Raw genomic sequence first — 42002 nt, 5'->3', positions numbered from 1 at the left:
AAAAGATATTATCTAAAAACTGAAATAACAACCAGAAAGGGTTTAATATCACATGATTATATCTGATTTAACTGAAAAAAATATTGATACGAGCATCCCCCCATAAAAAATACACAACCCTTGCAAAGCACAAGAATTGTGTATTATCAATCATTTAAAAATGTATGGTATCTAATTATTACAAACTTTCAATTTTTATTCCTACATCATTGCCTAAATGTTTTTTCAATGTAGCAATTACATCTTCCATTCCTTTAGCAAAACGAATGTAGTAAACATGGCCTTTACTTTGTAATTCCATTACAACGTAGCTTTTATTATTAGTTAATGGTGCATTAATAAGCGTAATTTGATCTAAATCTGAATATTTAATAGTTCTTCTAATATAACCACTAATGACAATTCGCTTCTCACCTAAGCCACTTACTCCATCCATTACAGACATTACCAAAAAGACTGCTAATAAAACCGGTGCGCCCGCTTGAGTAATATCAATAAAATTCCAAGAAATGGACACATAGACGAAGACAACTGCCCAAATAATTGAAGAAATACGGTAGCGGCCCGGGTAATCAACAACTGCTTGCCAATACCAGCTGTAAACAATATAGCCAATAATCAGTAAGTCAAAAAGACCATAAAATAAGCTAGTCATAAAATCACCTTCCGTTCCTTTAAATTATATTATAACAAACAAGTGCATTATAATTTAGTTAGATGTTTACTTAAGAAGGTACAAAAATGCAAGAAAATATTCAAGACCTAAAATCTGCTTTAAAACAAGCTCAACATATTGTCTTTTTAACTGGCGCTGGAGTTTCAACCCATTCAAATATACCTGATTACCGTTCTAAATCAGGTATTTATCACGGAACTGAATTACCGCCAGAGATTATTTTAAGTGAAGATACATTGTATCATCAGCCTAATTTATTTTATCAATTTGTAATGAACAACATGTATTTTCCAAAGGCCCAGCCCAATTTCATCCACCAAAAGATTGCAGAGATTTGTAATAAAAAAGGAACTCTAATTACCCAAAATATTGATGGCCTAGACTCTAAAGCTGGCAATAAACATGTAATAGAATTCCATGGAAACTTATATAATATATATTGTACGAAATGTCTTAAAAAACTATCTTATAGTATCTATCAAAAGTCCTATAAACATCAGTGTGGTGGTATCATTAGACCAGATATCGTTTTATATGGTGAAGGGATTGACCAACAAAAACTTGCAAAATCTATCTCTTATATCCAAGAGGCAGACTTAATAATTATTATTGGAACTAGCTTTGTAGTCTATCCCTTTGCCGGTTTATTAGCTTACCGCCAAAAAGACGCTCCAGTTTGGGCAATTAATAAAACCAAAATAGAAGCCTCAAGTATCAGACAAATCAATGGTGATGCCTTAACTATTTTGAAAGACTTGTAAAATATTCTTTCAAAATTACAGCTTGATTATAAAGTGGATCTTTTGCACCATATAAAAAGATAACATCACTCTCTTTTAATTTTTCTTGAATTAATTCTACAAAAGATTTAGTTTCAGGATTTGCCTTAATTTCAGCCAGATATTTTGCTTTAAATTCCGGAAATTTTTGGGGATCGTGATTAAACCACTTACGTAACTCATTGCTTGGCCCCATTTCCTTAGCCCAAACATCTAAATCGGCTTTAACTTTACTAATTCCTCTAGGCCACAAGCGATCTACTAAAACTCGGAAGCCCTTTTCTTGTTCATGACTATAAATTCGAACCAATTTTATTTCAGACATTTAGATAACTTCTTTCCCATATTGTATTTATTATTTGTTATAGCAGGTATTTATGAATTATCAAAACTTTTTTCAAAATCGTCCTACAACTGAAATTGCCCAAGACTTGTTAGGAAGAACATTAACATATGAAAATAATGGCGAAATTTTAGGTGGCTTAATTGTCGAAACTGAAGCATACCTTGGTCCAAAAGATTATGCTGCACACTCATATAACGGCCGAAGAAGTCCAGCTAATGAAGGACTATATTGTCCCGGAGGCTACTTATATATCTACGCCCAAAGGCAATACTTCTTCTTCGATATTGCTACACAAGAAAAAGATAACCCTGAAGGAGTTTTAATTAGAGCTATTGAGCCTACGCTAGGAATTAAAACTATGATTAAAAATCGTTCAGGAAAAACTGGATTTTTATTAACTAATGGACCAGCAAAAATGATGCAAGCGTTCGGCGTTACAAGTCGCAAATGGGATCTTCATCCTATTGAAAAAACTCCATTTTCTGTTGATTTAACTACCAAAAAAGCTATCAAAGAAATTGCTTCTGGGCCAAGAATTGGAGTCCGACAAGATAACGATTGGTCAAAACGACCATTACGCTTTTATGTTGCTGGGAATCCATATGTTTCTGACATGAAAAAGAAAAATATTCAAGAAAATAACGGCTGGGTGTTGACAAAGTAATTTTCTTAATATATTCTTAAGCACAGTTAAATAAATAATCCAATGCAATAGAGGTTGCGACAAGTCACAAACATTCCGGAGTCCGCGAAGATTTTGAAGGAATCTAAAGGATTGTCGCCGAAATGATTAACTAATTCGCGTTAGCTAGTTGTTGGGCTACAAGAGCATATCTTGTAGACTGTCCTGGAGTCCCCAGGGAGCGCTATCTGATTTGGTAGATAATACTGATGATTAAACCCTATTGTTTTTAGTGAACAATAGGGATTTTTTTATTGCTCTTTATTGTATTGGCTTTAGTTGATTAATTTTGGAGGTTTTATCAAGTGAAGTCAAAAAATACTTGGCTAGTAATTCTAGCATTTTTAATGGCATCAATTGGATTTTTTGGAAATAACAACCAAGAAGTTCAAGCTGCCAAAAGCAATGGTGTTTTAAGAATTGGGCTGGAAGCAAACTATCCCCCATACAACTGGACACAAACAAACAGTAGCAATGGCGCAATTCCAATTGAAGGTTCAAAGACCTATGCTAATGGTTACGATGTTCAAATCGCTAAGTTAATTGGTAAAAAGTTGGGTAAAAAAGTTGTCGCTGTAAAAACTGAATGGGATGGACTTTTACCTGCTTTAACAAGTGGCAAGATTGACTTAATTATCGCTGGTATGAGTCCAACAGCCGAAAGAAGAAAGGCTATTAACTTCTCAAACCCATACAGAAAGTCAACTTTTGTTGTTATTACTAAGAGTAACAGTAAATATGCTAATGCTAAGAGCTTGACTGATTTTGCTGGTGCAAAGTTAACCGCTCAACAAGGTACTTTACACTACGACTTAATTAAACAATTAAAGGGGGCTGTTCGTGAAAATGCCATGAAAGACTTCGCCGCAATGCGTCAAAGTTTAATTTCTGGCACGATTGATGGTTATGTAGCTGAAGATATTGAAGCTCAAAGTTTCAAGAGTGTTTACCCTAACTCAACTGCCATTAACATCAGCAAGATGCCTGGTTTCCACGTTTCAGCTAGCGATAGCGAAACTTCAATTGGGGTTAAGAAAGGTAATGACAAGCTTTTAGCTCAAGTAAATGCTGCTTTAGCAACTATTTCAAATTCTAAACGTGACCAATTAATGGAAACTGCTGTTAAAGAGCAACCTTCTACTGACAGTGACAAGAAGACCAACTGGTTTGTTTCAACTTGGAACACTTACGGTTCAATGATTCTTGCCGGTGTTGGTATGACACTTTTGCTTGCCTTAGTTGGTACTATTGCAGGTTTCTTTATCGGTTTGGTTGTCGGAGTTATCAGAACTATTCCTACTCCAACTTCTTTACTTAACCGCTGGTTATTAAAGGTTGTTAACTTCTTACTTTCTGTTTATGTTGAAGTCTTCCGTGGAACTCCTATGATGGTTCAAGCAGCTGTTATTTACTACGGAATCGCTCAATTTTGGCACCTTAACTTGAACAGAACTGTAGCAGCTTTAGTAATTGTTTCTATTAATACTGGTGCCTACCTTGCCGAAGTTATCCGTGGTGGTATCATGGCAACTCCTAAGGGTCAATTCGAAGCTGCTAGTGCATTAGGTATGACTCACAATCAAAGAATGTGGAATATCATTTTGCCACAAGCAATTAAGAACTGTTTACCATCAATTACTAATGAATTTATCGTAAACATTAAGGATACTTCAGTATTAAGTATTATTTCTGTTTCAGAATTGTTCTTTGTTGGTTCAACAATTGCCAGTCAAAGCTTCCAATTCTTCCAAACTTACTTGATGATTTCAGCAATTTACTTAGTACTTACTTTCTCAATTACTAGAATTTTCAACTTAATTGAAAAGAAACTACAAGGTCCTAAGAATTACAATCTAATGGCTAACCAAGTCCAAGTCGGTACACCTGAAGAACAAGGAGGAAACAACTAATGAGTGAAAATATCATCAATGTTAATCACTTACAAAAAAACTACGGTGATCACCAAGTATTGCGTGATATTACCTTTGATATAAAAAAAGGTGAAATTGTTTCAATCATCGGTCCTTCTGGTGGTGGTAAGTCAACCATGCTTAGATGTATCAACTTGCTTGAAGAACCAACTAGTGGCGAAATTAACTTCAACGGTAGTGACATTACCAAGCCTGGCTTCAATCGTAACGATTACCGTTCTAAAGTCGGTATGGTTTTCCAACAATTTGACTTATTTGAAAACAAGAACGTTTTACAAAACTGTATGATTGGACAAGAATTAGTCTTAAAGCGTTCAAAAGAAGAAGCAAAAAAGATTGCTTTAGAGAACTTAAAGAAAGTCGGTATGGATCCATTCATTGATGCTAAGCCTAAGCAATTATCTGGTGGGCAACAACAAAGAGTCGCTATTGCCCGGGCAATATCTATGAATCCAGATGTTTTACTCTTTGATGAACCAACTAGTGCCCTTGACCCAGAAATGGTTGGAGAAGTTCTTGATGTTATGCAAAAGCTAGCAACAACTGGTTTAACAATGATTATTGTTACTCACGAAATGGCCTTTGCTAAGCATGTTTCTGACAAAGTTATCTTTATGAGTGATGGTGTGATTACTGAACAAGGCAGTCCTGAAGATATTTTTGATCATCCTCAAGAAGAAAAGACGCAAAAGTTCTTACGTAACTTTAGAAAAGAAGACATTTAATAAAAGATGATATAGAAATAGCTATCCCTAATTGGCAGGGATAGCTATTTTTTATCCTTCAAGAAATTCTGACATATGCTGTGCGTAGGCTTCCATTCCTAGCCAGGCACAAATTTCGATTGCTTTTTGGCATTTTTTTAAATACTTTGTAGCATTCGAGCTTTTATATAGAGCCATATTTTTATAGAAAATAATATTATTTTTATAAAAGACTAAATCGGGAGAACTTGGAATTGCATCAGCTATTGACACCAACTTATCTATTCCTTCATATTCTCCAATCTTAAGTTTTAAAAATAGATTATTACAAATAATTCCTAAAAGGGTTCTCTTAAGCTCTTTAGAAAATGGTGGTTTATATTCTTTTAAAATATCCTGAACAATCAAATTAACACTAAAACAATCGTATAAAGGCATTAAGTTACAAAAAAGCGTTAATTTTTCTTCATTCCAATTCGGAAGACTGAAAACTTTTTCTCTGAGTTGTTCCCGTAGTTTCCAATTTACTGGTTCAGTTGAACTTTTATCAATTTCAAGATATCCACGAGCAATTAGTATCTGCTCTTTTTTTACTTCTTCAGGTAAAAGACTTCTTTCTATCAAGTTAGGGATTTTTTCAAGTGAATCTTTATCGCCATTATAATGAGCAGCCACTATCATTTCATGAAAAAGATTAAGCTGCTTGGCCAAATCTTGAGAATCAAACATTCCAAAAAAATCACTTAATCGGATATTGTTTCTTTTTAGCAGTTCAATCAAATCTTCAGCTGATACCCGATGAGAGCCTTTTTCAATCTTACAGTAGTAAGATGGGCTAATTACATCAGAAGCAAATTCTTTACGTGTTTTGCCTTGTTCGAGGCGAAATTTTTGTAACAACTCTCCAATTTTCATCATCATTCCCCCATTTTTAGGAGTAATGATAATTGGAATTTAGTATGTTTGCAAGTTATATGCACAAAAAGCAAAACCAAGTGTCTATCATTTACTTTTTAATCTAATAACTAAAAAGTAATATATTGCACTTAAAAATAAAGCAAAGCCATAAATATATTGTGTGCTAAGTGAGCCCCATGATTTAACAATCCAGCCTCCAAATATAGATCCGATAGGAATCATAATTGACAAAATACTGTCATTAATGGTTTGAACTCGTCCAAGTATTGCCGAAGAAAAGCTCACCTGCACTAAAGCCTCAAAATTCGTATTCATCATTGTTATCCAAGCTGATGAAATTGCCGAAGATAAAAGCAAAATCCAAATATTTAAGTTGACGGATAGAGGAACTATAAGTCGGAAAATTGCCGCCCCCAAAAAGCAGATTGCTACGAAAAGGCGCATCTCTTTTTTGCTAGCCTTAAATTTTTGAACTAAAAAGGCTCCTAATACTCCTCCAATAGACGATGCGAGTAGTAATTCGCCATATCCGATTATCGAATTATGGATGTAATCTTGCGCAAAATATGGTAAACCAACAGTGAAGATTCCGTAAAAGAAATTGACGACTCCAAGTGGCAAAATTAATTCCAGAATATTTTTTTCTTTTTTTAATGTTTTCCAGCCAATCAGAATGTCATTTAAGTATGAATCAGAGAAATATTCATCTTCCTCGAGGATATCTTTAGCAGATACTGAGATATTTACATGGGCATAAAAGAGTAAAGCCAAGGCGAAAACTAAGGCTGATAAAATCACCGTTGCATCAATAGAAAAGAGGGCAATTATTACAGTTACCCCAGCATCAAGAATCATATCTAGGGTAGTGAAAGTTACTTGAAACAAGCCATTAAACCGTAAAATTTCTCTTTCAGGAACCAGTACTGGCAGTAATTTGTATTGGGCTGGGTAAATTATGGCGGATAAAATAGTTGATGCAATAAATAAAAGCATCAAAACAATTGTCATCAAAAGATTGTGGAATTGTGTTATTAAGGCTAAAAATACCACAATACTAATTAAGGCCTGCAAGATTGTCGAAATTTTAAGCAACTTTTTAATCGAAACGCGGTCGATAATCGGGCCAAACCCAAAAGAAAGCATATCAATTCCTGAAGTAATTGCGAAGATGATGGAAACACTCATTGTCGAATGAGTTACTTGCTTAAAGTACCATAAAATCGCTAGATAAAATAAACTGTCGGCGATGTTAGTAGCGACGCGACCAGCTAAAAGAGTATAAACACTGAGATTTTTCTTTAGTTTTAACATGATTAATTATCTTTCTCTAGTTTATGTTAATAATAAAGGAGATTACTAGAAAGCAAGCTCTTTTGTATCATATTTGTTACATATTTATTTTTGACCAACTTTTTACTACTTTTTCATATCCATACTTTTTCAACATATCCTGAATGTGATTAGCGGATTTATAATCACCTTTAATTAAACACTTAAAGTATATAGCAAAGAATCTATAAATCATAAAATGAAATACATTTTCTGTTAAATCTAAAATAGTCTTGATAGTTTTTTCAACCTTTATTTTTTCTTGAGCTGTAACATAAGTTTTTCTTTCATAACAAATCCCAAGATAGTTCTCTAACAAGCGTAAATATCTTTCTATCATAATCTTTGATATACTTTTATTTTTTTGGATGTACGCTAACAATCTACCAATTAAAAAATCCAGATGTTCCTGAGACCACATCGGCATTGTATTAGCTAGTAATCTCAATAGTTCTGGACGTGTAATCCAATTTTTCCCCTCATCAAATTGCTCATAAATCTCCTTAATTGTCTGTTGATCAATTTGCTCTAGCTTATTCTCAAGATAGGCTACAGATACAATACTCCTCAATTTTAATATTTTGTGCCCAGGCAATACATGCACTTGTTTACAATATTCTTTTAATTGTTGCAAATCTTTCCGATCAAATGTAAACATCATTTTATTCTGTAAATATTCACTCATTTGGTTTTCTTTCGGCATGTAAGTTTCTTTTAACAACTTATAAAATGAAGAGATATCTATTTCATGTAAAAATAATATTTTAGCAAGACTTTCTGCACTGATACCTGTTTGATTACTTTCAACTTTTACATAGAATGGGCGACTAACAATCCCTTCACACATTTGTTTTTGAGTAAGTCCTCTTTCTAATCTAACCTTTTTTAATGCGTCACCTATTGTCATTGCTTTTACCTCATAAATATTATTTTTCTTTAAAAGCTTAATTTATAAATATTGTACAAAAAAATGGTAAAAACAGCACTCACACTGCTTCACTTCAAAATGTCATATCCGCCATTTTCTCTTTCCATCTCAAACTTTTCTATAAAATATTTCATAAATATCCACTATAGAAAGGTTATACAAAATGAAAGTCTTCTTTAAAAACTCAAATTTTCGTCTTTTTGCAACTGGTAGTTTTCTTTCAAGCGCTGGTGATGTTTTATTCTACCTAGCCTTCATGACCTATGCCAGCAACTTAAAAAATTATTCTTTAGCAATTTCCTTAATCGCAATTAGTGAAGCTATTCCGAAGTTTTTCACACTTTTTGGTGGTTACCTTGCCGACAAAACAAGAGATAAATTTAAGAGTATTTTTAACCTTGCCTTAGTTAGATGTATTCTTTATACCATCGTCGGCTTATTATTAACGACCAAAATGAGTGATTGGAATTTGGTAATGTGTATTGCTTTAGCGAACTTTATTTCAGACACCTTTGGTACTTATTCAAGTGGCTTAGTTACACCTTTAATTGTTGCTATCTTAGGTAAGGAAAACTACGCCGAAGGTAGTGGTTTTGCTAATGGTATGTCACAAACAATCTCAATGCTTGCTCGCTTTGCTGGTGCTAGCATGTTGCTATTTATGTCATATTCTTCATTAGCATTTATCAACGCTGCTACTTTTTTAATCGCTGGTATCTTATTTGCTTTAGTTGGTAAACGAGTAAACACACAAAAATTGCCACTTCCTAAATCAAATAAATTAAACTTCTTCCAAACACTAAAAACATCTTTTAAGCAAGTAAAAAAGCAAAACAATCTTTTAACCATGATTTCTATCTTAGTTTTGCTTAACGCTGTCTTAGCGGTACTAATTCCTCTATTTACAATTATTTTGGCAACTCATAAGCAAACCATGCTTATTGGTAGTTACAGCTTTACTTTGGCAATCGGAGAAACAATTGTTGGCGGCGGTATGATTTTAGGTAGTTTATTTGGTCCTACTATCTTCAAAAAGACTTCTGTTTTCTTACTAGCAATTTATTCAAGTATCTTGGCACTTTTTGCTAGTTTAAGTTTGTTCATTAACAATTTATTTGTTATTTTAGGAACCTTTGCCTTGCTAACTTTCTTTGTAGCGACAATTTCTTTAAAAATGAATCAGTGGCTCATTTCTTCCGTAGAATCAAGCATTCTAGGCTCTACTGCTAGCTTATTAAATACCTTGTTAATGGCTAGCGACCCATTTATGACGATGCTGCTCTCAAGTATTACTGCCATCAGCAATGTCTACATCGCTATTTCTGTTCTACTATGCTTTAACGTTTTAGTTATCTTTTTAATCATCACAGCTTATTTGAAAAATAAAGCCTTAAAAGCTAATATCCCTCTTGCTGAGTCAGAAGCTTAAACTAGTTATTTGTATTCTTGCTTTTTAATTATTTATAATGAAAATAACTATTGAAACAGAAAGGATACACTATGACTCACAAGCAAAATAAAGTAGATGCTAGTTCTGGTTCATCTTTTACCGAAAAATTAGAGCAAGAAGCCCCACAAGTTTGGCCTGGTCCTAAAGGTATGATTCCCGTTACTAGTGGCCGCGCTGATGATGCCAATGTCCACAATCGTAATTATTTAGACAATATTTTAGTTGAAATGCGCATCATTGATGCTGTAAAGCCTGATCTAACAACTGAATTTTTTGGCAAAAAATACGCTTCACCAATCAATCTAGCAGCGGTATCTCACTTAAATAAGGTTTTACCTGACAAGAGCCGCAAGCCAATGCAAGAGAAAGTTCAAGCTGCTAAAAGTCAAAATGTCTTAAACTGGATTGGCATGGAAAGTAATCAAGACTACGCCGAAATTGTCAAAAATAGCGGCGATACCGTTAGAATTGTTAAACCTTTTGCCGAACACGAAGACATTATCAATGAATTGCGCTTTGCTCAAGATTTAGGAGCCGTTGCTGTTGGTATGGATATTGATCACGTTCCCGGTGAAGATGGCAAGTATGATGTTGTTGACGGCATTAACTTAGGTCCGGTTACTTTTTCAGATTTAAGAAGATATGCTCATACAACAAACCTTCCGTTTGTTGCTAAAGGCGTTTTATCTGTTCAAGATGCGCTCAAAGCTAGAGATGCTGGTGCTAGTGCAATCGTTGTTTCTCACCACCATGGTCGCTTACCTTTTGGTGTTCCACCACTAAAAATGTTACCCGCAATTAAAGACGCTCTTGCCGATAGCAATATGACCATTTTTGTTGATGGTTCATTAATGACTGGTTATGATGTCTACAAGGCTATGGCTATGGGTGCTGATGGTGTCTTAGTAGGGCGCGCAATTTTATCTGAATTATTGCAAGCTGGCCAAAAAGCCACTGAAGAAAAAATCAAGCTGCTTAACGAGCAATTATCACAAATGATGCTTTATACTGGCATCACTGACACTAAGTCATTTGATAGCAGTGTACTTCATTTTAATTAAACAAAAATAATATTACAAAAGGCTAGGATTTACCTAGCCTTATTTCTTTACTTTAATTCTTCATTTAAATGATTTTGCATTTCAAAAACTTCTGTTTCTAACTTTCCACTTTGCAAGCCATTTTCTACTTGATAGTCTGCATCGTCCATCACACTATAATATTTTTTAAATTTTGGCTCAACATTACCAGAATTTAAAATTGCATTCAACTTTTGAGTTGTTAAGTTGCTCCCCTCGCTTACTAGCATTTTCTTCATTGCCGTACTTTGAGCAATCTTTTTTAAGGGACTAACCCCTTGCGAATATTTAATTAATTCAGTTTGAACATCTTTAGATACTAGTAATTTCATAAACTGCCAAGCGAGTGTAGCGTTGCGACTATGAGAAGAAATTCCAAATGAAACATTAGCTAGCTTAGTTCCCCTTTTTTTACTCATACTTGGCATTTTTATTACATCCCAATTAAAGTTAGAATTTCTAGTTACATGATAAGGATAAGATGTATATGTTCGATATTGCGCCAAAGTCATCGGTGAAAAGGCAACCTTTCCCTGGTCAAACATTGCACTAGTTACGTTTATATTATTATTTAATTGCTCAAGCTCAGTTATCAAATTAAGCCCTTGCATTACTTTATTCGAAGTTAATTGCGATTTAGTACCATCACTAGTAAATAATTGTCCTTGATAGCTATTTACAGCTGCTTGCCAATTAAAATTTTCTGTAACACCATAATAATCTTTTTGACGAAGTTTTTTATTCAATAGCTCAAGCTGTGTTGGTTGCCAGTCAAAATTAGGAATTTTCAGTTTAGCTTTAGCCAGTAAACTAGTATTTACAACCATTAAACTTGGATTTACTTCAAAAGGAAGCGCTAGTTGCTGATTGTGATATTGTCCACTTTCTAATGCAGCTTGATAAAAATCACTCGTCTTAAATTTATCATGTCTAATATAGCCATTTAAATCTAGCAAGGCCCCATCACTTGCTAAAATATTAAAAGTATTTGCTGGTACAATAAAAACATCTGGTTCTGTACCTTTAACTAAGCTATTAGCTAGCCATGAGCGATAGTTGGTCTTAGTTATTCCTGATTCATAGATTACTCGAACGTTTGGATATCTTTTTTTGAACTTTTTAACCACATAATCAATCATGTGGTATGAATCCCCTTGTGGTACATCCCAATAACTACCAGTATATACACCGATTGTTAATGTCTTGGGTTCACTCGAAATTTTAGCAAAATAAGTTACACTTCCCATTAACAACAATAAAAAAATAGTAACTATCATTAACTTGGCTTTATTTTTTTCCATTTTATTCTCCAAAATCTCGAGAAGTTACACCTGTTTGAACGGCCCAAATTGCTAATTGTGTACGACCACGCAAATCTAATTGACTTAAAATTGAGGAAATATAGTTACGAACTGTCCCTTCTGATAAATATAATTTTGCAGAAATTTCTTTATTTGATAATCCTAATCCCACTTGTTGAATTACACGCCATTCATTTTTAGAAAAATGCTTACTTTCTGTTTGATCAACTTGAATTGCATAATTAGATTGGGCCATCTTAGAAAATAATTTGAATACTTTTTCAGCAATATTAGGATTAATCATTGCACCTCCCTGATAAACTGTTTCAATTGCTTGATAAAGTTGATCATTGGAAACTCCCTTTAATAAGTAACCTGAAGCGCCATATTTTAAAGCACTAAAAATAAAATCATCATCATCAAAAGTAGTCAAAATTATTACTTTAATTTCTGGATACTTACTTTTTACATATTTAGTGCATACAGTTCCGTCCATTTTTGGCATTCTCACATCCATCAAGATAACATCTGGACGTTCTTTTTTTATTGCGTCCAAAACTTCTTCGCCATCTGCTACTGTTGCAGTTACCTTAAATTTAGGATTAGCTTCTAAGATAATTTGAATAGAACTTCTGATTAACTCTTGATCATCTGCAATTAAAACTTTAATCATGGTTTGCTCCTTCCTTGGGAATTTCTACTTTTATCTCGAATCCATCCCCACTCTTAAATTCAATGTGTCCGCCAATAATTGCCACACGTTCTTTCATTTGTGTTAAACCAAATCCTGGCTTTATTTTACTGCAACCTGAGCCATTGTCTTTTATTAAGATCTGATAATTTTTATTTACTAAAAAATGAATACTTACTTGACTAGCATGACCATGTCTTAACGCATTAGTTACACTTTCTTCCACAATTCTGAAAATCACATCTTCCGTTGTTTTTTCAAATTCTGCACTCCCCCATTCATATTGAAAATCAAACTTCATTTGTGATAATTCTGAATACTCACTTAACATCTTCTTTAGTGCTGCTTGCAAAGTATAATTTTCTAATGCTCCTGGCCTCAACTTATTTAATGCTGCTCGAATCCCTTCAAGTCCCTGCTTTACTACTTGAGAAACCTTAGTTAGTTGCTCTTTGGCCTTCTCAGGGTTTAAATCGATTAAAACTTTAGCTGCATCCACACCTGCAATAACACCAGTTAAGGCATGACCAACTGAATCATGCAAATCACGTGCAATTCTTTTTCTTTCGCGATCTTCAGCGATATGACTAGATAAAGCTGCATAATTTTTCAATTCTAAATTTGTTTGTGCTGCTTTAGCTAATTTCTCTTTTATCTCGTATTCACGATTATGAAGATAAATTGCGTACAGTACCAAGATTCCCATAAAGATAATCAGATTAACAACATTTAAGACATTACTTATCAAAATTACTGTCGTCTTTGTAGCTAGTGGTAAAAACTCAATATAAGTATCTAATTGAGGTATATTAGAAATATTTTCAATTAAAACTGTATCTGTCAAAGAAAAAATAACCAAAATAAATACAGCCATCCCTAACCATAAATTAAGCTGTCTGCTTGGTTCTTTATTTCGCAAAGAAATAAATAAATCCACAAAATAAAGTAATATCACACCGTTATAAGTGAATCTTAAATTCCAAAAAACCAAAATAGTCAAAAAGAATTCAATTAACAGTAAACGACTATTATGTTCTTCATCTTTTTTAAAATAATGACGATAAGTCATTACTATTGCTAACAAAAGATAACTCAAAGTACTTGACCAAAAAATAGTCAAAGGGGCACCTGGTAAAAAGTTAATCTTATTTAAGAATTCAAATGACATATTGCTTTGTACAATATAAACACTAGCTAAATAAAAGACTGAACTATTAAACAATACTGCTATTAAATTCAGCCAAACTAGTACCCGTCTAAAAGCAATAAGTTTCTTAAAACTACCCTTCATTATTGCCACCCTGTAACGTTATAATTTTTGATGTTATCCTTGGTAATCAGATGCACTGGTAACTTAATTTTGGACTTAACACTTTTGCCTGCTAATAAGTCATAAGTTAACTTATAAGCTAGCTTCCCCATCTCTTTAGGTGACTGAGCAGCTGTTGCTATTGCATTTTGATTATTCAAAAGTAATTGTTTCATGTTGGCAGAACCATCAACGCTATAAACTCCTACTTGCTTTACTTTTTGACTATCTAATGCTGCAATTGCCCCCACAGCAGCTTGATCATTTAAAGACATAATTGTATCGAAGTCAGCTTGCGTTTTTAACCGCTTTAAAACAGCTGGATAAGCATATTCTGATTGTCCTAAAGTGTTTAATTTACCTACCACATGATAGTTTTTATTAAATAAAGTATCTGTAAATCCCCTAATACGATCATTGGCACTCATGGCACTATAGTGTTCCAGCAGTAAAATATTGGCTCTCTTTTTCTTCTTCATCAAGGCTTTCGCACACAAAACACCAGCTTGATAATTATCAGAAAGTAGTGTTGCATCAACATGAGCCTTATCTGCCATTTGGCTATCTACTACTACAATTTTTATTCCTTTTTTATGTGCCTTATTCAAAATTGCTATTAACTTATTATTATTTCCATCAACAGGATTGATAATAATTGCTGAAGCACCTTTTTTAATAAAGTCATTTATCTGATTAACTTGTTTTTGAGCATCTAATGCTGGATCACGAATTATCAACTTATCGGCTCGAGCATCAACTCGTTTTTCAACTTCTTCATTTAAAACTTGATAAAAGCTATTATTCATTGTCATATAACTTACGCCAATTATCTTTTGTCTTTTTTGGCTTTGAGTAAGAACTGCAAAATAAAAACAAAAGACAATTAACAAAGCTAGCGCTAATTTACTTAATAAAAATAGTTTTGTTTTCTTACTAATTTTCAAGATTCTCTAAGACCTCAGCGATTCCATCATGATTATAATCAGCCGTTATATATGGATAATGCTTCTTTAATTCTTCTGGTGCATTTCCCATTAAGTAACCTTTTCCAACAGTTTTTAACATTCTTTCATCATTATAGTTATCTCCAAAAGCTAGTGTATTACTAATTTCGACATGATAGTAGTCAGACACTCGTTTAATTGAATCAGCTTTCTCTACTCCAGAAGCAACTATTTCTAATAAAGTATCCTTAGATTTAACTAAATATAAGTTACTGTAGCGCTGAGAATAGATTTTCAGTAATTCATCCAAGATATTTTTAGGTCCCATTACCAAAACTTTATGGATGCATTTTAAATTTTCAATTTCTGATACATCAATGGCTTTAGCACACAATTTTACAATTTTTTCTTCAGCTAATAATGCTTGAGTTTTAGGCTTTTGAGTTAACCAACTTAAATCAGAATAAATATTCCAAGTTACACTTGTTAAATCATTTAACTCTTTAACAATTTCTCTAGCTTCGGCTAAAGGAAGAGGCTTGCTATAAATTTGTACTCCTTCTTCATTAAGAATTAAGGCACCATTAAAAGCAGAAAGTGGGCACTTAATTCCTAGCTGCTTAATGACAGTTTGCATCGCCAAAGGACTTCTTGCGGATACAGGAACAAAAAGATTGCCTTTTTTTACTTCTTTTAAAATACTTTCCTTAGTTCTTGGCAAAATTTCTAATTTGTCATTTATCAAGGTACCATCAATATCGCTAAAAATAATCCACATAATTCAATTTCCTTCCATATATTTCCTAATTTAATTGTAACCAGAGTATTCTTCAAACTAAAAGCATTATAAATGTAAGCGCATTACTTAATGACATTTGTCATATGATTTTTACTACTTTTTATGACATTTTTCACTTATGTAATCGCTTACAGTAGATTATAGTAAACTTGTAAATTATGAAAGGAGCAAGTTTATGAAATACTTAGTACTTGTTAGCCATGGCGGTTTCGCCGACGGATTAAAAACTTCACTAGCAATGTTTGCTGGAGATCAAATCAACCGCGTATTTGCTTTAGGACTCGAACCAGGGACTAGCGCAGATACTTTCAAAGAAAAAGTTAATCACTTCTTTGATGAACACGATTTTTCAAATGATGACCAATTTTTTGTTTTAGCTGATATCGTCGGTGGTAGTCCTTTAACTACTTTTACTAGTGTTTTATCAGAACGTGGCTTCTTGGCAAATTCACAAATCTTTGGTGGGACAAACTTAACAATGGCTCTAACTACTTTAGTTTCAATGGATGCTATGGACAAAGCAACTTTAAGTTCAACCATTTTAAGCGAAGCAGGGAATGCTCTTGAAGAATTCAAGGTGGCTGCACCTGAAGATGATGATGATGAAATTTAAGGAGGAATTTTTATGTCAGTATCATTTGTAAGAATTGATGACCGTATGATTCATGGGCAAACAGTTACTCGTTGGGCTAAAGAAATGCCTTGTGATGGTATTATTGCAGTTAATGACGCTGCAAGTACTAATCCCGTTTTAAAGCAAGCATATATCTCAGCAGCTGAAAGTCAAGGAAAGAAAGGTTTTGTTTGGACACTTGATCACTTTAAAGATGTTCAAGAAAAAGTACTTGCTTCTAGCCGTAGATATTTCTTAATTACTAAAAATCCACTTGATATGAAAAAGATTTTAGTAGATATGGGCTTTATTCCCGACGATGTTAAAACAATTATTGTCGGTCCCGGTAATGATCGTCCAGGCGCAATTAAACTTGGCAATAATCAAAGCTTTACTCCTGAAGAAGGTGAAGCTTTTGAAGCTATCAGCAAGGCTGGCTACACAGTTAAGTTCCAATTATTACCTGACGTAGAAATTGGGACTTGGGACAAATATAAGAACAAGTTTGGTTTTTAATCACGAGATTATACGAGGAGAAGAATTATGACTATTAGTTGGCTTCAAGCCATCATCTTAGGTATTTTTGCTAGTTTGTCATCAATGCCTGGGATGGGTGGTACTTCAATTGGTAACTATACATTAGGTCGTCCATTAGTTGGTGGACTTGTCTGTGGGATTGTTTTAGGAGATATTAAGCTCGGGATTGCCTGTGGTGTTGCAATGCAACTTGTTTACATTGCTTTAGTTACTCCAGGTGGTACTGTAAGTGCCGATGTTCGGGCTGTTTCTTATATTGGTATCCCTTTAGCAATGGTTGCTATTCACTCACAAGGGTTAAGTGCTACTGGCGCTGATGCCGCAAACCTTGCTAAGTCTATGGGTACGTTGGTTGGTACTGTTGGTACTGTTTTATTCTACGGAACAGCTACTATGAACTTAGTATGGCAACATATGGGATGGAAAGACGTTGAAAAAGGGAAATTCCACAAACTTTATTTAGTTGACTGGGCTTATCCTTGGATTTCTCACATTTGCTTTTCATTCATTCCAACTTTAATTATGACTAAACTTGGAGCAACTGCCGTTACAGCTTTACGTAACGCCTTACCAATGGATGGTATTCCAATGAAGACCCTATTCACTGTTGGGGCTATGCTTCCATGTGTTGGGATTGCAATTTTACTTCGTCAAATTGTTAACACTCCAGTAGACTTTATTCCATTCTTAGTTGGTTTTACTTTAGCTGCTTCACTTAAATTAAACTTAGTTTCAGTTGCTATCGTTTCATTAATTTTCGCACTTCTTACTTATCAACTCGAAATGGCTCGTGCTTCTAAAGCAATAGCACCAACCACTTCAGATACAAGTGCCGATGACGACGAGGAGGATATTTAAAATGACAGATAGAAAGAAAATTAGTAAAAAGACTTTAAATAAAGCCTTCCACCATTGGTACTACGGTCACTTAACATGTTTCTCACAAGAACACATGCAGACCTTTGGTTATTTAACTTCCATGCTTCCAATTGTCGAAGAATTATATGACAAAAAAGATGACCAAAAAGAAGCTATGAAAACCTACACAGCATTCTTCAATACTGAACCACAACTTGGGTCAATTATAGTTGGTATTACTGCCGGACTAGAAGAAGCTAAAGCTAACGGTGATGCTGTTGACGGTGAAACCATCAATGGTATGCGTGCGGGTTTAATGGGACCTATCGCCGGAATTGGTGACTCCTTGATTGTTGGTACTTTAATTCCAATTCTTTTAGGTATTGCACTTGGTATGTCAACTGGTGGTTCACCAGTTGGTGCAATCTTCTACATCATTGTTTGGAACTTAATTGCATACTTTGGTATGCGTTACCTCTTCTTCAGAGGTTATGAAATGGGCGATAAAGCCGTTGAATTTTTAGTTGGTGCACAAGGTAGTGCAATCAGAAAAGCAATCGGTGTTGTTGGTGCAATGGTTGTTGGTGGTGTTGCCGCAACTTGGGTAAACATTTCAACTGCTTTTGAATTGAAAAACGCCTCCGGCAAAACTTTTTTAAGCTTACAAAAACAATTTGACAGCATTTATCCTGGATTATTAACTGTATTATTCATCTTATTATGCTGGTGGTTAATGTCTAAGAAGAAAATTTCTGCAATTAACACAATGTTAATTTTAGTTGCTATCGCATTCATTGGTGTACTTGTAGGATTCTTCAACCCAGGCCTTAAATACTAATTATATTTTTATTTATTATTACATATAAACTACATCAAACTTCATAAAAAATATCCAAAAGGCGTCAGCTTCTGTGTTGACGTTCTTTTGTTATAAAAGTATTAGCTTTTTTCTTCTTTAATATTGGGAGGATACTATGTCACATGAACAATTAAAAAAAGGCTATGAAACTGAAATAGCTTATCAAAAACATATGCTTCGTAATTTAAGCTATTATTTTGAACTAGCTATTTTAATATCAGCTATTGGAATAGTTATGACTTACTACTTTTGGGGTAAAAATTTACCTATTTTATTATTAGGAATCTTTATAATGGGCATTGGTCTGCTTGCAATGCTAATATTGGCAACAGGCGCAATCCGTGGTAGAAAGAACTTAAATTTAGTCATTGCAGATTATAAAAAGAAAATAAAGACAGCTACAACTAAAGAATAAGAGGTTAGGAAAAATCCTAACCTCTTATTTCTTTATATGCCATATCCATAATTATCCGCTTTTGTTCTGGATATTGCTTAATTAATTCAGCCTGACTAAATAATTCAAAATCTTCATAATCAAATCCAGGAGCTACCATACAACTAACCAGAGCGAATTTACCTTCAGCTAGCTCTGAACCAAAAATAACACCAGCAGGCACAACAAACGATAATTGCTCACCATTGACTAGATTTTTTCCCAGTTTAACTAACTGATAATGGCCATCTGGATATAAACAATGTATTTTTAAGCTAGCTCCATCATGGTAATACCAAACTTCATCATGATTTAACCTATGCAAATGTGACTTAGTTTCAGGCGTTAGCAAAAAATAAATTGAGGTAAAATATTTTCTTTTACCTTCTGCCAACTCATACTCATCTTTTGCTTGATATACTTCTTTAAAATATCCTCCTTCAGGATGAAGGGCTAAATTTAATCTTTCAATATATTCTTTTGCATCCATATTTTTATCTATTTCTTTCGATTAATTAACTTAATAACTAGCCCAGCTAAAACAGTGATTGCAACTGAATTGAGCAAAGTGCTTTGTAAATTATGGCCACTTACGCCATACCAAATTAAGCAAGCTAATAAAATAGCTAATTCTCCTACCCAAAAAGCATATTTTTTAATGAATTCCATCTTAAACTCCTTAAACAGTTATAACAACATTATACCAAGCTTTTGAAGTATAATTTAATTATAAAAATTCATATACATCTATGGAGGCTCCAATGGAAGAAAACACTAAAAACATGCTGGCTGGCTTGCCTTATCATCCTAGCCAAGAATTAGTCACAATTGCTCAGAAGAGTCATCGCTTGTGTCAAGATTTCAACCAGCTCTATGATACTGATATTAAGCGTCATGATATTATTGACCAGCTTCTTGGTAAACACGGCAAGAACACCTATTTTCAAGGTCCAATTTACTTTGATTATGGTGCCTTTACTGAAATCGGTGATAACTTTTATGCCAACACTAACTTAACAGTGCTTGATACTTGCCCCGTTAAAATTGGCAATAATGTCATGATTGGTCCTAACTGTACTTTGGCTACACCACTACATCCCTTACGTTATCAGCAGCGTAACGGTAACGGGAAAACGCATTATGAATATGGTGCTCCGATAACAATTGAAGATAATTGCTGGCTCGCTAGCAATGTTGTTGTGAATCCTGGTGTTACAATTGGTGCTGGCAGTGTAATTGGATCTGGTAGCGTAGTTACTCGCAACGTACCAGCTAATTCGCTAGTTGTAGGTGTCCCAGGTAAAGTAATCCGGAAAATTACTGAAGCTGACAATTTAGATAGTTTTCCTGGGTAGACTAATAAACTTATATATTAACCACACAAAAAATGCACCATATGGTGCATTTTTCTTTGTTAGTAAAATTTTATTTGCCAAAATATGACTTTAAAACAGCAACGCTTTCTTCACGTAAAACGTCACTAATAGCAACACCTAAAGAACCTGAAATGTTGATTAATAAGTCAAACATCTCTGCTCCACGACCAATTTCTGATTTTGGAATAACGCCAGTTACAGTATCAAGTAGTGGTGAATACATAATCGTATTACCAACAAAAAAACAAGATTGCTCCGATTGATAATACCAAACTACCCAGATTAATGAGAGTTCACTTCACAGATGAGGATAATCCTAAGCTACATGACTTCCATTACAATATTAAGGATAATGTAGCACAAAATTGTAATCACTTGGAAATGGAATGATTTAAGCAGTTCATTTAAATCTTTACTTAGAATAAATTGGTAGATTTTCTAAAGTTATATTGCAAAGTAAAAAGAGATATCCTTCAGATATCTCTTTTTGTATGGGTTGTTATATTTCGTTTTTAAATTTTCTTATAAAATCTTATCTTCAGTTTTCACATCAAAGAATGAAGCTTTGTTCAAATCAAATCCTAATTTAATAGTAGCACCTGGTTTTACGAAATCACGAGCATCCACTTTTGATACTAATTCAAAATCACCTACTTTACAGTACAACTGAGTTTCAGAACCGAGCAATTCAGAAACGACTACTTTTGCTGAAACAGTATTTTCAGGGAAGGTATTTAAGAATAATTCTTCAGAATGCATATCCTCTGGTCTTATTCCTAAAATAACTTCATTTTCTTCATAACCTTTCTCAGCTAATTGCTTATAAATACCTTCTGGAACAGGAATTGAAAAGGCATTGTTTAAAACGACTTTGCCCTTTTCTAGCTGGCAGTTAAAGAAGTTCATAGCGGGAGCCCCGATAAAACCAGCGACAAACTTATTTGCAGGATGACGATAAATTTCTAGTGGACTTCCAACTTGTTGGATTTTACCATCTTTCATGACAACAATTCGATCTGCTAAAGTCATAGCTTCTACTTGGTCATGAGTAACATAGATGGTTGTAGTCTTAAGATCTTGGTGTATTTTAGCAATTTCTGCTCTCATAGAAACTCTAAGCTTCGCATCCAAGTTTGATAATGGCTCATCCATTAAAAAGATTGGAGCATCCCGCACAATTGCGCGTCCTAAAGCAACTCTCTGTCTTTGACCACCGGACAAATCAGCTGGTTTACGCTTTAAATATGGTTCAAGTCCCAATACTTTAGCAGCATCAGTAACTTTCTTGTTAATTGTAGTCTTATCAACTTTACGAATCTTTAGTCCAAATGCCATATTTTCAAAGACAGTCATATGAGGATATAAGGCATAATTTTGAAAAACCATCGCAATGTCTCTATTTTTAGGAGCCACATCATTAACAACTTTGTCGTTAATTTTTAAAGTTCCCTTGGTAATATCTTCAAGTCCTGCAATCATTCTTAAAGTAGTTGATTTGCCACAACCTGAAGGTCCAACAAAGACAATAAATTCATTATCTTTAATGTGTAAATCAAAATCAGTTACAGAATAATTTTCAGCTTTATCATATTTCTTATAAATATGATTCAAATCTATCGTAGCCATCGCTATCTCTCACACTCTCTTCCTTGTATAAGGGTAACAATACTGAAGGTTTTTTCTTTAGCAAAAATTTCTAAAGTAGAATTATCAAAAATCAAACTTAACTCTTTGCTATCTGCTTGCCAGTGATATTCTTTCTTAAAAGCTGGAGAATGAACTGTTATCACGTATTCATTTTCATCATTAATACGCTTAATTTTGACCTCTCCATCTTTTCCTTGGAACAGATATTGTGAACCTAATTCAAAGATACCCTGAATTCTTGGTGTTTGATTTTTTATTGATTGAATAGCCTTTATTTTTTCCGTTTTAAATACACCAAATGGCTTTTGAATAACTTTTTTGCCATCTTCAGCCAATTCAAGATATCTAGGAATGGTCATCATTCCATTCCATTGGTGATTAGTATCTACCAAATATGTTTCATTTTCCATACTTCTGAACCAAGAAATTAGTACCCTGCTACCCTCATAATTAAATGATTGAGTTGCATAAATATCAGCATTACCATCTAAAGCCATAAATTTATCGCAAGTAAATTCAGCTTGGTCCCAATCCATCTTACCTTCAGCAAGATATACCTGACTGCGCTTTGATTCTCCCCAAATAACGCAAAAGGTTAAGAAATCTCTTCCATCAATAGAGAAGAAGTCTGGACACTCTGTCATTATTCCTAACTTACTGAAGTCTTTAAAGATATTTCCTTTGTAAGTCCAGTTCCTTAAATCATCAGATTCAAAGAGAATAATATTACCATGTTTTTGAATTCCTGCAGCTAAAAATAGATAATACTTTCCATCTCTTTGAATAACTTTTGGATCTCTAAAATTCTCAGGTTCAATTCCAGGAATTGTATCTAAATCTATAACAGGATTTTGATCATACTTTTGGAAAGTAACACCATCTTTAGAATAAGCTAGACATTGCGTTTCATGTGCCTGTCCTTTAGCATCAACTGAATGGCCAGTATAAAGAACATATAATTGGTCGTCTTTAACAATTGCAGATCCTGAAAAGACACCATCTTTATCATAGCTCTCACTTGGTTCAAGAGCTACAGGCATATCATTCCATGATTGCAAATCACGACTAATTGCATGTCCCCAATGAATATTACCCCACTGATTTTTGAAAGGGTTATATTGATAAAATAAATGATACATTCCATTGTAATAAATCAAGCCATTAGGATCATTAAGCCATCCAAACAAAGGAGTGAAATGCAGATTAGGTCTTGCACCATCTTTTTCTAATGCTCTTACTTTTTCAAAAAGAAAATCATTTGCTTTCATTACTTATCTCCATTACCTGTTGAACCTAATCCTTGGACTAAGTACTTTTGGAAGAAAGCATATACTAAAATCAAAGGAATTGTAGAAATAGCTAATAAAGCCATCACTTGGTTCATATATACAGGTTGTGTATTGTTAATATTTGTTATTGCCACTTGTAATGGGAATTGGTTAGAATCATTCAAAACCATCAATGGCCAAACATAGTCATTCCAACTTCCGATAAAGGATAAAGTACCTATAGTTGCAATAGTTGGCTTAGCCATTGGTAATAAGACGCTCCAAAAGATTCTAAAACTACCTGCACCTTCTATTTCTGCAGCTTCACTTACATTGGCCGGAATTGCTTCAAACGCATTTCTAAACATGTAAATTGCAAATGGGCTCGACATCCCTGGCAAAATAACTGCCAGCATAGTATTTAAAATACCTAATTGCTTAGCAACTTGGAATTGCTGAATTAACAATGTTGCACCAGGAATTACCATCAATGAAATCAAAAAGGCAAACAAAGCTTTTTTGCCCCAAAAATCAAATTTAGCAAAAGCATAACCAGCTAGTGAGTTAACAATTAATGAACCTGCCGTTAGTGAGATTGCATAAACAACCGAGTTCAAAATATATCTAAAAATAGGAAACCGACTAAATAATTGTTGATATGCTATACCCCAATCTTTAGGATTAGTAGAAGGTAAAAATGCAAATATGCTAGTCATTTGAGAATAAATATCTTTTTCTTGCTTTAAAGATGATGCAATCATCCAGACTAAAGGGAAGATAAAGAATAAAGCTAGCATCATAATTAAGAAAGTGGAAATAATCAAATTTGCTTTTTTTCTGCTCATCTTTATTTTTCCTTTCTATTAGTAATACGTCTTTGAACGACTGTTAAAACAATGATAATTAATCCATAAATGACACTGACAGCAGAAGCATAACCTAATTGACGATCAGTAAAACCTGTCCGATAAATGTAATAAATTGGAGTCATAGTTGAATATTCAGGTCCACCTTGGGTCATAACCATTGATTGTGTCATCAAGTTCAAAGCAGAAATTAAGGTAGTAGTAAGAATCATTACTGTCGTCGGCTTTAAACCAGGTAAAGTAATATAAAGGAACTTCTTCCATTTACTTGCACCATCTAATTCTGCTGCTTCATAAAGGGATTCAGGTATGTCTTGCAATCCCGCCAAAAAGATTAACATCTGGTAACCAGCACCTTGCCAGGCGGAAATCCCAATAATTACATACATTGCTTGCTTAGCAGAAGTTAAGAATGGCTGTGGAGCCACATGAATAATCTTAAGTAAACTATTTAAAAGACCTTGATCAGGGTTAACAATATAGAGCCACAGAACCGAGGTAACGGTCAGTGAAACAACTACCGGAGCAAAAAATGCAATTTTGTAAAAGAGATTAAAAGGTCTCTTTTTATTAACAATAAGTGCTAATCCCAAAGCCAGCCCAAGTTGAATTGGAATAATGAAGACAACGAATTGAGCTATATTTTTAAGACTTTGAAGAAAAATTCCATCTTTAAAGGTTTGAATATAATTTGCTAAACCAACGAACTTTTTTGCATCTGGATTTAAAATATTGTAATCAGTGAAAGAATAGCTAATTGACATAGCAAAAGGAATGATAAGAAAAATCAGCAATAAGAGGATTGCGGGTAGGACGAATAGCCAACCTATTTGATTTCGCAAAACTTTATTTTTCATATCTAAAAATCCCTTCTAAACTACTTAAGGTATTTTTGCATTGCTTTAGCTTGTTTCTTCAATACCTTTTCAACATTAGGATTCTTTTGGTAAAGTGTTACATCTTGAACAGTTTCCGCAAAAGTACGAGAAATTTGTGGGTAGTTAACAATAATTGGTCTTGCATGACCTGATTGTTCATTTTGTTCAATTAAGAATTTCATCGCACTATCTGCATTCTTAGAAATTCTAGCAATATTTGACTTTCTTGATGGAAGAACGCCTAAAGCTTTATCAGTATTGTAACTTCCTTCTTTACTTGCTAAGAAGTTAACTAAGGCACCTGCAGCCTTCTTATTCTTAGCGGTTGCACTCATTGCATATTGCCATGAGCCAGTAGGAGAAACAAGCTTCTTAGTTTCAGGTGATACAGGGTATGGTAAAACGCCCCAATCAAGTGACTTATATTGAGTCTTCAAAGATTGAATTTCCCATGCACCAGTTAAAAACATTGGGTACTTACCAGTTTCAAATCCTTTATCTTTAGGACTCAAAGTAGTGTAGCCCTTCTTTACCAATTCTTGGATAAACTTAAAGGCACTAGCAGTCTTGGCTGAATCAAAGTAACCGGTTGATTTAGTTGATGAACTGTTTACAATATCACCATTTGCTGACCATACAAATGGAGCAAAAGCATAAATTGACCATTCAGAGCGATCATTTAAGTTCATGTTAAATGGTGTAGTGTGTAACTTATTCTTTAATCTCTTACAAATACTTAAGAATTGATCCCAAGTCCAAGGTTTGTTTAAAGTTGGTAATTCTGAATCAGAAATGCCGGCTTTCTTAAATAACTTCTTGTTGTAGTAAATTCCGACAGATGATTCTTGATAGCCAACTGCATAAAGTTTACCTTTATAAGTACCTTGTTTAACAATACTTGGTAATAAGTCTGATTTATTAGTAATGTACTTATCAATTGGTTGAATAATCTTTGAATGTGCATATGCAGCAGTATTTGGACCATCTAAAGTTAAAACATCTGGCAATGAACCTGAATTAACAGCTGCATTAATCTTATCTTCATAGCCACCACCAGAGCTAGAACGTGGAATAAATTCTACTTTTGCCTTATAACCATGTTTGTTAGTCTTATTAAAAATAGAAATATTCTTAGATAAAGCCTTTCCTTCTGGGTCATCTTTAGAAACGTGGACCCACATAGTAACTGTATTCAGATTTTGGGCTTTTTGACTTGAACACCCAGCAAGTGATAACCCAGCCATGCAGGCTATAGCTGCAAGACCTGTTTTCCAAAACTTCTTCATTTTTGTATCTCCTGTTTCATTTTAAAATTGAAACGTTTCATTTACAATTCAAATAATAACAGCGTGTGTAAGCGCTGTCAAATATTTTTTGTGGTATTACCTTCAATATAGCTTACTGGGAAACGCTCAATCCTTTGTTCATCCCTATGTTGCTCTACTTTTTCGATAACCATTTCTACTGCGCATTTTGCCATTTCTGGGAGTGGCTGTCTAATTGTCGAAATCCCTAATTCAGAATTAAAATCTGGCTTTATCCCATCATAGCCAATTAACTGAATTTGCTCTGGTACGGAAATCTCTCGTTGCGCTAACCAATTTTTAACATCTAGTAACAAACTATCAGTATTACAGAAAATCCCATCAACTTCAGGATTTTTATCTAGCAACTTAAATAGCTCTGTTTCTTCCTCTTCTTTTGTCACTGGTTCTAGCAAATAAACATCTGCAAATTCATATCCTTGTTCTGACAAATATTCTGCAAAACCCTTATGACGTTTCATTACATCACTAGGATTATGGTTATAAGTACCAATAAAGGCTGGGTGTTTCACTCCATGTTTCAGCAATTCTTCAGCAGCTAATCTGCCACCTTCATAATTTTCCGAAGTAACATAAGAAATTTTTTGTTCAAAATATCGATCAATTGATACCAAGGGAATACCAGCATAGAAATATTTATCCAAATCATCATATGTGATGCAAATAATGGCATCAATCTTGTTTTGTTTAGCCATTTTAATATAATGCTGTTCTGCCTTAGGATTATTAGAATAATTGCAAAGTAGCAATTTATAATTTTTTTCTGCTAAATATTTTTCTACATAATAAGCAAATTCCGCAAAAAACAAGTTCCAAATTGAAGGTAAAATAAGCGCCACAGTCTTTGAAGATTTAACTTTTAAGCCTCTTGCATATTCATCTGGAACATAGTTTAGCTTTTTGATAGCTGCATTAACTTTATCAATTGTCTTTTGCTTAACACCAGGAGCGTGATTAATAACTCTTGAAACTGACCCCAAAGCAACACCAGCTTCGCGTGCAACATCTTTCATAGTAGCCATAAATACCATCTCCCTTTTTACAGATAAATTTAATACTTAACAGTTTATTATACTATGCAAATAAATAATATTCACAAACTAAGCCAAAAGAAAAAAGATATCCAAATGGATATCTTTTACACAATATCATCTTTCTTAGCTACTAAGGCTAACTTCCAGCCAGTAGTAAAGTGATTTTCTCGCAGGTGTCTAATAGCGTCATAATCACTTTCTAAGCTATCAATTGCATCTTGCAGCCTTTTATTTTCTTTTCTAATCGCATTTAATTCTGGGTCATTCACGACCCCTTTCAAATGCACTTGTCCTGCTAAATAACGGCGACGATGTTCGAATTCTTCTTTTAAAGTTCTTAAACTAGCATCATAGCGAACTAATTTTTTATTCAAATCTTCAACCTGCTTATTTAACTTCACAAATAAGTCATAAGGCATATCTGATTTGATGCGATTGCATTCACTACATGACAAAATTAAATTATCTAAGTCGTTATTATGTGACAAAGATACTGGATCTTTATGATCCACGCTACGGCCAGGGCGACCACAATATTGGCAAATATATTTATATTTTGCACGAATTCTTTCACGATTAATATAATCAACTTCGTTAAGTTGAAAATTAACCTTTAAGCCGAGCCCCGCAAGATTTTTACTAAATTCAGTCCCTCCTTGGGGAATAAAATCAAGTTTGCCGTCTTCACTTTTAATGATAGCTTGATTTAATTCGCTACGGTCTATTTGACCACTGGCTACTTCATTACTATCGAAGTCTTGCATAAAGGCTTCATAGGATTTTCTCTGCTTTTGACCTTTAACAATAAAGTTATGTTCGCCTGTGCCTGCTTTACCACGATAGCCATACAAGAGAGCTTGTGCAAAAGTTGCAATTACATCATTTGCATAATCTTCAGCAGATAATCCTCGCTCAAGACAAATATCACAAATACTCCGTAATTTAGGATTGATTAACCCTTTTTCTTTGAAATGAAAAGAAGCTAATCTTAGTCCACAACTTTCACACTGAAGCCTCACTAGTTTTCCTCCACCAAAATGCTAAAGGCGATTTTTTGCATCTTTACTGCACCAGCAAAATCACCCTTAAATAAATCTGGCAAAATCTTTTTGATGAAGTATTTAACACATGCTAAATCGTCAAATTCTTTTATTGTTTCTAAGCTTTCTTTGAACATCTGCATATAAACTGGATTAGGATTCCCTAACTCAATTTCTCCATATGCTTCATACATTAAATCTAGCTTATCACAAACTGATAAGATTTTTCCCTCTAAAGTATCATCTTTTGCTTCACTTAGACGTTTGCGGTAGATTTCTTGAAATTCTGCTGGAATTTCATGTTTGATGAATTCATTAGTCATGGCTTCTTCAACATCGCCAACTAATTTACGCATTTGTGGTGTTGCGTATTTAACTGGGGTCTTAATATCCCCAATGAAACGTTCAGTATAGTCATGGTTTAAACTCTTTTCGTAAAGGGCCTTCCAATTAACTTCTTGATCACCATATACTTCTTCAATATCTCCCATCATTTGGGCAAATTCAGCTGTTCTAAAGCAGTGTGCTGCAACTGAATGATGTTGATATTTAAAGTAACCTGGCGCTCTGTCAATTGACTCCAAACTTGATAACCCTTGTAAATATGCGTGTAAACCCATTATTTATTTTCCTCCCTTACTTAAATTTGACTAAAAATTTTTACTATCATACCAAATAAAAAAATTAAATGCAAATGTAAAAGTTATAAGTTATAAAAAAAGACTACTAGAACAAATATCCTAGTAGTCTTTATTGAAATCTTACTTGTTTTCGTCCTTAGCAGCCTTGTTAAGGTATTCTACAACTGCTGCTGCGTGAGCAACACGCTTCTTTGAGTTAGCAGCGTTACGAGGACGACGGTGTGGGTTAATCCCAGTGTGAATGTTTCTTGACATGTCTATTCTTCCTTTCAGATTTTCGAAAATCTACGTAATTTTAACATATATAGGACTTAAATTTCAAGTTTACTTAAAATAGCCTATTTAGATAATCTTTAACTTGCTCACGAACCTTAGTACTGGTTAAAAAATTAGCTACTAAAATGATGATAATACCAACTAAAAGGAAGATTGCCAAATTCATAATTACCCTCGATTCCGCTAAGTATCTATATTTTCATTGTAGCCCCTATACTAAAATCAGAGCAATTAATATAACTTTAGTAAAATGCTTGTAACACTCTATTCAGAACAATTAACAAGTCTTGCCATTTTTCATTTCTTCGGCAGTTAATTCATGTGGCGTATATTCACGTACAGCAACAGCTCCATCAATCACACCACTGTTATCATATAAGCTTATAACGGCGTTACGTGCATTTAAAAGTAAGCCATCTGTTAAAAATGCTAATTCATTATCTGAAGTATACATTTCCAATCCAGCATTATTTTCCATAACTACTGGATATTCTGGATCTTTTTGATCAGTTACAATTAATTGGAAATCTGCCCCAATTGTACAAGTACCACCTAAAGTTGAATATTTATTTGAACCATCATCTAATGTCAAAATAACAACTTGACCAAGTTTTACATGCTTTTTTATTAATTCTTGTGCTTCATCTTTAATATTGATTTGAACAGTTTTATTAGTCATAAGTAAATCCTCCTATTACTCACTAACTATATCTCTTTCTTTGTTATCTATAATGAACCTTTTAACACCTTAAATTCAATTTTTTTGCTTATTATTAGGAAATAAATTGCTCAAAGATATTGCACACTTAACAAAAAAGGCTCACAATAAAACTTGGTGATTTTTAGGCGATTAGCATGAGGGGGACCACAGATGACCGTCTTGAAAAATATTTTTAAGGATCGCATATTCCAAATTTCTCTAGTGATTACAATCATTAGCTTATTTTTTGCGCGCCCAAGAATAAGTGATATCAATTTTCACACACTTTATTCTGTTACTGCAATGCTTTGTTTAATTCAAATCTATGCTTACTTACATGTTTTGGATATTTTAGCATATAAATTAACTAGCTTGGCTGATAATACTCGCAAATTAACTTTGCTTTTCACATTATTATCGGTGCTTTCGGGTATGTTCTTAGGTAATGACATTACGGTCTTAACCCTCATTCCCCTCTATTTAAATGTTGCAAAAAAGTATCAACTACCTCAAATTTACCCAACTACCTTGATTGGTATGGGAGCAAATATTGGTGCTGCTTTCACTCCTTGGGGTAATCCACACAATATTTTTATTGTCAGCAATTATAATGTACCTGCTAATGTCTTTTTTGCATGGTCAACACCTTATTTAATTGTTTCTTTAGTAATTTTAATAGCAACTTGCTTTTTCTTACCTAAAGACCATATTCCTGTTAATCAAACTGAAAATATTCATGTTAACTGGAGAATGACAATTTTAACTACAGCTGTCTTTATCTTTTTCTTTTTCGGTGTATTTTCAATTGTGCCAATCTACTATCCAATGATTGCAGCTTTGTTATTAGCTCTGTTAATTAATCCAAGGATTTATCTTAAGATTGACTACGCTCTTTTATTAACTTTCACTTTATTCTTTATTTTTATTAGTGATATTCAACAAATCCCATTGATTGTTGGATTGATTCATATGACTGTATATTCTGAAGGATCTACTTATTTAACTTCAATTATTTCAAGCCAATTCATTAGTAATGTGCCTTCAACTATCTTAGTTGGAAAGTTTACTAATTTTGCCAAGGCATTACTACTAGGCTCTAATATCGGTGGCTTTGGTTCTGTTGTTGGATCTATGGCTAATATGTTAGTTTTAAAAACATTCAATCAACATTCTAGTGCAAGTAAAAGAAAGTTCTTCAAACACTGGACTATTTTACAATTTTCAGGTTTGATAATTTTAACAATTGTTGGTTGGTTAATAATTTATTTCAATATTTAACTTAAAGAAGACTTAATTGTCTTCTTTTTTCTTGTAAAAAAAATCCTATTCTATACAATTATCTTAAGGATTAAATTAGTTTAAGGAGATATAATTATGACTATTTGGATTATTTTAGCAATTGTTGTTGTTTTGGCAATTATTTACATTACCACTTACAACAGCTTACAAAATGCCAAAGTATATACTGAAGAATCATGGAGTCAAATTGACGTTCAATTAAAACGGAGAAATGATTTGATTCCCAACTTAGTAGAAACTGTTAAAGGTTATGCTACTCATGAAAAAGAAACTTTGAGCCAAATCGTTGAATTAAGAAATCAATTAACTCAAGTTCCAGCAGATGACCACGAAGAAAAGATGAAAGTTTCAAACCAAATTACTGATTCTTTAAAGAGTATCTTTGCTTTACGTGAAGCTTACCCAGATTTAAAAGCTAATCAAGAATTTGGTAAGTTAATGGAAGAACTTACTAATACTGAAAATAAAATTGCATATTCTCGCCAACTTTATAACTCAAGTGCAGCTCTTTATGATCGTAAGCTTTTAACCTTCCCTTCAAATATTGTGGCTGGTATTCACCACTTCACCAAGGTTGAATACTTAGTAACTCCAGAAGCTGAAAAGGAAGCTCCAAAAGTTTCATTTAAGGACTAGCCTATGCTATTTGAGCAAATTTCAAGAAATAAACGTAGAACTGCTCTGATTCTAACAATTTTTGTTTTAATTTTAGCTTTAGTTGGCGCAGCTGTTGGCTACTTTGTCGCTGATAGCATGATAGCTGGAATAATTATTGCTGTAATTGGAACAGGTATCTATTTGGCAATTGTTTTGCATGATCCTGCCCAATTAGTTATGAGCATGAATAATGCTGAAGAAATTCACGAGCAAGATAATCCTGAACTTTGGCATATCGTTGAAGATATGGCAATGGTTGCTCGAGTTCCAATGCCTCGGGTCTACATTATCGACGATGCTAGCCCTAACGCCTTTGCGACAGGTCGAGACCCTGAACATGCTAGTGTTGCTGTAACACGCGGATTACTTGAAATGATGAACCGGGAAGAGCTTGAAGGGGTACTAGGTCACGAACTTTCTCACGTCCGCAATTATGATATTTTAGTATCAACTATTGCGATTGCAATGCTAACAGTTATTACACTATTAACTGACTTTACTTCGCGTTACTTATTCTGGTTTGGTGGTAGCAGACGAGATAGAGATGACGATGATAATGACAACAAGAACTTAGAAATCATTAAAATCGTACTCTTCGTAATCACAATTTTGTTAGCACCTTTGGCTGCTACTTTGATTAATTTAGCTCTTTCAAGAAACCGGGAATACTTAGCTGATGCCGGAAGTGTTGAATTAACCAGAAATCCTCATGGCTTAATTTCAGCTTTAAAAAAGATTGAAAATAGTCAGCCAATGGAAAATGTGAGTTCTAGTAGCCGGGCCCTTTATATTGAAGATCCGGTAAAGAAAGAACACAGCAGTTTATTTGACACTCACCCACCTACAAGTGAACGAATTAAGCGACTTGAACAGATGTAAAAAAGAGAATCCTAACGGATTCTCTTTTTGTGTTGCTGATATTAACTCACACCCAAGGCAAATTTAGCGTAATCTGACATCCGCTCTTTCGTCCACCTAGGCTGTGCCCTAAATTCAACATCGACATTTTTAACTTCAGGTATTTTTACTAATACCTCTTTAATCATCTTTGCTAAAACAATTTCTAAGGGGCAACCTAAAATCTCTAGTGTTAATTCAACTAAACAAATACCATCTTCATCTAAGTCAATACTATAGACAAAACCCATATTAACAATATCAATTCCTAATTCAGGGTCAACAACAGTCGTTAGTTGCTTAATAATTTCATCTTTAATAACTTCTGGTGCTCTCATTTTCTTCACCACTAAGCATCTTTACCAAAAATCTTAGCCTTAATTGCTTGCCCGGTAGGAGTTCCGGCTAAACCTCCTATCCCAGTTTCACGCAAAGCAGCTGGCATAGACTTCCCTACTTTATCAAGGGCCATGATACATTCATCTGCTGGAATTATGCTTACACATCCTGCCAAAGCTAAGTCAGCCGAAACCAAAGCATTAGCTGCTCCAATAGCGTTACGTTTAACACATGGAACTTCAACCAAACCAGCAATCGGATCACAAACCAAGCCCAACAAATTACTAATTGCAATCGATAACGCTTCGGCGCATTGCTGCGGTGTTCCTCCAGCTGCTTCAACTGCCGCCGCTGCCCCCATCGCTGAAGCACTACCTACTTCTGCTTGGCAGCCTCCAGTTGCACCAGCAATTCCAGCATGATTAGCAATTACTAAGCCGAATCCGCCGGCTGTAAATAAAAATCGCACCAACGCATCTTCATCTAAATTAAGCCTTTTTTCTAAAGAAGCAATTACCCCTGGCAAAGTACCAGATGAACCAGCTGTTGGGGTTGCACAAATAATCCCTAAAGCGGCATTTACTTCATTAGTTGCCATCGCTGCTTGCACAGCTCCCATCATAGTATCCCCGGACAAGGTCTTATGGGTTTGGCGATATTTAGCCACTTTTACGGCTTCACCACCAGTTAAGCCAGTTGAAGATATTACACCCTTACCAGATTCACCTCTTTTGACGGCTTTTTGCATGGTTTGAAGATTGAATTGCATCTTCTTCCATATTTCTGCTCGCGATAAACCTGAAGTTTTGATTTCATCTTCAATTATTAATTCAGAAATTGCCTTTCCTGTTTTGTTAGCTGTATCAACAATTTCTTTAACACTATCGAACATAATTTTTCCTACTTTAAATAGATTATCCCTTTAAATTTTTCTTGCATTAAAGCTAAAGTATCAGGTGCTAGATATTTTTCAATATCAAATTCATATAATTCACCATTAGCTACTGGCCATTTTTGTAATTTTTGTAAACCTGCTTCTTGATCTAATAATTCATTTAATTGACTAACTAAAGGATTATTTTTTTCATTTGATTGATATAAAACCATCGGTAGTGGTCCAGTTAAGTTCATTTTACAGCCTTGTAACTCGATTAAGCGAATTTCAATTGTTCCACCACCAATTGAGCATCCCCCAACTGTAATTTGCTTTTCACCATCTGATAAATCAATAATTGCAGTATTAGGGTGATTAATTGGACTTGGTCCTTCTTCTTCAACAAAACGCAACTTAATTCCTGCTTTAGCAACCATTTCTGGTGCTTTAGGAATCCGCTCATCATCTGGTGCCATCCCTAACAGTCCACCTGCAATTGCAAAATCAGTTCCATGCCCACGGTGCGTTTTTGCAAAAGATTCATAATAATGAACTACTACTTTTTTAGGAGTTTTTTGAAAAATTAAGCGCGCAGCATTTCCAATTGCAACTGCCCCAGCTGTGTGCGAGCTTGAAGGTCCTACCATAACCGGCCCAATAATATCAAAAACACTGCGATAGTTAGCCATAACTTTTCTCCTTTAGACGCTTTACTACTTTAAGTGTAAATATATTTAAGCAAAAAATGAAGTAATATAGGAAATTTATAACTTTTATATTACAACCAAGAAAAACCATATTCCGAAATCTAATCGAAATATGGTTTTTTCTTTTTCATTATTGTTGACTACTATTTTTGAACTAGTAAACAGCACTAAAAGGCGCCTCCACCACTTCCACCACCAAAGCCACCAGATGAACCACTTGAAAACCCGCCTGATGAACCTGTATCAGAACTAATACTTGAGCCTGCATTAAAAGCAGAAGTAAAACTATGTTCAAAATTATTGCTACTACTATTAGTTAAATATAGAGTTTGATAAACAACTAAATCACTAGTTGCTAATTCACTCTCGCTAAATTCCAATCGGAGTTGTTTTAAAACCTTCTCAGATAGACCTAATGCTACTGCATAAGGCATAATATCTTCCCAAAGAATAAGCTCGCCAATATCTCTCATTTTAAAATTACCAATATTTTCAAGCATCTTCTTAAAACTACGTACTTGGTTTGTAATCTCGGCACCTTTTTCTGTATAAATGCTTAACCGACTAGCAGCTACCAACCACGAAATACCATTTAAAATTGCTAAACTAATTGCTAATACTAATAATTGCCATGAAATTATACTTAACATACATGATAAGAAAATAATTATTGCATTAATAACAACCAATATTCCAGCTAAAGCTACTATATTTTGCTTCTTTTCTCGGATTTTATTTGAGAAATAATTTCTTTGATAAGCTTGCTTGTAATATTGATTTCTCCAAGCTTGATACTTCTCACTTAATTCTTTAGGATCATCAAATTTCTTTAATTCATATGTAGAAAAACTTGCACCGTTTCCTACTTCATCAAATAAAAATCTTAATAGTGGTTGCTGACTTAAAGCAGTTTGATCCTTCAAAAAAATTCGATAGCTCGACTTTTTTATAATCTTGCCAACTTTTTCTTCTCTAATTTCTAACTTATGCTTTCCGGTCAATTCAGTAATTAAAGCCATCAATGCTTGAGTATCTGGCTTGGAAGTCTTATCAAGAATTTGAGCTATAATAGGACTTACTTCAGGAATTTCATAACTATGAGCCAAGGCAGACATTTTCTTAGGTTTTGATCCTTGTTTCTTTACGAATAAACTGACAATTATCGCCAAAATAGAAACAATGATGCTAAAAATTAAAATATATCCCGCTCTTTTTCTTCTTTGGTTAGCTTCTTCTGCAAGTTGTTTTTCTTGTTTTAAAATAAATTGCTTACGCTTTTCATTTGAAACATTTTTATTATCTGTAGTAACACTTGTTGGAAAAATTGCATGGACCTCAATTCCAGTATCTCCAGCTACATTGTCAGCAGTCATAATGATTCGTCCCTTATCTGGCAATACTTGAATATGACCTGATATGTCACCATGGGCCCAAGCTTTTAATATCGGTACCTTACTTGGAAATATAACCTCAGCTTCAACATGATCTAAATCAGTTTCCCAACCATTACCAATAATTTTAAAATTAAGCTCAGCTGTATCCTGCCAATTTTTTATAGCATTTGTTATCTTGTAACGATATACAATGGTAAAACGATTACCTGCTTTTACTTTGTGAAATACTTTAAATTGATAGCCATTTTTATAACTAAGTTGATAGGTATCATTACTTCCACTGGAATTATTAATTATTGCCTTTGTTACACCTTGATTGATTATTTCTACTTGAGGATTAAGCAACTTTTGATTTTTTAACAAATTCTGCCGATAATAAACACCACGAGCAGAACTATCAAACTTATAAGTAATCTTTCGTTCAATTGTTAAATTGCCATCAGCTTGAATATGACTTGCTACTTTTACATTAGTAATATCATAACTAGGACTATCCGCTAATACTCTTTGTCCCGTTACAGAAAACAAAAGCGTTATAACACCCAACATCAATAAAAGATTGATAATTTTTTTCATTCTTACACCTTATTAGCCCTATTTCAAGTTAATATTCGCCTGTCTAAATAATTCTTCTCTCATCAATGCTGGAGTAGTACCATAATACTCACTAAACTTTTTATAGAAAAAAGACTTACTTGAATACCCTACTCGACTAATAATTTCTTTTAATGATAAATTGGGCTGCGCCAATAATTCTCGTGCTTCTTGCATTCTTCTTTCATCAACATGTTCAACAAAACTTTTACCAGTCTTTTGTTTAACTAAATTGGAGAAATAATTTTGATTAAATCCAAAATATTCCGCTGCTTCCGCTAATTTAACATCTGCAAAATGTAAGTCGATATACCTATCAAGGTCACTACCGATAAAATTAGCTTTCTTACTCTTTACAGTAGCTTGACTAAATACTTGCGTTCTAAGTGATAAAGCAAGTAATTGACTAAAAGTTCCAGCCATCATCGATGCCATAAATAAATCACCATTTAAATATTCATTAATGGCATTTTCAATCAATTGACTCTGCTTCATTAACCTACTTGTCTTAATAAAAAGATATCCTTTTTCAGCTAACAGGCTCTTTACAGTTACTAAAATTTCATTTTCTTTATTATCAAGACTCATATAATTCTGAAGTTCTTTTTCAAAATCATAAATGGCTTTAACACGCATTTTAACGACTACTGTTTCAGAAGTTTGTTCTTTAATTTCAAATGCTTGACCCGCCTTAATTAGAACCAAATTCCCAGCTGACAAATCAAGTATTTGATTACGTAATTTAATAGAACAAGTTCCATTTTCTACAAAAAGCCATTCTTCTTGTGAATGATAGCGGTGAATACCGCCATTATGATTTTCAACATAAATGGCAAAATCTTTCTGATTTTTATTTTTGGAGTCTAACTTTAAGTCATTAGTACTCTGTTTAGTATTTTTTATGACCCCTCTTAAGTATTGGTCTAATGTAAAAATTGCCACTTAAATCACCGCCTTAATATGATTATACAATTAATAACTTTTTATTTGCTGATTGTACGCTTTTCTTTTTGACGGGCGTAATAGCCAATAATAAATGAACCAACAATTAATGTTGTTGCTACAATCATAATATTATGAATTCCACTATAAAGAATCTGCCTCATTTGTGGCAACAACGCTTGTGGCAAAGACTTACTAGTTTCAGCATCTGATAAGTGATTAAGCATATTGATAGTTATACTACCACCACTTTCTCTTACTCCTCTAAAAAGTGCTGCATTCATAATTAACCCAAAAACACTAGCAGCAACAGCAGAAGCAATCATTCTAATTAAAAATGAAAATGAAGTTGCTACTGGAACATCTTTCTTCTCAACATCTTGTTGAACCTTAACTTGTAATTCATTAAAGACAATTCCATTACCAACACCTTGAAACATCCCTGCTAAAATAATTAAGAAATAAGGCATTGTAATAGGTCCAAACATCATTAAGAAATAACCTATTAGCAGTGATCCAATCCCAATTAATACCACTTGACCTGCTGACCAATGTTCTCGCATTTTAGCAACTGACAAAGAAGCGCATAAATCAGTAAATGCACCCGGAATTTGTGTGGCTCCACCAATAAATGCACTGGTAGCTAGTAATCCTTGAGCCCACATCGGTGCATAAACACTAAATGCCATCATTGCTGCCCAAATTAAAACAAACAAAGCAAAATCAATATTTAAATCTGAATTTTTAAATAAATGTCCTGGAATAACTGGATCTTCAGCTCTTTTTTCAATAATGATTAACATTCCAAAGAAAATTAAAGCTGCCGCAAATAAGACCAATAGGGTACCCAACTGAGTCTCACCAATTAAATCGACACCTATCAACATAATAATTAGGCCTAAAGTTAGGGTAAGTGCCCCACCCAAATCCACTTTTTTCTTTGGTCTTTCAATTTTTTCATCGATAAAGTAAATCTGCACAAGAATAATTGATATCAAAGCTACTGGAATATTTAAATAAAATACCCAGCGCCATGATAGAGTATCAACTATCCAGCCACCTAGCATTGGACCCATAATAGTAGCTGAAGAATAAAAGGCACTAACTAGCCCTAACGTCCTCATTCTCTTAGCGGGATTTGGATATAAATCAGAATAAATAATATAAGGAATTGAAACCATTCCCCCATTACCTAATCCACACAGTAAACGTGCCAATAGTAAGATAAACATATTAGGAGCCATTCCTTGAAATAATGCTCCTAATAAAAATGTTAATGCCGCTAATTGGTAGGCTATTTTATTACTAGTTCGTTCACCCAACTTACTCCAAAGTGGGGTTGCAACGGCTGTTCCTAGCAAAAATACACTAACCATCCAGCCCATATATTCGATTCCTTTAAGATCTGCAATAATTCGAGGCAGAGCGGTATTAATAATAGTATTGTCTAGTCCTGACATTGCATTAGATAATAGCAAAGCCATGGTGACAATAATTGTTCTTTTCTTGTCCATACTAACTCTCTTTTCAACTTGTTTTAATTAACTATACAACGTCTAAAAGCAATTGAATAGACAATGACAGCGTTTTTATATATAATCAAGACGTTTAGGGGTGCCGTTAGGCTGAGATGATACCCATTGAACCTGGTCTAGGTAATGCTAGTGAAGGGAAAATGACTTGTGATTACTAATGCCACCTCAAGGAAGGTGGTTTTTATTTTGCAAACAATTTCTATATCAAATTTAAACTTCGCTTATGATGAGCAAGTAATTATCAAGGACCTATCTGCGAATTTTACTCCTGGCAAACTCCATCTCTTAATCGGTGAAAATGGAGCTGGTAAATCAACGCTACTTAAAATTATAGCTGGCTTATTACCTAAATTTGGTGGAAAGCTTAGTGGCAATATCACAACTAATTTAAAAACCAGCATGATGTTTCAAGATCCTGAACTTCAATTTGCTCTACCTACAGCTTATGATGAGTTGATTTTTACATTGGAAAATATCGGTGTTTCACGTGAAACTTATAAAAATAAAATCACAGAATCAGCTCAATTTACTGGTATCACTCCGTTACTTAAACGCCCACTAAATCAGCTTTCAGGCGGCGAAAAGCAAAAAGTTGCTTTAGCTATTTTATTAGCAATGGACAGTGATTTGCTTTTACTTGATGAGCCTTTTGCAAGTTGTGACTTAGCTAGTAGAAAAAGTATCTTACTTAAACTAAACCAATTAGTTAAAGCTGGTAAAACTGTGATTATTGTTGACCACGATTTACCAGATTATGAAACTCTAGCAGACGAAATTTGGCTATTTGAAAACAAGCAGCTCCATCACTTAACTAGTAATGAAAGAGCTAGTTTATTTCATCATTTAAAGCAGCCCATTAATACTAATTTTGTCTTGCCTGAAGAGCAAAATTCACTCTTTACTTTTTCCAATACCGTTATTAAACACAAGCTTCCTTTAATTGAAGTATCGAATCAAGCTATCTATCAAGGAAAAATCACCTTACTTACAGGAGAAAATGGAGCAGGCAAAACTACCTTATTTAAGACTTTAACTAAAATGCATCCCTACACTGGAAACTTAACTTACCAAACAAAAGAAGTTAAAAAATGGCGCTTAAAGCATTATTTGTCACATGTTGCTCAAGTTTTTCAAGAAACTAACAATCAGTTCTTAGAAATCACTGTCAAAGAAGAGCTGGCTTTAAGTCAAAAAACACAAGTAAATCCTTATTTTACCCCAGAAAAATTAACCGAGATTTTAGACACATTAGGATTAAGCAAGTTATTAAATCATAGCGTCTATACCCTATCTGGTGGTCAAAAAAAGAAGCTGCAAATTCTATTAATGCTCTTAAGTAATCATGATGTCTTGCTCTTAGATGAACCTCTTGCTGGGCTTGATTCTTCTTCGCGGACAATAATTATTAATTTACTGGCTGAGGTGCAAAAACAAACAAAACAAACCTTTGTAATTATTAGTCACCAAATTTCTGAATTTGCACCAATTTGTGATTACCATTTAGTTTTAGCTAAAAAAGATTTAACTTATATCCAAAATGGAGGTGAAAGTCTTGAATCCTAGTTTTAAATTCTTACTTTTATTAATTATTGCGCTAGTTATATCAGCAACTAACTCAGTTGAATTAAACTTAATTGTTATCTTCGCTTGCTTTATCTATTTAGTAAAGTATCGCTTGAAGTTAAGCCAATTTTTCAAGCTATTACTTTATCCTGCTTTAGCTGCGATTTCCGTTTTCGTTACGGTTGGGTACTTTAGTAAAAGCTCCATCTATGATGCCACTAGCTTAGCTAGCAGAATTTATGTCTATGTCTTTACCGGAGCAGCTTTAACTTTAACAACCGATATGACTACTCTTGCCAGATCATTTGAACAAAATCTCCACCTACCTGCTAAATTTGCTTACGGCTTTTTGGCTGCAGTTAATATTTTGCCTAAGATGAAACGCCAAATTAGGCAAATTAGATATGCTGGTTTGATGAGGCAAACTCCACTTTCACTTTTTTCACCAAGACTTTATTTCAAGGCGCTACTTGCTGCTTTAGCTAATTCAGAGATGCTTGCTCAAGCAATGGTATCTCATGGCTTTAGTGAAGATAAAAAAAGAAGCGTCTTGCAAGTTGTGCAAGTCCGCTTCAGTGATTACCTCTGGTTTGGAGGGATTTTATTTATTTTTAGTGTTTTAGTGATATTTAGTTGTTTTCTTTCAAGATAGCTTTTATCTCTTCATCTGAAAGAGAAACATCTTTGTTTGCTTTTATCCATGCTAAACTTTCAGCCACTGTCGCTAGCTTACTTCAAATTCTGATGAATTATTTTGCGAATTTCACCATCACTAAGGCTGAAGTCTGAGTCAACCGAATCTTTGATTGCGGAATATACTTCTGCTTCACTTATTTCAGGTTGAGTACGTTTAAAAAATGTTACGAAAGCTTTTACCGTATTCTGATCTTTTCTTCGTGCTTCTTGCTTGGTTCCTAATTCAATACCACGTTTTTCTGCTACTGCAGTCTCTTCTTTCATTCGTAGTTCTGCTGTTCTCATAAG

At 34.0% G+C, this 42002-nt stretch carries 46 protein-coding genes, 1 pseudogene and 2 riboswitches; of the genes and pseudogenes, 17 read left to right on the top strand and 30 right to left on the bottom strand.

Going from position 1 to position 42002, the window contains the following annotated elements:
- Positions 1-178 precede the first annotated feature (178 nt).
- Positions 179-655 carry a hypothetical protein gene (locus FC45_RS04840; protein WP_006585462.1) on the bottom strand — a complete coding sequence of 159 codons (477 nt, stop codon included), beginning with the start codon at positions 653-655 and terminating at the stop codon, positions 179-181.
- Positions 656-741: 86 nt separating this feature from the next.
- Between FC45_RS04840 and FC45_RS04835 the strand changes: the two genes are divergently transcribed.
- Positions 742-1437, top strand: coding sequence for an NAD-dependent protein deacylase (locus FC45_RS04835; protein ID WP_006588749.1), 696 nt, complete (start codon positions 742-744; stop codon positions 1435-1437).
- Here FC45_RS04835 and FC45_RS04830 read toward each other — a convergent pair.
- Positions 1418-1780, bottom strand: coding sequence for a DUF488 domain-containing protein (locus FC45_RS04830; RefSeq protein ID WP_006585461.1), 363 nt, complete (start codon positions 1778-1780; stop codon positions 1418-1420). The genes FC45_RS04835 and FC45_RS04830 overlap by 20 nt on opposite strands.
- Positions 1781-1832: 52 nt before the next feature.
- Here FC45_RS04830 and FC45_RS04825 point away from each other — a divergent pair, with 52 nt between their 5' ends.
- From FC45_RS04825 to FC45_RS04815, 3 genes are all read left to right on the top strand, one after another.
- Complete coding sequence (locus FC45_RS04825) at positions 1833-2465, top strand: DNA-3-methyladenine glycosylase (RefSeq protein WP_006585460.1); 633 nt, start codon at positions 1833-1835, stop codon at positions 2463-2465.
- Positions 2466-2505: 40 nt separating this feature from the next.
- Positions 2506-2678, top strand: a riboswitch (Lysine riboswitch).
- A 110-nt stretch (positions 2679-2788) separates the two neighbouring features.
- Positions 2789-4393 carry an ABC transporter substrate-binding protein/permease gene (locus FC45_RS04820; RefSeq protein WP_006588347.1) on the top strand — a complete coding sequence of 535 codons (1605 nt, stop codon included), beginning with the start codon at positions 2789-2791 and terminating at the stop codon, positions 4391-4393.
- Entirely contained in the window at positions 4393-5139 is a 747-nt protein-coding gene (locus FC45_RS04815; RefSeq protein WP_006585459.1) for an amino acid ABC transporter ATP-binding protein, read from the top strand. Before FC45_RS04820 ends, FC45_RS04815 begins: the two co-directional genes overlap by 1 nt.
- 51 nt (positions 5140-5190) lie before the next feature.
- Here FC45_RS04815 and FC45_RS04810 read toward each other — a convergent pair whose 3' ends face one another.
- The 3 genes from FC45_RS04810 to FC45_RS04800 form a co-directional block, all read right to left on the bottom strand.
- Positions 5191-6033, bottom strand: a complete 843-nt coding sequence (locus FC45_RS04810; protein ID WP_006588747.1) for a helix-turn-helix domain-containing protein — start codon at positions 6031-6033, stop codon at positions 5191-5193.
- An 87-nt stretch (positions 6034-6120) separates the two neighbouring features.
- Positions 6121-7347 (bottom strand): MFS transporter, encoded by a 1227-nt coding sequence (locus FC45_RS04805; RefSeq protein ID WP_006585456.1) that lies wholly within the window; start codon positions 7345-7347, stop codon positions 6121-6123.
- Positions 7348-7423: 76 nt separating this feature from the next.
- Positions 7424-8272 carry a helix-turn-helix domain-containing protein gene (locus FC45_RS04800; RefSeq protein WP_006588345.1) on the bottom strand — a complete coding sequence of 283 codons (849 nt, stop codon included), beginning with the start codon at positions 8270-8272 and terminating at the stop codon, positions 7424-7426.
- Positions 8273-8456: 184 nt separating this feature from the next.
- Here FC45_RS04800 and FC45_RS04795 point away from each other — a divergent pair, with 184 nt between their 5' ends.
- Positions 8457-9722 (top strand): MFS transporter, encoded by a 1266-nt coding sequence (locus FC45_RS04795; protein ID WP_006585454.1) that lies wholly within the window; start codon positions 8457-8459, stop codon positions 9720-9722.
- 170 nt (positions 9723-9892) lie between these two features.
- The gene (locus tag FC45_RS04790; RefSeq protein WP_006585453.1) at positions 9893-10804 is read left to right on the top strand and encodes an FMN-dependent dehydrogenase; all 912 of its coding nucleotides are present in this window, start codon (positions 9893-9895) and stop codon (positions 10802-10804) included.
- Positions 10805-10851: 47 nt separating this feature from the next.
- On the opposite strand, the gene FC45_RS04785 is transcribed toward FC45_RS04790, so the two are convergent.
- From FC45_RS04785 to FC45_RS04765, 5 genes are read right to left on the bottom strand one after another with little or no spacing between them, the layout of a single operon-like run.
- Positions 10852-12123 (bottom strand): ABC transporter substrate-binding protein, encoded by a 1272-nt coding sequence (locus FC45_RS04785; protein ID WP_006588343.1) that lies wholly within the window; start codon positions 12121-12123, stop codon positions 10852-10854.
- A gap of 1 nt (position 12124) precedes the next feature.
- The gene (locus FC45_RS04780) at positions 12125-12796 is read right to left on the bottom strand and encodes a response regulator transcription factor (protein ID WP_006588342.1); all 672 of its coding nucleotides are present in this window, start codon (positions 12794-12796) and stop codon (positions 12125-12127) included.
- Positions 12789-14105 (bottom strand): sensor histidine kinase, encoded by a 1317-nt coding sequence (locus FC45_RS04775; RefSeq protein ID WP_006588341.1) that lies wholly within the window; start codon positions 14103-14105, stop codon positions 12789-12791. Before FC45_RS04775 ends, FC45_RS04780 begins: the two co-directional genes overlap by 8 nt.
- Positions 14105-15067, bottom strand: coding sequence for a substrate-binding domain-containing protein (locus tag FC45_RS04770; protein WP_006585452.1), 963 nt, complete (start codon positions 15065-15067; stop codon positions 14105-14107). Before FC45_RS04770 ends, FC45_RS04775 begins: the two co-directional genes overlap by 1 nt.
- On the bottom strand, positions 15057-15845 hold the full coding sequence (locus FC45_RS04765; RefSeq protein ID WP_006588340.1) for a Cof-type HAD-IIB family hydrolase: 789 nt from the start codon (positions 15843-15845) through the stop codon (positions 15057-15059). The genes FC45_RS04770 and FC45_RS04765 overlap by 11 nt, the downstream gene beginning before the upstream one ends.
- Positions 15846-16041: 196 nt before the next feature.
- On the opposite strand from FC45_RS04765, the gene FC45_RS04760 reads away from it, so the two are divergent.
- The 5 genes from FC45_RS04760 (at position 16042) to FC45_RS04740 (ending at position 19148) form a co-directional block, all read left to right on the top strand.
- Entirely contained in the window at positions 16042-16479 is a 438-nt protein-coding gene (locus tag FC45_RS04760; RefSeq protein ID WP_006588741.1) for a PTS sugar transporter subunit IIA, read from the top strand.
- A gap of 12 nt (positions 16480-16491) precedes the next feature.
- Positions 16492-16995, top strand: coding sequence for a PTS sugar transporter subunit IIB (locus FC45_RS04755; protein WP_006585450.1), 504 nt, complete (start codon positions 16492-16494; stop codon positions 16993-16995).
- 27 nt (positions 16996-17022) lie between these two features.
- Positions 17023-17874 carry a PTS mannose/fructose/sorbose/N-acetylgalactosamine transporter subunit IIC gene (locus tag FC45_RS04750; protein WP_006585449.1) on the top strand — a complete coding sequence of 284 codons (852 nt, stop codon included), beginning with the start codon at positions 17023-17025 and terminating at the stop codon, positions 17872-17874.
- Position 17875: 1 nt separating this feature from the next.
- A complete protein-coding gene (locus tag FC45_RS04745) occupies positions 17876-18712 on the top strand; it encodes a PTS system mannose/fructose/sorbose family transporter subunit IID (protein ID WP_006585448.1) in 837 nt (278 codons plus the stop codon).
- A gap of 136 nt (positions 18713-18848) precedes the next feature.
- On the top strand, positions 18849-19148 hold the full coding sequence (locus tag FC45_RS04740; protein ID WP_006585447.1) for a hypothetical protein: 300 nt from the start codon (positions 18849-18851) through the stop codon (positions 19146-19148).
- Between the two features lie 16 nt (positions 19149-19164).
- Here the strand turns inward: FC45_RS04740 and FC45_RS04735 are convergent, their stop codons facing one another.
- Both FC45_RS04735 and FC45_RS07835 read right to left on the bottom strand, forming a co-directional pair.
- Positions 19165-19656 carry a cupin domain-containing protein gene (locus FC45_RS04735; RefSeq protein WP_006585446.1) on the bottom strand — a complete coding sequence of 164 codons (492 nt, stop codon included), beginning with the start codon at positions 19654-19656 and terminating at the stop codon, positions 19165-19167.
- 8 nt (positions 19657-19664) lie between these two features.
- Complete coding sequence (locus FC45_RS07835; protein ID WP_006585445.1) at positions 19665-19835, bottom strand: hypothetical protein; 171 nt, start codon at positions 19833-19835, stop codon at positions 19665-19667.
- Positions 19836-19927: 92 nt separating this feature from the next.
- Here FC45_RS07835 and FC45_RS04730 point away from each other — a divergent pair, with 92 nt between their 5' ends.
- Positions 19928-20521 (top strand): sugar O-acetyltransferase, encoded by a 594-nt coding sequence (locus tag FC45_RS04730; protein ID WP_006588339.1) that lies wholly within the window; start codon positions 19928-19930, stop codon positions 20519-20521.
- Positions 20522-20591: 70 nt separating this feature from the next.
- Here FC45_RS04730 and FC45_RS04725 read toward each other — a convergent pair whose 3' ends face one another.
- The 11 genes from FC45_RS04725 to FC45_RS04680 all read right to left on the bottom strand — a co-directional run bounded on the left by FC45_RS04725 (position 20592) and on the right by FC45_RS04680 (position 30196).
- Positions 20592-20765: a hypothetical protein gene (locus tag FC45_RS04725; protein ID WP_006585443.1), complete on the bottom strand. Its 174-nt coding sequence runs from the start codon at positions 20763-20765 to the stop codon at positions 20592-20594.
- Between the two features lie 299 nt (positions 20766-21064).
- On the bottom strand, positions 21065-22168 hold the full coding sequence (locus tag FC45_RS04720) for an ABC transporter ATP-binding protein (RefSeq protein ID WP_006585442.1): 1104 nt from the start codon (positions 22166-22168) through the stop codon (positions 21065-21067).
- A 2-nt stretch (positions 22169-22170) separates the two neighbouring features.
- A complete protein-coding gene (locus tag FC45_RS04715) occupies positions 22171-23457 on the bottom strand; it encodes a glycoside hydrolase family 32 protein (protein WP_006588338.1) in 1287 nt (428 codons plus the stop codon).
- Positions 23457-24302: a carbohydrate ABC transporter permease gene (locus tag FC45_RS04710; protein WP_006585441.1), complete on the bottom strand. Its 846-nt coding sequence runs from the start codon at positions 24300-24302 to the stop codon at positions 23457-23459. Before FC45_RS04710 ends, FC45_RS04715 begins: the two co-directional genes overlap by 1 nt.
- A gap of 2 nt (positions 24303-24304) precedes the next feature.
- The gene (locus FC45_RS04705) at positions 24305-25180 is read right to left on the bottom strand and encodes a carbohydrate ABC transporter permease (protein ID WP_006585440.1); all 876 of its coding nucleotides are present in this window, start codon (positions 25178-25180) and stop codon (positions 24305-24307) included.
- 20 nt (positions 25181-25200) lie between these two features.
- Positions 25201-26487, bottom strand: a complete 1287-nt coding sequence (locus FC45_RS04700; RefSeq protein ID WP_006585439.1) for an ABC transporter substrate-binding protein — start codon at positions 26485-26487, stop codon at positions 25201-25203.
- Between the two features lie 77 nt (positions 26488-26564).
- Positions 26565-27548, bottom strand: coding sequence for a LacI family DNA-binding transcriptional regulator (locus FC45_RS04695; RefSeq protein WP_006588337.1), 984 nt, complete (start codon positions 27546-27548; stop codon positions 26565-26567).
- A 116-nt stretch (positions 27549-27664) separates the two neighbouring features.
- The gene (locus FC45_RS04690; protein ID WP_006585438.1) at positions 27665-28579 is read right to left on the bottom strand and encodes an HNH endonuclease; all 915 of its coding nucleotides are present in this window, start codon (positions 28577-28579) and stop codon (positions 27665-27667) included.
- Positions 28579-29220, bottom strand: coding sequence for a YfbR-like 5'-deoxynucleotidase (locus FC45_RS04685; protein WP_006585437.1), 642 nt, complete (start codon positions 29218-29220; stop codon positions 28579-28581). The genes FC45_RS04690 and FC45_RS04685 overlap by 1 nt, the downstream gene beginning before the upstream one ends.
- A gap of 141 nt (positions 29221-29361) precedes the next feature.
- Positions 29362-29496, bottom strand: coding sequence for a hypothetical protein (locus FC45_RS07925; protein ID WP_006585436.1), 135 nt, complete (start codon positions 29494-29496; stop codon positions 29362-29364).
- Positions 29497-29794: 298 nt separating this feature from the next.
- Entirely contained in the window at positions 29795-30196 is a 402-nt protein-coding gene (locus FC45_RS04680; RefSeq protein WP_006585435.1) for an iron-sulfur cluster biosynthesis family protein, read from the bottom strand.
- A gap of 192 nt (positions 30197-30388) precedes the next feature.
- Between FC45_RS04680 and FC45_RS04675 the strand changes: the two genes are divergently transcribed.
- The 3 genes from FC45_RS04675 to htpX all read left to right on the top strand — a co-directional run bounded on the left by FC45_RS04675 (position 30389) and on the right by htpX (position 33052).
- Positions 30389-31495 carry an SLC13 family permease gene (locus FC45_RS04675; RefSeq protein ID WP_057706425.1) on the top strand — a complete coding sequence of 369 codons (1107 nt, stop codon included), beginning with the start codon at positions 30389-30391 and terminating at the stop codon, positions 31493-31495.
- Positions 31496-31591: 96 nt separating this feature from the next.
- Complete coding sequence (locus FC45_RS04670; RefSeq protein ID WP_006585433.1) at positions 31592-32152, top strand: LemA family protein; 561 nt, start codon at positions 31592-31594, stop codon at positions 32150-32152.
- Positions 32153-32155: 3 nt separating this feature from the next.
- The gene (gene htpX, locus FC45_RS04665) at positions 32156-33052 is read left to right on the top strand and encodes a zinc metalloprotease HtpX (protein WP_006585432.1); all 897 of its coding nucleotides are present in this window, start codon (positions 32156-32158) and stop codon (positions 33050-33052) included.
- A 41-nt stretch (positions 33053-33093) separates the two neighbouring features.
- Here the strand turns inward: htpX and FC45_RS04660 are convergent, their stop codons facing one another.
- From FC45_RS04660 to FC45_RS04635, 6 genes are all read right to left on the bottom strand, one after another.
- Entirely contained in the window at positions 33094-33408 is a 315-nt protein-coding gene (locus tag FC45_RS04660) for a metal-sulfur cluster assembly factor (RefSeq protein WP_006585431.1), read from the bottom strand.
- Positions 33409-33419: 11 nt separating this feature from the next.
- Positions 33420-34301, bottom strand: coding sequence for an L-serine ammonia-lyase, iron-sulfur-dependent, subunit alpha (gene sdaAA / locus FC45_RS04655; RefSeq protein WP_006585430.1), 882 nt, complete (start codon positions 34299-34301; stop codon positions 33420-33422).
- A gap of 8 nt (positions 34302-34309) precedes the next feature.
- The gene (gene sdaAB / locus FC45_RS04650; RefSeq protein ID WP_048588100.1) at positions 34310-34972 is read right to left on the bottom strand and encodes an L-serine ammonia-lyase, iron-sulfur-dependent subunit beta; all 663 of its coding nucleotides are present in this window, start codon (positions 34970-34972) and stop codon (positions 34310-34312) included.
- A gap of 185 nt (positions 34973-35157) precedes the next feature.
- Positions 35158-36960 (bottom strand): DUF2207 domain-containing protein, encoded by a 1803-nt coding sequence (locus FC45_RS04645; RefSeq protein ID WP_006588335.1) that lies wholly within the window; start codon positions 36958-36960, stop codon positions 35158-35160.
- 18 nt (positions 36961-36978) lie between these two features.
- A complete protein-coding gene (locus tag FC45_RS04640) occupies positions 36979-37920 on the bottom strand; it encodes an AraC family transcriptional regulator (protein ID WP_057706423.1) in 942 nt (313 codons plus the stop codon).
- A 41-nt stretch (positions 37921-37961) separates the two neighbouring features.
- Positions 37962-39434 carry an MFS transporter gene (locus FC45_RS04635; RefSeq protein ID WP_006585426.1) on the bottom strand — a complete coding sequence of 491 codons (1473 nt, stop codon included), beginning with the start codon at positions 39432-39434 and terminating at the stop codon, positions 37962-37964.
- Positions 39435-39520: 86 nt separating this feature from the next.
- Positions 39521-39610: riboswitch (TPP riboswitch) on the top strand.
- A 31-nt stretch (positions 39611-39641) separates the two neighbouring features.
- Between FC45_RS04635 and FC45_RS04630 the strand changes: the two genes are divergently transcribed.
- Both FC45_RS04630 and FC45_RS04625 read left to right on the top strand, forming a co-directional pair.
- The gene (locus tag FC45_RS04630) at positions 39642-41018 is read left to right on the top strand and encodes an ABC transporter ATP-binding protein (protein ID WP_006585425.1); all 1377 of its coding nucleotides are present in this window, start codon (positions 39642-39644) and stop codon (positions 41016-41018) included.
- Positions 41008-41670 (top strand): energy-coupling factor transporter transmembrane component T family protein, encoded by a 663-nt coding sequence (locus FC45_RS04625; protein ID WP_006588333.1) that lies wholly within the window; start codon positions 41008-41010, stop codon positions 41668-41670. The genes FC45_RS04630 and FC45_RS04625 overlap by 11 nt, the downstream gene beginning before the upstream one ends.
- A 77-nt stretch (positions 41671-41747) precedes the next feature.
- Here FC45_RS04625 and FC45_RS04620 read toward each other — a convergent pair.
- Positions 41748-42002: pseudogene (locus tag FC45_RS04620) on the bottom strand (hypothetical protein); the annotation flags it as partial.

The organism is Lactobacillus jensenii DSM 20557 (assembly GCF_001436455.1).
GTDB classification, from domain to species: domain Bacteria; phylum Bacillota; class Bacilli; order Lactobacillales; family Lactobacillaceae; genus Lactobacillus; species Lactobacillus jensenii.
Note: the sequence above shows the minus strand (reverse complement) of the source record. Positions and strands in the feature narration are given on the sequence as shown.

Excerpts from the sequence above, each read along its gene's own strand:
- FC45_RS04805 (WP_006585456.1), bottom strand. The coding sequence starts at position 7,347 with ATGTTAAAACTAAAGAAAAATCTCAGTGTTTATACTCTTTTAGCTGGT.
- FC45_RS04755 (WP_006585450.1), top strand. The coding sequence starts at position 16,492 with ATGTCAGTATCATTTGTAAGAATTGATGACCGTATGATTCATGGGCAA.
- FC45_RS07835 (WP_006585445.1), bottom strand. The coding sequence starts at position 19,835 with ATGGAATTCATTAAAAAATATGCTTTTTGGGTAGGAGAATTAGCTATT.
- FC45_RS04730 (WP_006588339.1), top strand. The coding sequence starts at position 19,928 with ATGGAAGAAAACACTAAAAACATGCTGGCTGGCTTGCCTTATCATCCT.
- FC45_RS04835 (WP_006588749.1), top strand. The coding sequence starts at position 742 with ATGCAAGAAAATATTCAAGACCTAAAATCTGCTTTAAAACAAGCTCAA.
- htpX (WP_006585432.1), top strand. The coding sequence starts at position 32,156 with ATGCTATTTGAGCAAATTTCAAGAAATAAACGTAGAACTGCTCTGATT.
- sdaAA (WP_006585430.1), bottom strand. The coding sequence starts at position 34,301 with ATGTTCGATAGTGTTAAAGAAATTGTTGATACAGCTAACAAAACAGGA.
- FC45_RS04735 (WP_006585446.1), bottom strand. The coding sequence starts at position 19,656 with ATGGATGCAAAAGAATATATTGAAAGATTAAATTTAGCCCTTCATCCT.
- FC45_RS04760 (WP_006588741.1), top strand. The coding sequence starts at position 16,042 with ATGAAATACTTAGTACTTGTTAGCCATGGCGGTTTCGCCGACGGATTA.
- FC45_RS04775 (WP_006588341.1), bottom strand. The coding sequence starts at position 14,105 with ATGAAGGGTAGTTTTAAGAAACTTATTGCTTTTAGACGGGTACTAGTT.
- FC45_RS04715 (WP_006588338.1), bottom strand. The coding sequence starts at position 23,457 with ATGAAAGCAAATGATTTTCTTTTTGAAAAAGTAAGAGCATTAGAAAAA.
- FC45_RS04815 (WP_006585459.1), top strand. The coding sequence starts at position 4,393 with ATGAGTGAAAATATCATCAATGTTAATCACTTACAAAAAAACTACGGT.
- FC45_RS04705 (WP_006585440.1), bottom strand. The coding sequence starts at position 25,180 with ATGAAAAATAAAGTTTTGCGAAATCAAATAGGTTGGCTATTCGTCCTA.
- FC45_RS04740 (WP_006585447.1), top strand. The coding sequence starts at position 18,849 with ATGTCACATGAACAATTAAAAAAAGGCTATGAAACTGAAATAGCTTAT.
- FC45_RS04685 (WP_006585437.1), bottom strand. The coding sequence starts at position 29,220 with ATGGGTTTACACGCATATTTACAAGGGTTATCAAGTTTGGAGTCAATT.
- FC45_RS04830 (WP_006585461.1), bottom strand. The coding sequence starts at position 1,780 with ATGTCTGAAATAAAATTGGTTCGAATTTATAGTCATGAACAAGAAAAG.
- FC45_RS04710 (WP_006585441.1), bottom strand. The coding sequence starts at position 24,302 with ATGAGCAGAAAAAAAGCAAATTTGATTATTTCCACTTTCTTAATTATG.
- FC45_RS04825 (WP_006585460.1), top strand. The coding sequence starts at position 1,833 with ATGAATTATCAAAACTTTTTTCAAAATCGTCCTACAACTGAAATTGCC.
- FC45_RS04680 (WP_006585435.1), bottom strand. The coding sequence starts at position 30,196 with ATGACTAATAAAACTGTTCAAATCAATATTAAAGATGAAGCACAAGAA.
- FC45_RS04725 (WP_006585443.1), bottom strand. The coding sequence starts at position 20,765 with ATGTATTCACCACTACTTGATACTGTAACTGGCGTTATTCCAAAATCA.
- FC45_RS04670 (WP_006585433.1), top strand. The coding sequence starts at position 31,592 with ATGACTATTTGGATTATTTTAGCAATTGTTGTTGTTTTGGCAATTATT.
- FC45_RS04795 (WP_006585454.1), top strand. The coding sequence starts at position 8,457 with ATGAAAGTCTTCTTTAAAAACTCAAATTTTCGTCTTTTTGCAACTGGT.
- FC45_RS04790 (WP_006585453.1), top strand. The coding sequence starts at position 9,893 with ATGATTCCCGTTACTAGTGGCCGCGCTGATGATGCCAATGTCCACAAT.
- FC45_RS04745 (WP_006585448.1), top strand. The coding sequence starts at position 17,876 with ATGACAGATAGAAAGAAAATTAGTAAAAAGACTTTAAATAAAGCCTTC.
- FC45_RS07925 (WP_006585436.1), bottom strand. The coding sequence starts at position 29,496 with ATGTCAAGAAACATTCACACTGGGATTAACCCACACCGTCGTCCTCGT.
- FC45_RS04785 (WP_006588343.1), bottom strand. The coding sequence starts at position 12,123 with ATGGAAAAAAATAAAGCCAAGTTAATGATAGTTACTATTTTTTTATTG.
- FC45_RS04695 (WP_006588337.1), bottom strand. The coding sequence starts at position 27,548 with ATGGCTACTATGAAAGATGTTGCACGCGAAGCTGGTGTTGCTTTGGGG.
- FC45_RS04765 (WP_006588340.1), bottom strand. The coding sequence starts at position 15,845 with ATGTGGATTATTTTTAGCGATATTGATGGTACCTTGATAAATGACAAA.
- FC45_RS04720 (WP_006585442.1), bottom strand. The coding sequence starts at position 22,168 with ATGGCTACGATAGATTTGAATCATATTTATAAGAAATATGATAAAGCT.
- FC45_RS04840 (WP_006585462.1), bottom strand. The coding sequence starts at position 655 with ATGACTAGCTTATTTTATGGTCTTTTTGACTTACTGATTATTGGCTAT.
- FC45_RS04750 (WP_006585449.1), top strand. The coding sequence starts at position 17,023 with ATGACTATTAGTTGGCTTCAAGCCATCATCTTAGGTATTTTTGCTAGT.
- FC45_RS04700 (WP_006585439.1), bottom strand. The coding sequence starts at position 26,487 with ATGAAGAAGTTTTGGAAAACAGGTCTTGCAGCTATAGCCTGCATGGCT.
- FC45_RS04780 (WP_006588342.1), bottom strand. The coding sequence starts at position 12,796 with ATGATTAAAGTTTTAATTGCAGATGATCAAGAGTTAATCAGAAGTTCT.
- sdaAB (WP_048588100.1), bottom strand. The coding sequence starts at position 34,972 with ATGGCTAACTATCGCAGTGTTTTTGATATTATTGGGCCGGTTATGGTA.
- FC45_RS04635 (WP_006585426.1), bottom strand. The coding sequence starts at position 39,434 with ATGGACAAGAAAAGAACAATTATTGTCACCATGGCTTTGCTATTATCT.
- FC45_RS04800 (WP_006588345.1), bottom strand. The coding sequence starts at position 8,272 with ATGACAATAGGTGACGCATTAAAAAAGGTTAGATTAGAAAGAGGACTT.
- FC45_RS04645 (WP_006588335.1), bottom strand. The coding sequence starts at position 36,960 with ATGAAAAAAATTATCAATCTTTTATTGATGTTGGGTGTTATAACGCTT.
- FC45_RS04660 (WP_006585431.1), bottom strand. The coding sequence starts at position 33,408 with ATGAGAGCACCAGAAGTTATTAAAGATGAAATTATTAAGCAACTAACG.
- FC45_RS04675 (WP_057706425.1), top strand. The coding sequence starts at position 30,389 with ATGACCGTCTTGAAAAATATTTTTAAGGATCGCATATTCCAAATTTCT.
- FC45_RS04810 (WP_006588747.1), bottom strand. The coding sequence starts at position 6,033 with ATGAAAATTGGAGAGTTGTTACAAAAATTTCGCCTCGAACAAGGCAAA.